This window comes from Flavobacterium sp. GSP6 (assembly GCF_003984855.1).
In the GTDB taxonomy this organism is placed as follows: domain Bacteria; phylum Bacteroidota; class Bacteroidia; order Flavobacteriales; family Flavobacteriaceae; genus Flavobacterium.
The window spans coordinates 1-45,810 of the sequence record NZ_RYDO01000020.1 but is presented as its reverse complement, the minus strand read 5'-3'; the positions used below and the strand labels follow the sequence as shown (position 1 = coordinate 45,810).

31 protein-coding genes are annotated in these 45,810 nt (G+C 35.5%); 27 read left to right on the top strand and 4 right to left on the bottom strand.

What is annotated here, in order from left to right; genetic code table 11:
• The 6 genes from EKM03_RS15030 to EKM03_RS14245 all read left to right on the top strand — a co-directional run.
• A partial coding sequence (locus EKM03_RS15030; protein ID WP_158616377.1) for a hypothetical protein occupies positions 1 to 393 on the top strand: 393 nt, incomplete at its 5' end.
• 660 nt (positions 394 to 1,053) lie between these two features.
• A complete protein-coding gene (locus EKM03_RS14265; protein ID WP_126553758.1) occupies positions 1,054 to 2,151 on the top strand; it encodes a Fic family protein in 1,098 nt (365 codons plus the stop codon).
• Between the two features lie 331 nt (positions 2,152 to 2,482).
• Complete coding sequence (locus EKM03_RS14260; RefSeq protein ID WP_126553756.1) at positions 2,483 to 2,731, top strand: hypothetical protein; 249 nt, start codon at positions 2,483 to 2,485, stop codon at positions 2,729 to 2,731.
• 282 nt (positions 2,732 to 3,013) lie between these two features.
• Positions 3,014 to 3,535, top strand: a complete 522-nt coding sequence (locus EKM03_RS14255) for a hypothetical protein (RefSeq protein ID WP_126553754.1) — start codon at positions 3,014 to 3,016, stop codon at positions 3,533 to 3,535.
• On the top strand, positions 3,528 to 4,217 hold the full coding sequence (locus EKM03_RS14250) for a nucleotidyl transferase AbiEii/AbiGii toxin family protein (RefSeq protein ID WP_126740654.1): 690 nt from the start codon (positions 3,528 to 3,530) through the stop codon (positions 4,215 to 4,217). Before EKM03_RS14255 ends, EKM03_RS14250 begins: the two co-directional genes overlap by 8 nt.
• Before the next feature lie 361 nt (positions 4,218 to 4,578).
• The gene (locus tag EKM03_RS14245) at positions 4,579 to 5,418 is read left to right on the top strand and encodes an RteC domain-containing protein (protein WP_126740653.1); all 840 of its coding nucleotides are present in this window, start codon (positions 4,579 to 4,581) and stop codon (positions 5,416 to 5,418) included.
• 77 nt (positions 5,419 to 5,495) lie between these two features.
• Here the strand turns inward: EKM03_RS14245 and EKM03_RS14240 are convergent, their stop codons facing one another.
• Positions 5,496 to 5,738: a hypothetical protein gene (locus EKM03_RS14240; RefSeq protein ID WP_126563043.1), complete on the bottom strand. Its 243-nt coding sequence runs from the start codon at positions 5,736 to 5,738 to the stop codon at positions 5,496 to 5,498.
• A gap of 424 nt (positions 5,739 to 6,162) precedes the next feature.
• On the opposite strand from EKM03_RS14240, the gene EKM03_RS14235 reads away from it, so the two are divergent.
• A complete protein-coding gene (locus EKM03_RS14235; protein ID WP_126740652.1) occupies positions 6,163 to 7,803 on the top strand; it encodes an AraC family transcriptional regulator in 1,641 nt (546 codons plus the stop codon).
• Positions 7,804 to 7,863: 60 nt separating this feature from the next.
• Here the strand turns inward: EKM03_RS14235 and EKM03_RS14230 are convergent, their stop codons facing one another.
• The gene (locus tag EKM03_RS14230) at positions 7,864 to 8,175 is read right to left on the bottom strand and encodes a hypothetical protein (RefSeq protein WP_126563045.1); all 312 of its coding nucleotides are present in this window, start codon (positions 8,173 to 8,175) and stop codon (positions 7,864 to 7,866) included.
• 492 nt (positions 8,176 to 8,667) lie between these two features.
• Between EKM03_RS14230 and EKM03_RS14225 the strand changes: the two genes are divergently transcribed.
• From EKM03_RS14225 to EKM03_RS14130, 20 genes are all read left to right on the top strand, one after another.
• Positions 8,668 to 8,955, top strand: a complete 288-nt coding sequence (locus EKM03_RS14225; protein WP_126563046.1) for a helix-turn-helix domain-containing protein — start codon at positions 8,668 to 8,670, stop codon at positions 8,953 to 8,955.
• Positions 8,956 to 9,097: 142 nt separating this feature from the next.
• Positions 9,098 to 10,036 (top strand): transcriptional regulator, encoded by a 939-nt coding sequence (locus EKM03_RS14220; protein ID WP_126740651.1) that lies wholly within the window; start codon positions 9,098 to 9,100, stop codon positions 10,034 to 10,036.
• Entirely contained in the window at positions 10,020 to 10,679 is a 660-nt protein-coding gene (locus EKM03_RS14215) for an ATPase (protein WP_126740650.1), read from the top strand. The genes EKM03_RS14220 and EKM03_RS14215 overlap by 17 nt, the downstream gene beginning before the upstream one ends.
• A gap of 100 nt (positions 10,680 to 10,779) precedes the next feature.
• Positions 10,780 to 11,451: a hypothetical protein gene (locus EKM03_RS14210; protein ID WP_126740649.1), complete on the top strand. Its 672-nt coding sequence runs from the start codon at positions 10,780 to 10,782 to the stop codon at positions 11,449 to 11,451.
• A gap of 57 nt (positions 11,452 to 11,508) precedes the next feature.
• On the top strand, positions 11,509 to 12,234 hold the full coding sequence (locus tag EKM03_RS14205) for a hypothetical protein (RefSeq protein WP_126740648.1): 726 nt from the start codon (positions 11,509 to 11,511) through the stop codon (positions 12,232 to 12,234).
• A gap of 541 nt (positions 12,235 to 12,775) precedes the next feature.
• A complete protein-coding gene (locus EKM03_RS14200) occupies positions 12,776 to 13,018 on the top strand; it encodes a DUF808 family protein (RefSeq protein ID WP_126740647.1) in 243 nt (80 codons plus the stop codon).
• A 584-nt stretch (positions 13,019 to 13,602) separates the two neighbouring features.
• A complete protein-coding gene (locus tag EKM03_RS14195) occupies positions 13,603 to 14,625 on the top strand; it encodes a LacI family DNA-binding transcriptional regulator (protein WP_126562988.1) in 1,023 nt (340 codons plus the stop codon).
• A gap of 335 nt (positions 14,626 to 14,960) precedes the next feature.
• Positions 14,961 to 17,246, top strand: coding sequence for a GH92 family glycosyl hydrolase (locus EKM03_RS14190; protein WP_126740646.1), 2,286 nt, complete (start codon positions 14,961 to 14,963; stop codon positions 17,244 to 17,246).
• 5 nt (positions 17,247 to 17,251) lie between these two features.
• On the top strand, positions 17,252 to 18,691 hold the full coding sequence (locus EKM03_RS14185) for a glycoside hydrolase family 125 protein (RefSeq protein WP_126562990.1): 1,440 nt from the start codon (positions 17,252 to 17,254) through the stop codon (positions 18,689 to 18,691).
• 144 nt (positions 18,692 to 18,835) lie between these two features.
• Positions 18,836 to 20,566 carry a class I mannose-6-phosphate isomerase gene (locus EKM03_RS14180; RefSeq protein ID WP_199740709.1) on the top strand — a complete coding sequence of 577 codons (1,731 nt, stop codon included), beginning with the start codon at positions 18,836 to 18,838 and terminating at the stop codon, positions 20,564 to 20,566.
• A 17-nt stretch (positions 20,567 to 20,583) separates the two neighbouring features.
• Entirely contained in the window at positions 20,584 to 21,705 is a 1,122-nt protein-coding gene (locus EKM03_RS14175) for an ROK family protein (RefSeq protein WP_126562992.1), read from the top strand.
• Between the two features lie 70 nt (positions 21,706 to 21,775).
• On the top strand, positions 21,776 to 22,951 hold the full coding sequence (locus tag EKM03_RS14170) for a sugar MFS transporter (RefSeq protein WP_126562993.1): 1,176 nt from the start codon (positions 21,776 to 21,778) through the stop codon (positions 22,949 to 22,951).
• Positions 22,952 to 23,088: 137 nt separating this feature from the next.
• The gene (locus EKM03_RS14165) at positions 23,089 to 26,181 is read left to right on the top strand and encodes a TonB-dependent receptor (RefSeq protein WP_199741570.1); all 3,093 of its coding nucleotides are present in this window, start codon (positions 23,089 to 23,091) and stop codon (positions 26,179 to 26,181) included.
• Between the two features lie 23 nt (positions 26,182 to 26,204).
• Positions 26,205 to 27,806, top strand: coding sequence for a RagB/SusD family nutrient uptake outer membrane protein (locus EKM03_RS14160; RefSeq protein WP_126562994.1), 1,602 nt, complete (start codon positions 26,205 to 26,207; stop codon positions 27,804 to 27,806).
• Between the two features lie 121 nt (positions 27,807 to 27,927).
• Positions 27,928 to 31,095: a GH92 family glycosyl hydrolase gene (locus EKM03_RS14155; RefSeq protein WP_126740645.1), complete on the top strand. Its 3,168-nt coding sequence runs from the start codon at positions 27,928 to 27,930 to the stop codon at positions 31,093 to 31,095.
• 47 nt (positions 31,096 to 31,142) lie between these two features.
• Positions 31,143 to 33,413 (top strand): GH92 family glycosyl hydrolase, encoded by a 2,271-nt coding sequence (locus tag EKM03_RS14150; protein WP_126562996.1) that lies wholly within the window; start codon positions 31,143 to 31,145, stop codon positions 33,411 to 33,413.
• Between the two features lie 189 nt (positions 33,414 to 33,602).
• The gene (locus tag EKM03_RS14145; RefSeq protein WP_126740644.1) at positions 33,603 to 35,972 is read left to right on the top strand and encodes a GH92 family glycosyl hydrolase; all 2,370 of its coding nucleotides are present in this window, start codon (positions 33,603 to 33,605) and stop codon (positions 35,970 to 35,972) included.
• A 19-nt stretch (positions 35,973 to 35,991) separates the two neighbouring features.
• Complete coding sequence (locus EKM03_RS14140; protein ID WP_199741569.1) at positions 35,992 to 37,296, top strand: GH36-type glycosyl hydrolase domain-containing protein; 1,305 nt, start codon at positions 35,992 to 35,994, stop codon at positions 37,294 to 37,296.
• Between the two features lie 182 nt (positions 37,297 to 37,478).
• A complete protein-coding gene (locus EKM03_RS14135; protein ID WP_126740643.1) occupies positions 37,479 to 39,761 on the top strand; it encodes a GH92 family glycosyl hydrolase in 2,283 nt (760 codons plus the stop codon).
• Between the two features lie 664 nt (positions 39,762 to 40,425).
• Positions 40,426 to 42,345, top strand: a complete 1,920-nt coding sequence (locus EKM03_RS14130) for a metallophosphoesterase (RefSeq protein ID WP_126740642.1) — start codon at positions 40,426 to 40,428, stop codon at positions 42,343 to 42,345.
• A gap of 68 nt (positions 42,346 to 42,413) precedes the next feature.
• Here the strand turns inward: EKM03_RS14130 and EKM03_RS14125 are convergent, their stop codons facing one another.
• Together EKM03_RS14125 and EKM03_RS14120 are read right to left on the bottom strand one after the other, a co-directional pair.
• A complete protein-coding gene (locus tag EKM03_RS14125) occupies positions 42,414 to 44,213 on the bottom strand; it encodes an alkaline phosphatase (RefSeq protein WP_126455407.1) in 1,800 nt (599 codons plus the stop codon).
• A 251-nt stretch (positions 44,214 to 44,464) separates the two neighbouring features.
• Positions 44,465 to 45,754: a RagB/SusD family nutrient uptake outer membrane protein gene (locus tag EKM03_RS14120; RefSeq protein ID WP_126740641.1), complete on the bottom strand. Its 1,290-nt coding sequence runs from the start codon at positions 45,752 to 45,754 to the stop codon at positions 44,465 to 44,467.
• Positions 45,755 to 45,810: the final 56 nt, after the last annotated feature.

Below are 45,810 nucleotides of genomic sequence, written 5' to 3'. Positions count from 1 at the left end.
TTTTACGCACTTGTTTCATATGTTAAAATTAAGGTTTTATTCTTAACTTTTTATGCAGGTAAAGTTAGCAAGTCCAGTAAACCTTATTTTTTAATGGATGGTAATTTATTCCCTGGAATGAGTGGTTCTCCCGTAATTACAAAAGCATCATCAACTCATAATATAAATGGAGGAATTTCTTTTTCTAGTTCCACACAATTTTTCTTTATGGGAATTCATAGCGCTAGTTTTTACAAAGAAATTGGTATAAAAGAAAACCCCATTTATGTATTAGAAAATGGAGAAATAAAAATTAAAGGTTTTAATAATGAGCCTGTAAAAGAAAATTTAAGTTTGCAAACTTGTTGGTACAATGGAATAATTGAGGAACTAACAACACCTAAGATAAAATAACGTTGCCTAACAGCTAAGATTTCGTTGCGTGCGCAGCATGAACAATGAATTATAATCACCGAATACCAACAAAAATAAATTCAATGAGGTAAACCCGTGTTGAACGGAACCGAGTACCTGCCGTCAACACTATGGAGTTGTCGTAAAGATTGTAGCGGTATTTTCAAGAGGATTTTGTTCCTCTTTTTTTGCGGAGTAGTTTCAGCTAGTTTTTTCGTGTTTTCCTTCACTTTTGAACACAAATTCCCTTACCCGTAAAATTAATTTTGATAGGAATTTAAACATTACAGACGAATGCACCACAATTGAAGCCAAAAAAGGTTCTGCAATCGACACTTCAATAATGGAAAATATTTGTGCGTTTTCTAATTAACCCGGTTTGGGTGGTGGGCTAATTGTGCTTGGTGTTGTAAAAGATGAAACTTCGTTATTCCAAAACTATTTTATTGAAGAATTATATTTACCCTCAATAAAAGTTAAATAATAACAAAAAACAAACCCCGATATTTAATGTCAATTACCTTTTTGTAAAGAAAGAAAAACTTAAAATCAAACGAGGGCAATATTTACTCTCAAAAACAAAACGAGAGTAAATTTTTATTATATTTACACTCGAACACAAATTAAAGGTAATAAACGCCTTCGTTTAAAAATTATAATATGAGTAAGAGAATAACACATAATCCAGAAATTGCGTACAATGATTTGCCGTTATTACCCCCACAAGCGGAAATAGAAAATACTACAATACTCAAAAAAACAATTGCAGCCAGTAGAGCTTTATCAGAGCTAAAAGGAGCAATTACAAATTTACCCAATCCAACATTATTTATAGACACAATCAATTTACAGGAAGCACAAGCTAGTTCTGCAATTGAAAATATAATCACAACACAAGACGAACTGTTCAAAGCATCGATTGCTGAGAAAAAAAATGATAATCCTGCTACAAAAGAAGTAATGCATTACAAAAATGCCTTGTGGTTTGGTGTAGAACAAGTAGAAAACCGACCTATCCTAACGACAAATCTATTTGTTGCAATAATGCAAATCATAAAAGAAAATCAATCCAGTATAAGAAATGCACCTGGAACACAATTAAAAAACCCAGCAACAAACTCTGTAGTCTATACACCACCAGAAGGAGAAAATGTAATTAGAGAAAAGCTAAAAAACCTAGAAGATTTTATTCACGCAGAAGATAATATTGACCCATTAGTAAAAATGGCAATCATTCATTACCAGTTTGAAGCAATTCACCCATTCTTTGATGGAAATGGTCGTACAGGAAGAATTATTCTATTATTATACCTCAAAATGACAGGCTTACTTGATTTACCGGCACTATATTTAAGTAATTATATCATTCAACACAAAGACAAATACTACACCAATCTCAGAAAAGTAACAGAAGAAGGAAATTGGGAAGATTGGATTATATATATGCTGGATATGGTGGAACAAACAGCCCTAAAAGGAAGGAGCCAAATAGCGGAGATTGAAAAACTGATGAATGAAATGGGAACCGAAATACAACAAAAGTTACCAAAAATATATTCAAAAGACCTTATGGAAGAGCTATTCCGATTACCATATACAAAAAGAAACCAATTAGAAAAGGCAGGATTAGGCAATCTAAAAACGGTAGGTAATTATTTAAAAGAATTGGAAAATCACGGTTTCTTGAAAAGTGAACAAGTGGGCAAAGAAAAGTTGTATCTAAATTTTAAGTTGTTAGAAGTTTTGAGAGTAAAATAATTAAAAAAGTAATCAATAAAAATATGGCTGACTTAAATCACAATCCAACGGAATATATTAGAGGAATCCAACAAATTCTTATTGGATATTCCGGGTCAAACTGAACACCCCATTCCGGTTCAAACTGGACAGGTGATTCCGGAGCAAAGTGAACACCTCATTCCGGTTCAAACTGGACAGTTTTGATGATGATTTTTAGTCCTACTTTGTGATCAAATCACATCAGTATGGCCAATAAATTAATAGGATCAATTATGATACGAGAAATCATGGGTCATATAAATTTTCTGGGGATTAGGCAAAAAGTTTTTCCATTCTAAAGAGAAAGAATTTGATATCTACGACACGCTACTTTTCTCCTGCAAAAGAACATGAATTTAAAACTATTGTCCTTAACTCTTCAATTGTAAGCACGGGTGCCAAAATGAAAACATTAAGAAATATTGATTCATTTGATAACAAAATGATAAGTAAAGTTCAAACTTTAATGAATACAAGAAATGCTTTTGCGCACTTGCCATTAACAAAATCAGCAACAATAACTGCTACCAATAAAGGAGAAACCTTGTTTGGAATTTAGAGGACGTATCAACTCAATTAGACATAATGAATTCAAGCGGTGAGATTAAGAAAAAAAATACTAAAAGAATTAATTATAGAATATCAGAATGTTTTAGCTGAAGTCAATACATACTTAGAATCATATTTTACACATAGTATTTAAATAATTAACCTCAACTCAATTTGTTATAGTCAATAGAGATATATTGCATATCGCGATATGCGATATAAAATAGTAATCTATTGTTTTATAAGTAAATATTAAGTAATATTGCATATCGCAATATGCAATATAAAGAAAATGTCCCAAATAAAAAATAATCTAAAGCCACAAGACATAGTAATCCTCCTAAAGATTATCGCTTTAGGAAACAAAGATTGGTTTCACCATACACTGGCAGAAGAATTGGGAATGAGCCAATCAGAAGTCAGCCAATCTCTCAATCGTTCCAAATATGCAGGCTTAATTGATGACGCAAGAAAAAAAGTAAACCGTATAGCATTCAATGAATTCATCATCCACGGCATAAGCTATGCGTTTCCACAACACCCTGGACCAATAGTAAGAGGTGTACTGACAGCCCATTCTGCAGAACCGTTAAATAAAATTATAAATGCCTCAGAAAAATATGTTTGGCCTTACGCTAGAGGAAACGATAGAGGTCAAGCCATCGAACCGTTATACAATACAGTAGTAGAAGCAATACTAAAAGATAACATATTATACGAATTACTGGCAATGGTCGATGCATTGAGAGTCGGTAGAGTAAGAGAAAAAGAAATAGCGAAAAAAGAACTGGAAAAAAGAATACTAAATGCATAATAAAATAATAAATCTAGCTTTAGTAGCTCAAGTAGCAAAAGGCCTGGAAGAACTGAGAGAAAAAATGGTATTCATTGGTGGAGCAGTGATTAGCTTGTACACCGATGACCCAGCTGCAGAAGAAATCAGACCGACTTCAGATATAGACATGACCATAAACTTAGCTAACTATAACGAATGGGCACAAATGCAAGAACGCTTGGCAGAACTAAAATTTTATCCAGATCCTGAAGGACATTCTATTTGTTCATACAAATATGATAAAATAGCAGTAGACATAATACCTGCAGAAGATAGTAGCATCGGAATTTCTAATATATGGTACAAGCCAGGCTTTAAATACCTACAACAAATTGATTTGCCAGAAGGAGTTAATATAAACATTTTACCTTCACCCTACTTCCTTGCCACAAAATTAGAAGCATTTAAAGACAGAGGCGCAAATGATTTCTACGGTAGTCACGATTACGAAGACATCATCTACCTATTAGACAACAGAACCTCAATTGTAGAAGAAATACTCGCTGCCGATGAAGATGTTAGAACATACATAAAACAAGAAATAAATGGCATAAAAAAGCATCCGCAAGCAAACGAAATTTTAGCCATGCACATTCATCCATTAGTAAGGGAAGAAAGGTTTGGTATGTTGATGGAGAAAATTGAAAAAATTACAAAATAAAAAATATAAACCAGAAGCTTTTTGCTACTGGTTTACCTTTAGAAATAAAATGATTACAACTAGTATTATAAAATATGCTATTCTGTTTTACTAGTATGGCTACTAGTTTCACAACTTATAACCTCCAATATCGTTCTAATTATAAATGCGGTGATTATTTCTATTTATCACCGCATTTTTGCGGTAAATATAAAATACAATCACCGCATTAGTACAAAAAACAAAGTATGCAATTCGGGAATTTCACTATTCAATTCGGGAATCGCACACTACTCCATTTGCAACGGTAGCGGGCATCAAATAGATTTACAGCCCAATTCAATTACCAAATAAGTCAATTTGTAAATCTTAAACCGCTTCAATGAAATTATTTTCTGAATCCTTGATGTCTCAATTAGAACAGCAATTAAAAGTAATCCATCTGCAAACAGAAAATCCAATTCAATCGGCTGAATTGGCCATTAAAAGTAGCGTTACTGCCTTAGAGAGACTAAAATCCTCTTTCATAAAATACAAATCGTTGAACAAGAAAGAAGAAATAGAATTCTTCCGAGACATCAAGCCTAAGTTTGCTGCTAAACTGATTTACTATAGCGAAATCTATACTATAGAAACCAACAAGCCATTGGGTTCCCATAAAACAATAGCTAAATATTATAACTCGGAACTTCTTAAATTAAAAGTTTTCTTCAAACAAAACCAGGAATTTTATCGTTACTGTCGCACGGCTAACAACTGTCTCGATAGCAAATATTATATACGCGAAAAATACGACCTTAAATTAATGATGGACAGTGTTTATTTTCAAGCAGATCATCGCTTCACTACCTCCCATGACTATAAATTGGCTCGAATACTAGCCAACGATGAGATTAAAGTTTTTCTGGAAGAGCAAATCCAAAAATTAGGCAGTAAAACAATCCAATCACCTTCTCAACTCTCTAAAAGTCTAAAATGGACAGGGTCAAAAGTAGATCTTATAGAATTGATTTATGCACTGCATTCAGAAGGCGTTTTTAATAATGGAGCCACAGAGCTCAAAGAAGTCATAACCTTTTTCGAGTCTTCTTTAGAAATCGAATTGGGCCAATTCAACAGGGTTTTTCTGGAAATTCGCAACAGGAAATCCGATAGGACAAAATTTATGAATACACTCAAAAACAAACTAATAATCCGCATGGATGATGCAGATGAAAATTAAAAAAAAAGCTGCTCACACTAAAATGAGCAGCCTTCTAGCTTTGATTGTAATAACTCCTATCTTAAACATGGATTCAACTACTCGTTGCTCCTTGTAGTTCCTGTAAAATGGGTGATAAGCTTTTTCCAGTCTGGATCAACGGTTTCATCTGCCTGCATTGTAACTGTATTAGTCGATAAACTTTCCGTAGCGAGCACTGTATCCCCCTTCTTGGTAGTATAATAAGGATTTTCGTTCTTCATATCTGACTTGCCTACAGTATCGCCCGCTACAAGAGGACTATCGGTTGTACAGGAAGCAAGTGCAAAAAGGACGGCCAAACAAATTAATGTACTAAAACCTGAATAAAATTTTTTCATTTTTGATAATGTTTTTAAATGTTACTGATTACTTTTTAATCAGTTCATTTCTCCCGGGATAATCTGAACAATTTTGATGGTGGTTTTGCTCATAACAAAACCGTTTGAATTCAGGGCAAAACTAATGGCACTTTTCCTCACCGGCAAGCCAATAGCTGTTCAATTCGGGAATCTATGATATGCAATTCCCGAATTGAACACACTACATTTTACTCTAAAATCCAAATAAACAGTAAGTTAAACTCAAGGAAACGAAAGAATCCTTTATCAGGGTAATTCTTGTAATCAATTACATTATTTTAGCTACATTTATTTTACAAAATACAGTCTCAAAGACATTAATCTTATGTTTTTTAATCACTAAGCTCCCCAATCTTTTAGAAATATGACTAAAAAATACTTACTTATAATATGGTTATGTCTGCATTATAATGCTTATGCACAACAAAATAATTTTGTTATCCCGGACAGTCTTTCAACCAAAGACTATGAATATTTTAGTAAAAACATACTTTACGAGGAAAAGGACAGTATCAAAGAAAGTTTGTATGCACAATCATGGTTAGCTAAGGCAAAACGGGAGAAAAATTTCGGACAAATGGCGCAATCCTATAAAGCCCTAATTTATACAAGCGATAAAAAACTACAACTTATATATGCCGATTGTATGTTGACAGCGGCAAAAAAAACAGCTGATTATGCATTAATCGGATCGGGCTACATGACGAAAGGGGTTATCCAATACGATCGTAAAGAACACATGAAGGCACTAGATAGCTACATCATGGCAGACGAATACATTTCGAAGACAAACAACCAATACCAAATTCACAAAGTAAAATATGGCATTGCTCAGATCAAATATTACCTTGGGTTTTACGATGAGGCAATAGCATTATTTAAAGAATGTTTGAGCTATTTCAAGGAAGAAAATAAACGTGCCTATCTGAATACACTTCATTCTTTAGGGCTTTCTTACAACCGCATAGGTAAATATAAGTTATGCAACCAGATGAATCAGCTGGGGCTAAGTGAGGGACAGCGTTTTAAAAGCTTAGAAATGCAGTCGTACTTCATCCATTCCGAAGGCGTAAATCAGTATTTTAAACACAATTATCCTGACGCAATAAAGAAGTTGACGAAGGCACTGCCTGCTTTGAAAGAAACTAAAGATCTAACAAACGAAACGACGGCCTATTTTTACATCGGTAAAAGCTACTGGGCTCTAAAATTGCAGGAAAAGGCATTACCCTACTTAAAAAAGATAGATGAAGCATTCCAAAAACAAAAGTACATACGCCCTGATTTACGGGAAGCTTACGAACTATTAATTCATTATTATCAGCAACAAAACGACAAAGAATTAGAGTTATATTATGTCACAGCCCTTTCAAAAGTAGACCAAGTGCTAATTAAGGATTATAAATACCTTTCAGGGAAAATACACAAAGAATACGACACAAAAAATTTAATTCAAACTCAAAGAAACATTGAACACTACTGGACCATTATAATTACCATAATGACAGTAATCATAGCGGTATTGGTGTACAGACACTATAAAAATAAAAGATTATTTGAAGAATTGATGAATCGCAAACCCGAAACGACCCGATCATTAGTTTCAAACAATACCAGTAAAGAAACCGAACTCGATATCAATCCCGAGGTGATTGCCGCCATTCTTAAAAATCTCGAAAAATTTGAACGCAATAAAAAGTATCTCGAAAAAGACATGACTTTGGCAAAAATGGCTTTATTATTAAACACCAATACGAAATACGTATCAAAAATTATTGCACGTTACCGCGACAAAGGAACCGTTGAATATATCACCTATTTAAAGATTGAACATATTATAAAACTACTCATAAACGAAAACAAATACCGCAATTACAAAAATAAGTCATTAAGTGACGAAGCTGGTTTTGGCTCCACCCAAAACTTTACACGAGCGTTCAAAAATCAAACAGGCCTCTCTCCCACCTACTTCATCAATAAATTAAGAAGTCAACAACATTCATAATAACAAGACATCATCTGAAATGTCCTTTATAGTTACCATTCCAAAAATCGTGCTAACGAATTAAGCGTTGGCCGAAGGGAGTGATCCTAGAGTCGAGTTATAGAGCAAAATCCAAATAAACTTCCACTTCTCCTCGCCCTTAAATACAAAGCATAGAAAACAACGAAAAAGTGAAATGGCAGCAGTCCGCGAGTTGAGGACGAAGGACGAACGGCTCGGGCTGCGGAACGGAACTTCGAGGTAGTTTTCAAGCTTTTGATTTTCAGGCTTGATCTTTTGTTTCTTTTGCATCAAGGCAAAAGAAAAGCTCCCCCCTTCAAAGCAAAAATCAGTAATTGCACCATGAATATTTTTTGCTTCTTTAGAAATCAAAGATTCAAGAACTCCAAAAAATTATTAACTCGTAAGTAATCAAGACAAAAGAACAGGTTCCCTTCAAAGAGAAAAATAGCAGTAACACACCAAAACATTCAATTAATCTCTTCTAACCGCCCTTAAATAAAAAGCATAGTAAAACAACGAGGAAGTGAAGTGGCAGCAGTCCGCGAGTTGAGGAAGAAGGACGAACGGCTCGAGCTGCGGAACGGCGCTTCAAGGTAGTTTTCAAGCTTTTGATTTTCAGGCTTAATTTTTTTGTTACTTTTTTCATCAAGGAAAAAAGTAAAAATTTTCTTCAAATAAAAAACCAGTAGTAACATAATCGTACTTCTTATGACCACCCTTATATTTTATTAAAAAAAGTCAATAACCACAGCCACTTCAAAATAAAAAACCATTTTTTCTTTCACAACTTGTGAACCACTTGTGATATAAAAACAACCAATACCACCAATTTTGCACCATAACAATATAAAAACGAAAGTTATGGCAATCGAAATCCTTACCAAAGCAGACCTCTATGAATTCCGTAAATCTCTATTAGAAGATATTACAAAAATACTTAAAGGTACAAACGAGCAACCCAAAAAATGGCTCAAATCCAATGAAGTCCGAAAATTGCTGAATATTTCACCCGGTACTTTACAAAACCTCCGTGTCAATGGCACACTCACCTACACCAAAATCGGTGGTATTATGTATTACGACCAAACAGACATTGAAAAACTTTTAAACGGAAATAAAGTAAATGCCCAGCCTACCCTTTTCAAGTAAAGTCATTACAAGTAACCAAACAATCTGTCTAACCTAGACAAAGGAGGACAAGAGGACTTTATTCGAATTAGAGGAGTAATCTCATTAACTCCTTACAACTTGTGGTTAATCAAACTGAACACTAAAAACTGAACACTATCTCATGAACTACATCAAACACCTCACCGGATTTTTCAATAAAATCAATTATGAATCCACCCTAAATCCAACGCACATTTCTCTCTATTTGGCACTTTTCCAATGTTGGAACGTAAACCGATTCAAGAATCCAACAGGCATTTCTCGGGAAGAAATCATGAAAGCCAGCAAAATCAATTCAAAAGCAACGTATCATAAATGCATGAGAGAATTAGAACTTTTAGGATTTATGGTATACAACCCAACATTCAATCCACACTCTTGCTCCAACATCATTATGATCAATTTTTCTGAAAAAGAAAAAACAATTTCAAAAATACCACAACCAACCCATTCAAAAAATGAACCCGTTCACAATTTGACCGAATCAAAAAATGAACATGTCATTGAACAGGTAAATGAACAGCTCTATATATATAATAAAAAACAAACAGTTAAAAACAATTTAAACAATACAAAAATAGATATAGAAAAAAATTTAATAAATCAACCAGTTCAAAATTTAAATCCCATAATAATTCCAAAAGAGAAAGAAATAAAAACGGAGACCGGGCAGCAAATACTTCCAGTATTCACTGCTACCAATAAAAAACAAACTGAAAGCGGGCAGCAAAAAGAAAAAAGTTGCGCCAAAAAAGAAAAAGATGTTGAACTCGATTTATTTTTTGAAACCACAGTGCCATCACTCGAAATGATACTGGAATACTTCTCTTTCAAGGAAAGCTCCCAAATAGAAGCCAATAAGTTTTTCAATTACTACTCCAGCATCGGTTGGCTCATAGGCGGAAAAACAAAAATGAAAGATTGGAAAGCTGCAGCAAGAAACTGGATGCTCAACACAGCTAAGTTTGCAACAAACACTCCAAAAACCGATTACAACGCCCAACCAAAACCGATGCACCTGCACACGGCAACTCAAAAAAACTATGACGAACCATTGTAAATCAGTCCATGAAACCTTCTTGGTCTACAAAGGTTTCAAAGTGTATAATTTCCAGAAATGCTTGGAATATTTAGAAAACCAAGGAAAAATAACCTATGGAAGTTCGTTTCATATCAGCGAAATGGATTACCCTACCATCTACAAATTGTTGATTTATATGATAAAAGATGAGAAAGCTGCCATAAACCAAAATATAGACTTAACAAAAGGCATTTTAGTATCAGGTTCAATTGGTTGCGGAAAAACATCCCTGATGAACTTAGTACGTCCTTTTACCTATCATGCGTCTGAGTACAAAATAAAAACATGCAGGGAAGTCTCGTTTGAATTTGCCAAAAATGGCTTTGAAGCCATCAACTGCTACACGCTAAAGCAATCCAATCAATCAAAACTAACCGGTTATTGCTTTGACGATTTAGGTGCCGAACAGCAAATAAAGCACTTCGGAAATGATTGTAACGTCATGGCTGAAGTACTAATAAGCCGATACGAACAATTTGTCGAAAACAAATCCGTCACGCACATCACCACCAACCTTTCCGCCTCCGAAATCGAAAACAACTACGGCAACCGCCTCCGCTCCAGAATGCGACAAATGTTCAATTTGATAACATTTGATAGTAGAACGAAAGACAAACGATAAAGTCATTGCGAGGAACGAAGCAATCTTATCACTTTGCGTAAAAATTGTATCGAGAAGCAACTTTAAACTTTTCAAACCTTAAACCTTAAACTTTTCTATCATGAAAAAAATCAACACTTTCTGGAACTGGTTCCAAGACAACAATCAAACCATCAAAAACCTCATCAACGAAACCCCTAAAAACCAAAAACACATCAGCTTTTGGATAAACAAAAACCTCGGTTATTATTGCAAGGAAATTGACTTTATGATTGTATATCCGAAAACCGCCAACGGAAAATGCGAGCTAATTTTAACCGCCAACGGCAACCCAGAATACTTTAATCACGTAATTGATTTAGTCGACAATGCACCACAATTGAAAACCTGGAAATTCACCGCATTCATCCAACCAACCGAAAGAATTTACGAAATTATGAATGGTCTTGACGATCCATACATCTTCCATGAGATTACACTAAAAGCCAGCGAACTCACATTTTTACCTGTTGAGTATCATGAATTATCACATAAGTTAGACATTGTAGTTTTTTTAAAAAGTTACAATTTGTATTGTGATACAAAGACGTTACAACAAGCAATTTTCATCATCATACAAGACATAGTAGGAGAAAAATCCCTATACCAAAACATCAATTTTGTGCAGTTGGCACAAGTACCAGATAACAAGGATGGGTTGATTCACTTGTACGATTTTCAATTGTTTCTGGACAATCTAAACGGCGTGGAATTAAATAATTATTTTCTCAAAATGTGGAAAACCGTAAGATAAACAATTTTTTATACTATAGATTTGACGCATTATTATTAATCTAAATCTCACTATCAAATGAAAAAATTGACTATTGCTTTAATTATTATCCTGTCATTAGTACCGAAACAATCGCAAGCTCAAAATAATGGTGCAGCAGTAGCTGCGGTAGCCGGTGGTCTGTTAGCCATAGGAGCAGGAATTGCTGCCGTGGAGGACATGAAAGAAAGAGCCGAATTGACTGCTACCCAATATGTTTTAGCGAATCATCCTGAATTAAATAGTTTTTCATTAAAAACACTTGATTTTAATGGAAAAAAAACAAAAGATATGTCAGCTACCTCTGTTATTTCTTTTAAAATACAAGAATTTAGTCCATCCGACAATCCAAAACTAGATGGTAAAAAGCTGGTATTACTTGCTTTTACCAGCTACGGATGGATCAGCGATCAAGGTATTGACTTTAATAAGGTACAATGGTACTTGATTGACAGTAGCGAATGGATGAATATGATAGTAGCCTATGCTAAAGTAGCATCAAAAGAAAAAAGCGATGCAGTACTAAAGGATGCTTTAGCTAATGGCGTTGTCGTTAATAAAGGAATAAAGGCAAAAGGGAAATCTGAAATTCCTTTTTTTAAATTAGAAGGTGATATGTATTTGGTGACCGACTATTCTTCCGAAATGAAATTGATTTATAATGAAAAAACACTCGGAATATTTTTAAAAAAAACGCAGAATTTAGTACAGATGGGAAGAGCAGCTGTAATTGATACGCACGAATTCTTATTTCAACAAAATTAAGTCTAGGAATACCCATCTGTCAACAAATTTAACCTAAAACAAAATATTCAATCACGACTTTTGGGATTTTGTTTGAATGACCTTGGCACCGAAAAGCAAGTCAAACATTTCGGTAATGAGTGTAAGGTAATGGCTGAAATAATTCTCAGCCGTTACGATTCATTCATTAAAAAAAAATCACTAATACACGTGACCACTAATCTTTGCGCTTCAGAACTCGAAGCAAGTTATTAAGACCGCGTACGATCCCGCATGAGACAAATGTTTACCCTCGTAAGATTTATACCAAATTCAAAAGAAAAACGATAACAAACGGCACATTCATAAACTCTAATAAATAACAAACTGCATGAGTCAATAAATATTTAAGTTGATAGTGTTTGAAAGTAAAATAAGGAAGAACAGCCAAATTAAATATCACTAAAAGTGGGTATAGTAATATTCTAGAAAATACTGTTTATTTACAAATCAACAATCAAAACATTATCATTTGATAAAACGAAAGAAACATTAATTCAAAAAAGATATTTAATTTCTTCAAATGAGTGAAACCGTAAAGATTCTTGTCCAAGCACTACCAAAGGTCATCAAAAGTTTGTCCGTTATAGGCACCATCGCCTTAGTCTTAGTAGCAGGTGGCATATTTGTTCACAACATTGCTTTTTTTCATGGGATTTTAACCCAATTGCCTTCCATGGTAACTGAATTTTTAATAGGACTACTCATTGGCCTATTTGTTTTGGGAATTGTATCGCTGTTCAAAAAAATAATTGGTGAAAAATAGGTCCTACAAAACGGAATATATTTTAGATACTCCAATATTTTAAAAATAGCAGGAAAAAATCAACCAAAAGACTCGTGTTTTTATATCTATTACTCCCTTTGTATTAAAGTATTTTATCAAACTAAGCTTACAAAAATTAGATGAATTAGACTTGCTTTTAAGACTGTCTCAAGAAATTGGACGTTAATTTATAAAAAATACATACCGATTTACACAATAAATCCAATCTTTTATCTGAAACTTAGTATATTTCAAAAGCCAATAAGGCGTTTTATAGACCAATTAATTAGTGGTTTAAAAAAATTACGTGTGTTTTTTTTAAAACTACTAATTACTACCTCTTGTAGTTTTACCCTTTATAATTTCGCTCTATTTTACAATATATACGACTATTTAAGGGACTTTAGCACTTTTTATCCAATACGAATTACTCTTATTTTTTCCTTTTTTATTTACACAATATTCTTTATTTTGATAATAAAAATACGATTAATGTAAAAATAAATTTTACTAAAACGTTTTTGTAATAAATTTTACCTTAGGTTTGTGATCAAGCTCCGATTTATTTACACCCTTTTATCATTATGAGAAAAGTTACCATTAAGGATATTGCAATTCAAGCTCAGGTTTCTATATCGACTGTTTCTTTTGTTTTAAATAACAAAGGACCACAAATGGCAATAAGTAAAGTTAAGATTGAAAAAGTAAAAGAAATTGCCAAAAATTTAGGTTACATCCCAAATATGATTGCTAGTAGTTTGAGAACTGGAAAAACAAAATCGATTGGTCTGATTGTAGAAGATATCTCAAATCAATTTTTCTCAGAACTTGCTAAAGTAATTGAAGATCAGTCTCGTATACTAGGATATAAAATTTTTTATTGCAGTACAAATAATGATGATGTACGAACAAATGAATTAATCCAAAGCCTGCTACAGGCAAATGTAGATGGTTTTATTATTACTCCTACAGCCGGTTCCGAAAAAAATATTGATCATCTAATCCAGTTAAATAAACCGGTGGTATTGATTGACCGTTATTTTCCTCACAAAAATGTGAGCTATGTAGTAATGGATAATTACGAAGCTGCAACCGAAGCTGCCAATTTATTAATTAGTAAAGGATTTAAAGACATAGCATTGGTTAATAATACCTCTGGAATGATCCAAATGCAACTCAGGGAAAAAGGATACATGGATGCTTTAAAAAAAGCAGCGATTTATAAAGAAGCACTAGTTTTACATCTCCCTTTTCAAAGTACAGAACAACAACGAATTGAAGAGTTGGTTTCTTTCTTTAAAAAATACCCAGAAATTGATGCAGTAATTTTCTCTGCAAATTATATGGGACTCGCAGGTCTTCAAGCTTTTAAACAGATGAAATATATACTGCCTAAAGACATTTCTATAATTAGTTTTGATGATCATGCCAGTTTTCGATTGCATACTCCTACTATATCCATAATTGAGCAACCTATAGAAAGTTTAGCCATAAAAGTAGTTGAAATTTTGATGGACCAAATTAATAATGAAAAGGAGTTTAAAGTGCAAAAAATAATGCAAAAAGGGAAATTAATTCTAAGAGAATCTATATTTTCTAATAATTAACACGTTTAAGATTCGAGTATTTTTTTATTTAATTTACTAAAACGTTTTAGTACATAGTTTAGTCTAATTGTTTTCAATATAAGGAGAATTACCACATATATTCTTAGAAATAAAATTTAAGGAGGATAAGTAATAACCATTGTATAATGTCGTGTTTTAAAATTAGACAAAATGACGCAACAAATTGATTTTAAACTATTGTTTACAATATTGCTATTTTGACTAGTAAACTTTAGACTTACTTAAGAGATTTGACTTATTTCAAATTTAGACTGGACTAATGCAATAATTACAGAACGACCAATAATAATTAAAATAGTATTAAAAAAACTACCATGAGAAAGAAACACTTTATTTTATTAAGTCTAATTTTCGTTTTTTTTACATCAAAAGCACAAACCGATATTTTTGACGCCGTGAGCTATGTTAACCCGCTGATGGGAACACAGTCTACACACAGTCTCTCTAATGGAAATACCTATCCTGCTATCGCCAGACCTTGGGGAATGAACTTCTGGACTCCACAAACCGGTAAAATGGGAGATGGATGGATGTACACTTACACCGCGGAAAAAATTAGAGGTTTCAAACAAACCCACCAACCATCGCCTTGGATGAATGATTATGGACAGTTTTCCATCATGCCGGTTACCGGTAAATTGGCTTTTTTAGAAGACGACAGAGCTAGCTGGTTTAGCCATAAAGCCGAAATTTCTACCCCTTATTATTATAGCGTTTATCTCGCCGATTATGATGTTACCACCGAAATAACCACTACCGAAAGAGCCGCTCACTTTCAAATAACATTTCCGGAAAATGACAGATCATATATTGTTCTTGATGCTTTCGACAAAGGGTCTTATGTAAAAATAATTCCTTCTGAAAATAAAATAATAGGATATACCACTCGCAACAGTGGCGGAGTTCCTGATAATTTCAAAAATTATTTTGTGTTGGTCTTTGATAAGCCCTTTGCTGATAAATACACCTGGCAAGATCAAAAATTAGATAAAGACAAATTAGAATCTATGTCCAATCATGCTGGAGCGATCATCGGTTTTTCTACTACTAAAGGAGAAAAAATCAATATAAAAGTAGCTTCTTCCTTTATCAGTTTCGAGCAGGCAGAACTCAATATGAAAAGGGAACTGGGCACAGCCACTTTCGAACAAACTAAAATAGAATCCAAAAAAGAATGGAATAAAGTACTAGGAAAAGTCAAAGTCGAAGGCGGAACAGTAGAACAAACCAAAACCTTCTACTCCAGTTTATACCGAACCGTTTGTTTCCCACAGAAACAATATGAAATTGATGCCACTGGAAATCAAGTGCACTACAGTCCCTACAACGGAAAAGTGGAAGCCGGTGCTATGTTTGCCGGTACCGGATTCTGGGATACCTTTCGAGCTTTATATCCTTTATTGAATTTAGTGTATCCTTCCATAAATAAGGAAATGCAAGAAGGCCTAATAAATGCTTACAAAGAAGGGGGCTTTCTTCCGGAATGGTCTAGTCCTGGATTTAGAGATGTAATGGTAGGTAATAATTCGGCATCTGTGGTATCTGATGCCTATTTAAAAGGACTTCGTGGATATGACATTAAAACATTGTATGAAGCACTTTTAAATGGGGCAAATAATGAAGGTCCCTTGAATGCGGTAGGAAGAAAAGGAGTTAATTACTACAATACTTTAGGATATGTGCCAAATGATGTTGGTATAAATGAAAGTGCTGCTAGAACTTTAGAATATGCTTATGATGATTTTACCATATGGCAGCTTGCCAAAGCACTAAAACGTCCCAAAAAGGAAATCAATTTGTTCGAAAAACGAATGATGAATTATAAATTACTTTTCAATCCAGAATTCAATTTGATGAGTGGAAAAAGTAAGGATGGTAAGTTCTCCGCTTCTTTTAATCCGTTCAAATGGGGTGGTGATTTTACCGAAGGAAACAGCTGGCATTACAGCTGGAGTGTATTTCATGACATGCAGGGTTTGATTGATTTAATGGGGGGAGAAAAAATATTCACCTCTCAACTGGATGCTGTTTTTAGCTTGCCTCCTATTTTTGACGATAGTTATTATGGCGCAACCATACATGAAATACGAGAAATGCAAGTCATGAATATGGGACAATATGCGCATGGTAACCAACCGATTCAGCATCTTATTTATTTGTACAACTATGTTGGCCAGCCTTGGAAAACCCAATACTGGTCCCGAGAAGTAATGAATAAATTATACAAACCAACACCAGATGGCTATTGTGGGGATGAGGATAATGGGCAAACCTCTGCTTGGTATGTTTTTTCTGCAATGGGCTTTTATCCCGTATGCCCGGGAACGGATGAATATGTTCTGGGAGCTCCTTTATTCAATAAAATAAGTTTGGAACTTGAAAACGGAAAAAATGTAACCATTAATGCTCCCAATAACTCTGATGAAAACATATATGTAGCTGATTTAAAATGGGATAACACTCCTTTTACTAAGAATTTCATAAAGCATTCCGACTTACAAAATGGCGCTATCTTGGATTTTAACATGACCAATACCTCAAATAAAGAGAGAGGGACAGACCCAAAATCCTATCCTTATTCATATTCAAGCTCAAAATAAACAGTATGCAATCACGTAGAAAATTCATTCAGAATACAAGTGTCATAACAGCCGGTTTACTAACAATTCCCATGGTTTCCTTTGCTTTTCCAGCTAAAGATTTTACAAGTAAAAGACCTCCTTTATCTGAAAGAAAATTTACCAGTACGGCTGTAGAAGCGGCAATAATAAAAGTCAAAAAACAAATAGCAAATCCTGAATTGGCATGGTTATTTGAAAACTGCTTCCCTAATACATTAGACACCACGGTTGATTTTGAAATTATAAATGGAAAACCGGATACCTACGTAATCACAGGTGACATTGACGCCATGTGGTTAAGAGACAGTACCGCACAAATTTGGCCCTATTTGCCTTATATCAAAGAGGATCTCAAACTCAAAGAGTTAGTCAAAGGAGTCATCAACCGTCAGACTAAATGTATTTTACTGGATCCTTATGCCAACGCCTTTTATAAAGATGTGAATCAAATAAGTGAGTGGAAAAATGATCTTACGGATATGAAACCGGGTATCCACGAACGCAAATGGGAAATTGACAGCCTCTGTTATCCCATTCGACTTGCTTATGGGTACTGGAAAGAAACTGGAGATACCAGCTTGTTTGACAAAGACTTCAAAGAAGCAATGTTCTTAGTGTTGCAGACTTTTAAAGAACAACAACGACATGAAAATCTGGGACCTTACAGTTTTCAAAGAACAACAGCGTGGGCTACTGATGGAGTTCCTTTGGGTGGTTATGGTTATCCAGTAAAGCCATGTGGCTTAATCGTATCTACTTTTAGACCAAGTGATGATTGTACTTTATTGCCGTTTTTGATTCCAAGCAATATGTTTGCCATTGAGGTTTTAGGGTATCTAATGAAACTGTTTTCACTGCCTGCAATCAAAGATGATTCCTTAGTTGCCAAAGCAAAAGAATTACAAGTACAGGTAAAGAAAGGTCTGGAAGAACAAGGAATAATTAATCATCCCAAATTAGGGAAAATTATTGCTTTTGAAGTAAATGGTTTTGGTAGTTTTCACATGATGGACGATGCCAATGTTCCTTCCATTCTATCACTTCCTTATTTAGGAGCTATAGCACCAGATGACTCTTTATACCTTGCCACCCGTAACCTAATATTGTCTGAAAATAACCCCTTTTTTTATAAAGGAAAAGCAGGAGAAGGAGTTGGCGGCCCCCATACTGGGGTAGATACTATTTGGCCTATGAGTATTATCCTTAGGGCTATAACCAGCGTTGAGGAGGATGAAATTAGAAAATGCATCCATATTTTATTGAAAACTCATGCGGATACCGGTTTTATGCATGAGTCCTTTCACAAGGATGATGCAACAAAATTTACCCGCAAATGGTTTGCTTGGGCAAATACTCTTTTTGGAGAAATGATCGTACAAACAAGTATTAATTACCCACACCTGCTCAAAGAAAAGAACGGCTAGTTTTCTTTAAAAAAAATATTGTTTTTTCTGTTGTACACCTACTCTATTGGATTTTCAATAGTATAGGCAGGGGCTTCTTATCGTAAATTCTGAGCAAGTACCCTTATAGAAATAAGGTATGAATGCCAAAAAAATTAAATAATTATGAAATCCAATTACAACAAATATCCTGCAACTCTAACAAAAGGCACACTGTTCCTGGGCTGGAAAAAGGCTATGGATCAGTTGAAAACGGAAATAAATAAAGAGCGATTTTTAATAGTCTTCGATATTTATATTGGAATTTATACCTCTGAATTTTTAACAGAAATAAAAACTTATAAATCTGAACTTTTCATCAATACTAGCGATTTATTTTTAAAGGAAGAAGAAGTTCTAAAGATGACTTCCCGATTTATGACCAACGATAGTTTGTTTGGTTATGTAACCAATTTAACAATGATTGATTATTTTGATCCTATAAAACTGGAAAAAGCAAGACAATCAATTAAGGATTCTAATGGACTCACAATTGTTTTCGGACCTGGTGCGGAGTTAGTGGATAAAAATTATGACAAATTAATTTATGCTGATTTAGCCCGATGGGAAAGTCAGTTGCGATTTCGTACACAATCCGCTCCAGCTTTAGGCATAGATGACAGCAAGGAGCCCTTTGCAATACAATACAAAAGAGCCTATTTTAATGACTGGATTATTTGTGATCAACATAAAAAAACCTTGTTTGATAAGGTCGATTACTGGATAGACACACACATCGCCAACCTGCCAAAAATGATCCACAAAGAAACGTTTTTTAATGGAATCCACAAAACCATCGAAGGCCCTTTCAGGGTAGTTCCTTTCTTTGATCCTGCTCCATGGGGTGGTCAATGGATGAAAAAAGTATGCGATCTGGATCAGGATAAACCAAATTATGGCTGGTGTTTTGATGGAGTTCCCTCTGAGAACAGCCTGCTCTTAAATATCAATGGAGACTGCTTTGAAATGCCTTCCATTAATTTAGTTTTTCTTAAAAGCAGCGCATTATTAGGAGAACCCGTAAAATCGCGGTTTGGAGAGGAATTCCCCATTCGCTTTGATCTTTTGGATACTATGGAAGGCGGGAATCTTAGCCTGCAGGTACATCCTACGACCCAATTTATTCGAGATAATTTCGGAATGCAATATACCCAGGATGAAAGCTATTACATCCTGGATGCAAAAGAAAATGCCTTTGTATATCTAGGTTTAAAGACGGGAGTTGATAAAGAAAATATGATCAACGATCTCCGGGAGGCTGAAAAGGGCAAAATTGTCTTTGACGCCGACAAATACATTAATAAAATACCTGCTAAAAAACACGATCATTTCCTCCTACCCGCCGGAACTGTACATTGCTCCGGAGCGAATACGCTGGTTCTTGAAATAAGCGCTACGCCAAGCCTGTTCACTTTTAAACTATGGGATTGGCAGCGTCTTGGATTAGATGGTAAACCCAGACCTATCAATATTGAAAGAGGAAAAGAAGTAATCAATTGGGAATACCAAACGGATTATATCTATAAAAATATGGTGAATACTATCATTCCAATTGCAGCGAGTAAAGCTTGGAAAGAGGAATCAACAGGACTTCATCCCCGTGAATTTATTGAAAGTCGTCGTCATTGGTTTACGGAGAAAGTAAGCCACAATACGAACAATAGTGTAAACCTTATAAATTTAATAGCAGGAGATGAAGTCGTAGTAGAAAGTCCGGAAGGAAAATTCGAGCCTTTTCATGTACACTATGCCGAAACATTTATTGTTCCTGCATCTGTCGAAAATTATACAATAACTCCTTTTGGAACCGGCATCGGCCAACAATGTGCTACTATTAAAGCTTACGTAAGAATTTAATATTTAAAATAATAAAAATGTATACAAACGATAATCGAATTGTGATGACACTTGATGCCGGAGGTACAAATTTTGTTTTCTCTGCAATCAAAGGAAATCAGGAAATTGTAACTCCTGTAATATTTCCTTCCAATTCAGACAATTTGGAAAAATGTCTAAATACAATTAAAGAAGGTTTTTGTATTATAAAAAAAGAGTTAAATGCCCATCCAGCAGCCATTAGCTTTGCCTTTCCTGGACCGGCTGATTATAAAAATGGTATCATTGGAGATCTTCCGAACTTTCCTTCTTTTCGCGGTGGTGTAGCACTAGGCAGCTTTTTAAGAGAAAATTTTGATATCCCAGTTTTTATAAATAATGATGGAAATCTATTTGCTTATGGGGAAGCTTTGGCTGGCCTGCTACCCGAAGTAAATACCAACTTAAAAAATGCCGGTAATTCAAAACAATATAAAAACCTTTTAGGAATTACCATAGGTACTGGATTTGGTGCTGGTATAGTAATTAATAATAATTTAAATATTGGCGACAATGAGTGCGGTGGCGATGTATGGTTATTGCCTAATAAAAAATTTCCAAATATAATAGCCGAAGAAAGTGTCAGTATTCGAGCGGTACAAAGAGTATATGAAGAAATCACAAAAGATAATTCTGAAAAATCACCAAAAGATATTTTTGAAATAGCCGAAGGGATAAAGCTTGGCGATAAAGAAGCAGCAATCAAAAGCTTCGAAGAACTTGGGGAAGCTGTGGGCGATGTAATTTCTCGAATTATTAATGTTATGGATGGCTTGGTCGTAATTGGCGGAGGATTATCAGGTGCTGAAAAATATATTTTCCCTGCTATTTTAAAAGAACTGAATTCCACTGTGGGAACCTTTGATAGTAGTTATTATCCTAGTTTACAAATGGAAGCGTTTAATCTGTCCGATTCTTCTGAGTACATAGAATTTCTAAAAGAAAAATCAAACCTCATCAATGTTCCCTTTTCTAATAACCAAGTGCGATATAATCAATCTAAAAAGACCGGAATTGCAATATCAAAGCTCGGAGCAGCGAAAGCCATTTCATTGGGCGCCTACGCTTTTGCTTTGGAACAATTAAATAAAAACGAAAAAAAGCTTGAAATAAGCCTATAAACAATACGATACTATCAAAAAAAAATGATGAATACCTAAAAAATTTACTTTTTGAATTAAAAAAAATAAAATGAAAAATAGCAATTATAACCTCAAAAAAATACTTCCCATTCTATTTGGTTTCTTTATTGTTGGTTTTGTGGATCTTGTTGGTACCGCGACAAACAACATTAAACATGATTTTAATCTAAGTGACTCCATGGCTAGTACATTGCCTATGGTTGTATTCCTTTGGTTTTTAATTTTCTCTATTCCAGTGGGTTTATTAATGAATCGCATCGGAAGAAAGAAGACAGTTCTTCTAAGTATGATCGTTCATTTAATCGCTTTTTTGCTACCATTATTTGCTTATAACTTTACAATCATTTTAATAACTTTCGCATTACTAGGAATAGGTAATACTATTATTCAGGTTTCCCTAAATCCACTATTGTCTAATGTGGTACAAAACAATAAACTTACTGCCAGTCTTTCTGCAGGACAGTTTGTAAAGGCAATATCATCTTTTTTGGGACCGATAATTGCCGCTTACGCCGCCAAAGAATTTGGGGATTGGACGCTAATTTTTCCCGTTTATCTGATAGCTACTTTGGCATCCTCCTTTTGGTTGTTGGTTACTCCCATCACCGAAAACCAGACCATTCACTCTTCCTCCTTCAAATCCTCTTTATCATTGCTAAAAAATCCAACAGTATTAAAATTGTTTATTGGAATTTTTACAGTCGTGGGCATTGATGTCGGAATTAATACAATAGCGCCAAAACTAATGGAAGAACGTATTTTTGGAATGACCTCCCTAGACTCCGTTTATGCTATTAGTGTCTATTTCATATTTCGTACTATCGGCTCTTTTCTGGGGAGTATTATGCTTTCCTATGTTTCAGTCCGAAAATTTTATATCACTAGTACTTTTATTGCTATAAGTTCTTTACTTGCTCTAATTTTTGCTGATAACTTAAACATACTCTACTTATTTATAGCCTTAGTAGGCTTATCGGTTTCTAATATCTTTTCTATCGTTTTTTCCTATGCGCTTCAATATTTACCCGATAAATCAAATGACATTTCTGCCTTGTTAATTATGGGGATTTCTGGAGGTGCCTTATTTCCTTGGTTAATGGGCTTAGCATCCGATAGCTTAGAATTACAGGCTGGAGCTTTAATTGTACTGATACTATGCTGCGTATACCATATTTATCTTTCGTTTTTTGTAAAAAAGGTAGAAATCGAAACTGTTGATAAATAAAAAATTAAATTTTGAGAACCAAAACTAATTATTAAAATGTCCAGATGCCATAAAAATGCATCATTTAAAAACCCTAGTGCTTATGCTAAAAAATCTTTAACTAACAAAAAATCTTTAACTAAATAATTTTTTATTATATGAATATACAGAAAAAACAGTCTGATTTTTACAGACTATTCAAATCGCGTCTCACAAGTATCTGTAGCGCATTTATCTTCCTTTTTTCAATGACTGCCTTTGGACAAAATATCCAAATAACAGGCGAAGTACTAGATACAAAAAACAATACTTTACCAGGAGTAAATGTGGTTGTAAAAGGTACATCAATAGGTACAATTACTGATTTAGACGGTAAGTTTAGTATTACTGTGCCAAGTGAATCCTCAGAACTCGAATTTTCTTCATTGGGATTCGTTACAAGTATTCGCAAGGTAGGTCAATTAACAACGATTAATATCATATTAGCCGAAGACTCTCAGGAATTAGATGAAGTTGTTGTGGTGGGCTATGGTGTACAGCGAAAATCTGACGTTACTGGTGCCATAGGTAAAATTACATCCAAAGAAATCCTTGAAAACCCCTCTTTTAATGCTCTAGAAAGTATGAGAGGTAAAGTATCCGGAGTTAATGTTTACACAAATTCTGGCTCACCTTCAGGGAGTAATAGAGTAGTCATTAGAGGAGTCGGTACCATTAATTCTTCATCAAATCCACTTTATGTAGTGGATGGAGTTGCCATGCAGGATTTTCAATTTCTAAATCCCAATGACATCGAAAGTATGGAAGTCTTAAAAGACGCTTCTTCAACAGCGATTTATGGAGCTAGAGGAGCTAATGGAGTTATTTTAGTGACCACCAAAAGAGGGAACAAAAGTGACAAAATTACCGTTGCCTATGACACTTATGTCAGTTTTGGTCAATTGCGGAAACAAATGGATGTATTAGACTCAAATCAGTTACTGCAAGTGATTAAAACGGGCTATGCCAATGCCCCTAAATATAATAACTATCAGCCGGGAGCTGCTCCTGTACTAACCACTAATGATCCTCGCTTATTTGATGCGAATGGACAGCCACTTTACAATACAAATTGGCAAGAAGAGGCTACTAGAACTGCTATCTCTCAAAATCACCAAATTAGTATTCAACAAGGGGGAGAAAAATCATCGGTAGGTGCTTTTTTAAATTTTACAGACAGTCAAGGGATTATGCTGAATTCCTATATGAAAAGGATTAATGCAAAATTTGCCTTTGATGTTAAACCTAAAGAATGGTTTGATTTTGGAATTAACATGCTCGTTAATCGTACAAATGAAAATGCGGTTGAGGAAGATGGTGGCGGGCAGTCACCCAGGAGAACTATGATTGAAATGCCTTCGTTTTTTCCTGTAAAATATCCGGATGGTTCCTGGAGTAATTCTTTAGGTACAACTGATAATTTTGGATTTGAAGGAATGGCTAATCCGGTTCATGTGCTAGAAACTCAGGAGCGTTTACGCAATCGTACTCAAATCTTTGGTAATGCTGCTTTGACCTTTCATATTTTACCTGGTCTGGATTTAAAAACTCAATTTGGAGTTGATAACCAATATCGTAATTATAAAGATTATTGGCCTACCGATTTAGTAAATATCTCTGCCCCTAATGGTTTTGCTCAAATCACAAACGAACAAAACATGTATTGGCAACAAGAAACGTTCCTTACTTTCAATAAAGATTTAGGCGATAATCACCGTATAAATTCGGTACTAGGTCTGAGTTGGCAGGAAAATAGTTTTGAAAGAAGTGGTTCGGCCACTAGAGGTTTTTCTGATAATTTTTTCAAATACAATAATATGGGAGCAGCGACAACACCTGATCCTCCTACTTCATTATCAGAAAGCTGGGCTATGAATTCGTACTTTGTGCGTACCGGCTATACTTATAAAGATCGTTATTTATCAACATTCACCGCCAGAATGGATGGTTCTTCCCGATTTGGTGCCCAAAACAAATATGCCTTCTTCCCTTCTTTGGGTCTAGGTTGGATCGCATCTAAAGAAGATTTTTTTGTAAATAATCTTAAGTTTATAAACCAATTAAAATTTAGAACCAGTTATGGCCTTACAGGAAATTCCGAAATTGGAACCTACAGATCTCTGGCAACTATAGCCTCCGGTACTGCTCTGATTAATGGAGAACGTGCTCCCTCATCCTACTCTAACAGACTTCCTAACAGCAATTTAAAATGGGAGAAAACTTCACAATTCGATATCGGCTTTGACCTAAGTATGTTTCAAAATAGAGTTTCTCTCGAATTTGACTATTATTACAAATCCACAACCGATCTTTTGTTAGATCGTCCGGTTCCGCATAGTACTGGTTTTACATCCGTACTCGATAATATTGGTGAAGTATCGAACCGTGGAGTAGACATCCTAGTTTCAACAGTAAACATTGAAAACAATGATTTTTCTTGGAATACCTCTTTGAATTTAAACTTCAACAAAAACCGTATTGAAAAATTAGGCACGAACAACGAAGATATTGAACCAGGTCCTTTTTGGGTATCAGGAAGTCAGACAATCTTGCGCGTTGGGGAGTCTTTGGGATCTTTCTATGGATATACTCGTTTAGGAACTTGGAGTACAGATGAAGCTGCTGAAGCCGCCTTAGTAAATCAAATTCCGGGTGAGGCTAAAAGATCAACTACAAAAAGTATTTTAGGAAGTGGTTTACCTGATTGGACTGGAAGTTTTATAAATAAATTACGATATAAAAATTTTGATTTCATCCTGGACTTTCAATTTGTTAAGGGAGGCGAAATTCTTCAACAGTTTTTTCACTCTACTCAGGATAGAACGGGTTATGGTAATGGTTTAGTTGAAACACTAACCGAAGCTTGGACTGAACAAAATCAAAACACGATGGTACAACAAATTCGGAATGGCCCTATTAGCGGTCAAAGTTCGGAAATGGACAGCCAGTGGGTTTCCGATGGATCTTATCTTCGACTGAACTCTATCTCTTTTGGATATAACTTCCCCGATACGTTTCTTGAAAAAAGTGGTATTAATCGTTTAAGAATCTATTCTACATTAAACAATGCATGGGTTTTAAACGCCAAGTCCTTTAAAGGTTTTGATCCCGAAGGATCTTCACAAGGAGGAAATCAATGGGGACAGAATATGTTCTTCTTTCAATATCCAAGGCCAACAACGCTCACTTTTGGACTTAATGTTAGTTTTTAACCAACCTTTAATTGAAATTTAATATGAAAAAATCTATTATACTTTTAACGGGACTCCTTTTAATATTGAACTCTTGTTCTGATTTCTTAGTTGAAGAGCCCCTAAGTGAAATTACACAAAATCAATATTTCACTTCACCCAATCATGCGTATGCTGCAGTAAATCAGCTGTATCGTGGCGGGATTCAGGACCTTACTTATGCTGCTAGTGCTTATAACGGTCCTAAACTAATGAGTGGCGGATACATGTCAGGCTTCTTTGACAATCCTAACTATAAAGGACAGGAACAATTTATTGTTCAAAGTCAAAGCCTTAGTCTTAATGCGCAAACAAGTGCTGGTTATCTCGATGGAATTTGGGATCCTTGTTATAGAGCAATTGCTAGAGCTAATTTTGCTATTGAAAATATTCCTGTAACTCCAGGTTTAAACGATAATGAAAAAAAGCAACTTTTAGCAGAAGCCTATTTCTTCAGGGCGTTTAATTATTTCTATTTAGTAAAATATTTTGGAGACGTACCCCTTATTATTGATACCCTCCAAGAGGATATTTATGTTGCACGTTCAACTTCAAAAATAGTATACGAACAAATGATTACGGATCTTACTTATGCTAGTAAAGAAGGAGGTTTAGAAGACCTTCCTATGCCAAAAAACAATTTCAGAATCTCAAAAGGTGCTGTTAATACCCTTTTGGCTGATATTTATTTGCATATGAGTGGATTTCCAGTTCAGGCGAATAAATATGCCGAAGCAGCAACAACGGCTCGGGAAATTATCAATTCAGGAAACTATAGACTAATCCAAAATGGAAATACAACTACTAATAGTGCCTATAATATTATGAGAACTTCTGATAGCGAAGATGAATACATGTATCAGGTTGAATATATGTCAGGTATTGCAACGAATGGATGGATGGCAACCTATTCTTTTCCAACAGGTGCTGTTAGCTGGCCTGGACAAATTTTCAAATTTGCTATTACCACGGAAGTCTTTTTGCCTCGCCCCGGATTACTAGCTATTTATGACAGCACCGAAGATATTAGAATTCAGGAAAAACAATTTTTTCATTCACAGTTTACCTATGATTATTCTAATTCTAGCGGTACAAATACCGAGACAAGAAATTTTCCAACGATGCCCTATTTGTGGTTTGACCAAAATGCTTTATTTACTTCAGGGCAACAAGACAAAGATTTTAAAATATACCGCTACGCCGAAGTATTGCTTATTGCCGCAGAAGCAATTGCCAAAACAGAAGGAGTCACTGCCGAAGCTAGAGGCTATTTAGCCCAAGTTAGAAGCAGAGCTTCACTTACAGGAAAAAGTGTGGAAACAGTTTCAACCGAACTGGCTGCTTTATCTCCCAATCAATTTATTGAAGAAGTTTGGAAAGAAAGACTGAGAGAGTTTCCTCTTGAATTTAAAATCTGGGAGGATATGCAACGTACCCGTAAAATCATGAAAACCAACATTAATAATAAGGGAGTAATCTCTTTTATTGATCTTATAGGGGCACAAAACACTTGGGGAAATACATTTCAGGCCAGAGACCTTCTTTATCCAATATCTGCTAATGAATTACAACGTAATCCAAATTTAACTCAAAATGAGGGCTACTAAAATATAAATCTAGTATTAAAAGGGAAGAAAAGAGCATGAAAAAAGTATTGAAATAGCTTGCTCTTCCCTTTTTTATTTTTGAATTAAGGGTAAATTAAATCTCCTAATAAACAAAAAAAGCATGCAAAATCTAACATATCTCTTACTCTTATTCTTCTTAATTCCCGAATTTAAGAAAGAGAGCACTGAAACAAAAACACTTTGGCAAATTGGCACTAAAAATAATAAAGCCGATGAATTTGCTCTGAAATCAGGTGCTTATCAAGACTTTCTGAAAAAAGATTTTGGTTGGGAAGACCGATATTATCTAATTGGTGTTTCAAAGCCTGAAAAAGACTGGCCATACATCATACCAGGTCCTCAGGATAAATGGGGAGGTACTGGTGGTACTTCAGGGATACGAACAAATGTGATGACTATTTTATTTGGAATGGATACACTTCCAAAACAAGGAAAATATAAATTAATTGTCACGGTTTTAGAAACTTCTGAAAAATTGGAGTCGTTGTTAAAAATTACCGTGAATTCTAAATCTTGGAAATACAAACTAAAGACCGGCACTGGTGATATTAGCCTCAAAAAAGAACCTAATACGCGAAACTCACAAATTATAAGTATTGACATAGATTCGGAGATAATCACCACTCATGGAAATGAAATACAAGTCGGTATTATTGAAGGTTCCTGGCTTATTTTTGATGAAATAAGACTCGAAAGCCCCGCTGCTGCCAGTATCTCAAAAACACACCAAGCTGCCTTTATACGTAAAGTGAAGGCCGCAGATTATGAATTAAAAAACAAAATGATTCAACCCTTATTAATTGATGTCGAACATTTGAATGGCACGCCGGAATTGACGGTTAAATTAGATAATTCTCTTATTTTTAAACAAAAAACAGAGCAGGGTCGTTACCTTTTTGAGGCTCCCATGCCAGCAGTGTTAAGTACTCAGAAATCTAATTATAGTATCGCTTTAGACGGTAAAATAATTGAAAACGGTACCATAATTAGATCTCCTCAAATCGAAGCTTCAATAGCTAATTACGTAGACACAAGAATAGGAACGGCCCATTCCCGATGGATGATTGCCCCAGGACCTTGGATGCCTTTTAGTATGGTTAAACTGAGTCCTGACAATCAAAATGACGGTTGGCAGTCCGGATACGAGCCTTCTTTTGAAAGTATTGGAACTTTTAGTCACATTCACGAATGGACTATGGCTGGATTAGGAATGATGCCGACATCCGGAGAACTTAAGACCGATATCGGGGATCAAAGTGTCGATTTGATCAATCCTATAGTGCTTGATAATAATACAAAACCAGCTTTATCCGGATACAGATCTAGAATTGACAAGGCTTCCGAAAAAACTCCGCTCGGATATTACAGTGTCAAATTAACAGATTATAATATTTTAGCCGAATTAACAGCGACCAATCGATGTGGCTTTCAAAGATATACCTATCCCAAAGGGGCCAAAGCCAGAGTAATGATCGATTTACAAATACCATCCGAATACAAGTATCTCGTTCAGAATGCTGAAATAAGGCAAATCAATAATCGAAGAATTGAGGGATTCAGCAAACAACTCTCCGCAGATGCCTGGTCTGGAGGAGTCGATCAGGAATACACCATTTATTTTGTTATAGAATTTGATCAAGATATTAATAAATTCGGTGGATGGGAGAATGAGCTCGTATCTAAAAACAGAAGTATTAAGGGTACTAACCTATCGAAAGTGGGAGCCTATGTAGAGTTTGATACGCGAGAAAATCAAATAATTCAGACACGTTCAGCAATTTCATATGTTGATATTGAAGGGGCACGTGGGAATCTCAAGACAGAAATATCGGATCCTTTTAAATGGAATTTCGAAGAAATCCGTCAGGCTCAGGTTGATTCTTGGAATAAAATTCTAAATCGAGTTGAAATTAGTTCGAATGACAAGCGGGAAAAAACACGTTTTTATACCAACCTTTACCGATCCTATTGCAGGAATACTTACAGTGATTCTGACGGACGCTGGGTGGATGCTACCGAAAAAATACAAAAATTCTCCGATACTGATGCCCTTGCCTTAGGCTGTGATGCCTTTTGGAATACCTTTTGGAATTTGAATCAAGTATGGAATTTAATAACACCGGAATGGTCAAGCCGATGGGTTAAATCGCAATTGGCCATGTTTGATGCTAACGGATGGCTGGCCAAAGGCCCCGCAGGCATGGAGTATATTCCTGTAATGGTCGCAGAACATGAAATACCTCTTTTAGTAGGAGCGTATCAAATGGGAATACGCGATTATGATACCGAAAAACTTTTTGCAGCGGTAAAAAAAATGCAAACTACGCTTCCTCAAAAAATTGGTGGCGGCTATGCCGGAAACGAGGACTTAGCGCCCTACTTAAAATACGGCTATGTTCCTTCCGATAAAGGACGCTTTTCCAATAGCCTGGAATATTCCTTTGATGATTGGACTGTGGGGCAATTAGCACTAGCCTTAGGCAAAAAACAAGACTACGAAATATTTAATGATCGAGGCAATTGGTGGAGAAATGTTATTGAACCCAAATCCGGATATGCACAACTTCGCAACAGCGAGGGTATTTGGCAATCGGACTTTGATCCTTTTAAATCAGGGGCAAACCACCATTATGTAGAAGGGAATGCCTGGCAGCTCACCTTTTTTGTTCCTCAAAATATACCTGCTTTAGCAAATGCAATAGGAAAAGATCGTTTTATCGAACGATTAAATTGGGGTTTCGAGCAAAGCGAACCCTGGAGATATAATGCTCCTGGAGATCAATATTGGGATTTTCCAGTAGTGCAGGGAAATCAACAATCCATGCATTTTGCTTTCTTATTTAATTGGGTCGATCAACCTTGGAAAACTCAGAAATGGTCAAGATCAATACTGGATCGTTATTATGGATTTGATATTTCAAATGCTTATTTAGGGGATGAAGATCAGGGCCAGATGAGTGCCTGGTTTATAATGGCGGCACTGGGCTTATTTCAAACAGATGGTGGTACCCGCTTAGATCCGATTTATGAAATTGGGAGTCCATTATTTGAAAAGGTAACCATTGATCTTGGGCAAAAATACGATCGAGGCAAAAAGTTTACAATCGAGGCAAAAGAAACCTCAAGAAAAAATATTTATGTACAATCAGCAAACCTCAACGGAAAAGTATTAAACAGCTTTCAATTCCCGGTAAGTGAATTGCTCAAAGGCGGTAAATTAAGTCTGATCATGGGACCAGAACCCAATAAAAAATGGGGAACAAAATAGATTATAAATACCAATAACGCATCAAATAATAACTTAAAAATAAACATATGAATTATTTTGTAAAAAAAAGCGTACTGATTTTAGGCCTGGCATTAGCTTTTGGTTCCTGTCAAAAAGATTCAGAAAAAAAGATTGATAACCTGACACAATATGTAGATCCTTTTATTGGTTCAGGAGGCCACGGCCATGTTTTTGTTGGCGCCAGTGTTCCTTTTGGCGGAATCCAGTTGGGTCCTAGTAATTTTTATAAAGGCTGGGACTGGTCTTCCTCCTATCATTTTTCAGATAGTATTGTAAAAGGTTTTACCCATCTAAATTTAAGTGGAACTGGGATTTCTGATTTAGGGGAACTTTCGGTTTTGCCAACTGTTGGAGTCCGAAAAGTTTGGTCTGGAAATCAAGACCGCCCAAAGGAGGGTTATGCCTCGCTTTACAATAAAACGACAGAAGCTGTAAAACCAGGATATTACACGGTCGAATTAGAGGATTATAATATTAAAGTGGAACTCTCTGCTACGGAACGGGTGGGTATTCATAAATATACATTTCCGGCGAATAAAGAATCCAGAGTAATTGTCGATTTAAGCGAAGGAAACTCCGATATTGCCGTAGAAACCTTTATCCGCCAAATTAACGATACTACTTTTGAGGGCTATAGGTATTCAAAAGGATGGGCTGAAGATGAAAGAGAATACTTCTCCTTGATACTCTCAAAACCGGTAAAGAATTTTGTAATCTACAATGAAAATACCAAATTGGAGGGAAACGAAGCTAAAGGAAAATTGATCAAAGGATTCTTAGAATTTTCGACAACTGAAAAAGAGATTCTGTATCTAAAAATGGGAGTTTCACCAGTAAGCATGAAAAATGCCTTAGCTAATATTCAAGCTGAAATTCCAAATTGGGATTTTGACAAAGTAGTGGCTGATGCCGATGCTAAATGGAATAAAGAGCTTTCAAAAGTCACAATCAAAACAGAGGATGAAGCTAAAAAAAGAGTGTTTTATACTGCGCTTTACCACACCATGATTGCTCCTAATCTCTATAATGATGCTAACGGAGAATACCGAGGGACCGATAAAAAAGTATACTCGGATCCCGGATTTAATAACTACACTTTATTTTCGCTTTGGGATACCTACCGCGCAGCACATCCTCTTTTCACAATTACCCAACCCGGGCGTGTAAGTGATATGATCAATTCCATGCTTTTGATTTTTAAACAACAAGGAAAACTTCCGGTATGGCATTTAAGAGGGAATGAAACCAATACGATGCCGGGTTATAGTGCCATTCCCGTGATTGTTGATGCTTGCCTTAAAGGATTCGAAGGAATTAATTTAGAAGAGGCTTATCTTGCCGTGAAAACATCGGCTACTGGTGATTTTGAACCCGGGGTGAAAGATATGCTGAAATACGGCTACATACCCGCTGATCATGGTCCTGAATCGGTAGCAAGTGCTATGGAATATGCCATTAGTGACTGGGCAATCTCTAAGTTAGCAGAAAAATTAGGCAAAAAAGAAGATGCTAAATACTTTGGAGAAAGAGCAAAAGGCTATAAAAAATACTTCGATCCTGAAACAAGATTCATGCGAGGTAAAATGTTGGATGGTAACTGGAGAACTCCTTTTGATCCCGTTTCTGCACAACACAGGATTAATGATTATTGTGAAGGGAATGCCTGGCAATATTTATGGATGGTCCCTCAGGATCCTGAAGGGCTGATCGAACTTCTTGGCGGCGACAAGCATTTTGTTGCAAAACTGGATGAACTTTTTAGTCGGTCTTCAAAATTAGACGAAGGTGCTTCAATGGATATTTCAGGATTGATCGGACAATATGCACATGGTAATGAACCGAGTCATCATACAACTTATATGTATGCTTATGCCGGAGAGCAATATAAAACTGCTGATAAGGTTGACTATATTTTGAATGAACTCTATACCGACAAGCCTGATGGTTTGAGTGGAAATGAAGATTGTGGCCAAATGTCCGCCTGGTATGTGTTCTCTTCTATGGGTTTCTATCCCGTAAATCCATCCAATGGAATGTATGTATTTGGCAGACCTCTTTTTGATGAGGTTACCATTGCTTTACCTGATAATAAAAACTTTAAAGTAGAAACGGAAAACAATAGTTTCAAAAATATTTATATTCAATCAGTTACTTTAAATGGAAAAAAACATTCAAAATCGTTTATCACTCACAAGGAAATTTTAAAAGGTGGAGAACTTAAGTTTGTTATGGGACCTAAACCAAATCTCGAATTTGGAAAAAAACAAGAAGATCGTCCCAAATCCATTGTTTATTAATAAATTATAAAGCTAAAATTTTGATTCTGATGCTCGGATAGCAAATCCTAAACGCTATTTCGCATTGGAATCAAATTTTATTGGTTTGATAAGCTATTGTATTTAAAAATAACCATCCTGTTTTTTAAGCTGGGATTATCAAAACACATCAAATTTCTTTTTTATTTTCTGAAATCTGAAACACGAATTATGAAAAAAAATTTAATTGCTTGTATTGTAATTGGCACTGCTATAAACCTAAAATTAATAGCACAAACCAAAATAAATAGCACTATAAAAACTCCAATTGACCAAATACAATGGATCAATTATGTACAACCGAATATAGGTACAGCGCATTCGCGTTGGTTTTTTTATACGCCCGCTGCTATGCCTTTTGGAATGGCAAAATTAGGCCCCTCAACTAATGGGCATTACGGAAATGCTTCCGGTTGGGAAGCCGTTGGATATGATTACCGCCATACTTCCATCGAAGGTTTTGCCGCTTTCCATGAATTTCAAATTGGAGGTATTGTTACTGCTGCAACCGTTGGTGATATTCAAACCGTCCCAGCAAAACTTGAAAATCCTGACCAAGGATATCGATCCCGATTCAATAAAGAAAATGAATTTGCGACTGCAGGTTACTATGCTGTGCTACTTAAAGATTATAATGTAAAAGCTGAATTGACAGCAACGAATAGGGTGGCATTTCAAAAATACACGTTTCCTAAAAGCAGGCAATCAAATCTAATTTTTGACATTGGAAATCAGCAAGGGGAAAGCGGTAAGGTAAAAAAAGCTTTTGTAACGCTCGTCGATCATAATAAAATAGAAGGATATGTAATAACGGAGCCTGAATATGTCAAAGTGTATCAACCAGGAGCTACTGTGAGCATGTTTTTTTCTGCTATAATTAGTAAAAAACCGGATTCATGGGGTACTTTTCGAAACGATACTATCTATGCTGATAATCAAAGTATCGAAGGAGTTGGTGCTGGATTATATCTGGTTTTTGATACCGAAAAAGAAGAGAAAATTGAAATTAAAATGGGATTATCCTATACCTCTATTCAAAATGCAAGACTCAATTTAGCAGCTGAAGCGGCTGAATTAAACTTTGAGCAGGCCAAACAATTGGCAACCCAAACATGGAATGATCAATTAGGACGTATTGCCGTTGAAAGCAAAGACGAAAAGTCAAAGATAAAATTTTATACAGGACTATATCATGCTCTTCTTGGAAGAGGTCTTGCAAGTGATGTAAATGGTCAATATCCTAAAAATGATGGTAGTATTGGACAAATTACTCTGAATAATAAGGGAGTTCCATTACACAATCATTACAATACTGATGCTGTTTGGGGCGCTTTTTGGAATCTCACACAACTCTGGGCTTTAGGCTATCCAGAATATTATTCCGACTTTATAAAAAGTCAATTACTGGTCTATAAGGAAACCGGCTGGCTTGGAGATGGAATAGCTAACAGCCGCTTTGTTTCTGGAGTAGGCACCAATTTTGTCAGCTTAATTATAGCGTCTGCATATTCGTCTGGAATAAGAGATTTTGATATTGATCTCGCCTACGAAGCGGCACTTAAAAATGAAATCACTTGGAAAAATCGACCCGAAGGCGCTGGTAAAATGGACCTCAAACCTTTTGTAAAATCAGGCTACATCAATTTTACAAAAGCTTTTGGAAAAAGTAATGCCAAAGGCTCTGGATTTAGTGCTTCTCACACCTTAGAATATGCCTTTAGCTCATTTGCTGTAGCTCAGATGGCAAAGCAACTGGGCAAAAAAGAGGATTATGATAAGTTAATGAAACAATCTAAATCATGGGAAAATCTATTCGATCCAAAAACACAATTAATTCGTCCTAAAAACAAACAGGGTAAATTCACAGATCCTTTCGACCCCTATGCGCCATGGGAAGGTTTTCAAGAAGGTAATGCAATCCAATATACCTTCTATGTGCCGCATGATCCGGAACGTTTAATTGCTAAGATTGGAAAAGAAACCTTCAATAATAGATTAGACAGCATTTTTACTCTTTCTCGCAAAACAGTATTTGGGGGCGGTAAAGAAATTGATGCTTTTGCAGGAATAAAAACACTATACAATCATGGTAATCAACCCAACCTTCACATTTCATGGCTATTTAATTTCTCTGACAAACCCTATCTTACCCAAAAATGGACCCGTGCTATTTGTGACGAATTTTATGGTACAGAAGGAATCCATGGCTATGGATACGGTCAAGATGAAGATCAGGGTCAATTAGGTGCTTGGTATGTTATGGCTGCTATCGGTTTGTTTGATGTAGGCGGTCTTACAAAGGAAAATCCAGAATTCCAAATTGGAAGTCCCCTATTTGATAAACTAACCATCAACTTGAATCAGGACTACTACAAAGGGAAACAATTCAGTATTGAAACCAGAAATAACAGTAAAAATAATTTCTATCTAAAAAACATAAAATGGAACTGCAAGAAACAATTTAAGGCCGCTATTCCCTTTTCTGAAATAACTAAAGGCGGTATACTGTTACTAGACATGTCTGATAAACCTATTCAATAACGAATCTAATAATATGATTATGAAAACATATTTTCTTTTTTTAATCCTCTCAGCCTTATTCTTTTTATCCTTAACTGTAACAGGACAAAAAGCGGTTATGAAGCCCGAATTAGTGTATAAAATCAAAACAGATACCCGTTTAAAAACAGTATCAGAAAAAGCGCGAAAGCTCGTTTCCTCTGGTTTTAACGCAGGAGATGGTTATTCCGAAGTATGGATTCGGGATTTGAATACTTTTACCGATCTCGCTACTAAAGTCGCCGATAAGGAAAAGCTGAAAGAGGCTCTGCTTACCTTTTTTAAATTCCAGGGAAAAGACGGTAACATCATGGATGGTTATACTGAAATTAAAAATGCCAGTAGTGGTGGTGTTTTTTATTACAGCAAACTCGCACCAGAATTTGCAGCCCACAAAAACACCGTGGAAACAGATCAGGAAACTTCGCTTATTCAGGCTTTATATAAATATGTAAAAGCTACTGGAGACCACTCCATTTTAAAAGAAAAAATTGACAACAGCACTGTAGAAGAACTCATGGGTAAAGCATTAACCTTTTTACTGGAACACCGTTTTGATAAAAAATACGGCTTACTTTGGGGAGCTACAACAGCCGATTGGGGTGACGTTCAACCGGAGCATGATTGGGGTGTAGTTATCGACAGTTCCAGTCATTTTGCAATTGATATTTATGACAATGCCATGTTTGTTATTGCACTAAATAATTATATTGATTTATTAGCCTTTGACATTCAAAAGAAACCTTGGCTTGAAATCAAACAAAAAATAATAAGTAATACTGAAAAACACCTTTGGGACAAAAAAAACAATAAATACAGGACTCATATTTACCTAAAAGACTCTCCCTTCCCTTCTGACTTTGATGAAAATAAAATCTATTATCATGGGGGTACTGCTATTGCAATTGAGGCGGGTTTATTGAACAAAAAACAAGTAAAACAAGCGTTCGCAAAAATGAAAGCGAATATGAAAGCAGCAGGAGCGCAGAGTATAGGACTCACTCTTTATCCCGTTTACCCTAATGGTTTTTTTAAAAATCAAGGAATGAGTGAATATGGTTACCAAAATGGCGGAGACTGGACTTGGTTTGGTGGCCGAATGGTACAACAATTAATTCATTATGGCTTATATGAGGAAGCCTATGAAGCGCTTTCTCCGATGCTGGACAGAGTAATACTACACAAAGGATTCTACAAATGGTGGACTCCTGCAGGAGAACCAAAGGGTTCTGGCCAATTTAGAGGGTCTGCCGGAGTTCTTTGGTCTGCTATTGAGCAATTAAACGCTCAATCCGTCCAAGAATAAAAGAGAACTAATAGTATCCATCTAATTCCCAGCTTGCCTCCTATTCTTCAATAGTTACCCGTACTAAAAATTAATTTTAAATATTGTATCATAGTGAAATTTAAAAACAGAGCTGTAAGTTAGCGATTAATTCGAGCCCTAAAATAAATATTTAAAAAATAACTCTTTAATATTTACAACAAATGAAATACTTCATATTTAGTATTCTCCTACTCCATTTAAATTTAATTAGTGCGCAACAAAATTTAATTAAATATGTAAAACCAATCATTGGATCAGAAAAAATGGGACATACTTATCCTGGGGCAACTGTGCCGTTTGGAGCCGTACAATTAAGTCCCGAAACGGATACCATATCCTATGAATTAAACGGAAAATATAATGGTGATGTTTACAAATATTGCGCAGGATATAAATATGAAGACAAAACCATTGTAGGATTCAGTCACACACACCTGAGTGGAACCGGTCATTCTGATCTTGGCGATTTTTTAGTTATGCCAACACAAGGAAAACTACAACTGAATCCCGGAACGGCATCGGATACAAAAAGTGGGTATCGCTCTGCGTTCTCACATTCTAATGAAATATCCGAAGCTGGTTATTACAAAGTAAAACTGGATGATCATGCTATTATTGCCGAAATGACGGCAACTACCAGAGTAGGAATGCATCAATACACATTTCCAAAATCGGATGAAAGTCACATCATCCTTGACTTAATGGCTGGTATTTATAATTACGATGAAAAAAATGTTTGGACATATATAAGAGTGGTCAATGACTCCCTAATCACAGGTTACCGACAAACAAATGGCTGGGCACGGACTAGAACCGTATATTTTGCAATGTCGTTTTCAAAACCATTTGCCAATTACGGACAAAAAAATTATGACACAAAGCAATCGTATCGTGGTTTTTGGAGAAAATTTGATGAATCAAAAAACTTTCCGGAAATCGCCGGAAAAAAAATACGCATGTATTTTGATTTTAAAACCGAGGAAGCCGAAAAAATTAAAATAAAATTCGCACTGTCCTCGGTTAGTCAAGAAAATGCTTTAGAAAATATGCAATCCGAAATTAAAGATTGGAATTTTGAGAAAGTTAAAACGGATGCTCAAAAATTATGGAATGACGAACTGAACAAGATTAAAATTGAAGCTTCCGAAGACAATAAGATAAACTTCTACACCGCTATGTATCATACTTTTATAAACCCTACGGTTTACACTGACGTAAACGGACAATACAAAGGTTTAGATCAAGACACTCATATAGCCAATGGTTTTACAAATTACAGTACGTTTTCCTTATGGGATACCTATCGGGCATTGCATCCATTTTTTAACATAATTCAACCTTCCCGGAATAATGACATGATAAAGTCAATGATGGCGCATTACAAGCAAAGCGCCTTACACATGCTGCCAATTTGGTCTCATTACTCCAACGATAATTGGTGCATGAGTGGCTATCATAGTGTTTCAGTAATTGCAGATGCGATCATAAAAGGGGTTTATAATGGCGACCCAAACGAAGCGCTGGATGCTTGTGTGGCAACAGCAAAACATCGAAATTATGAAGGCATTGGCACCTATATGGATTTAGGTTTTATACCTGATGAAAAAAGTGGCACTTCAGTTTCAAACACATTAGAATATGCCTATGATGATTGGTGTATAGCTCAATTAGCAAAAAAATTAGATCGACAGGAGATTTATGAAGAGTTTATAAAAAGATCTTCAAATTGGAAAAACAATTTTAATCCAACAACAGGATTTATGCAACCCAAATTAGCAAATGGTACTTTCAAAAGTAATTTTGATGCTATGACAACGCACGGCCAAGGATTCATTGAAGGAAATAGTTGGAATTACAGTTTTTTTGTTCCACATAATCCAACTGAATTGATTGCCAAAATGGGTGGTAAATCCGCATTTTCAGATCGTTTAGATACTTTATTTTCCATGCATTTACCTGATTCATTTTTCGCTGAAACAGAAGACATTACGAGAGAAGGAATAATTGGTGGTTATGTTCACGGAAATGAGCCTGCTCACCACGTAGCCTATTTTTACAATTGGACAAATGAACCTTGGAAAACACAATATCAGGTTAGAAAAATAATGAAAATGCAATATAAACCAACACCTGATGGTTTGGGAGGAAATGATGATTGCGGACAAATGAGTGCTTGGTATATCTTCTCTTCATTAGGGTTTTATCCGGTTGCTCCAGGTTCAACTGAATATGCTATTGGATCCCCTTTGGTAAACAATGCGGTATTGACATTAGAAAATGGGGAAATGTTTATCATAGAGGTGTTAAATCAAAAAGACAAAAATGTTTATGTTCAAAAAATAGTACTAAATGGCAAGCCCTTACCAACTTTGTTTATAAACCACAATGATATTACTGCTGGAGGCAAATTGACTTTTTATATGGGATCTAAACCTAAAAAATAAATCAAAAATTTACATCCCCATTAAAAAGATTAATTTTCTGGTATTTTTCACAGATACAATTGTGTAGCATTGTTTTTAAGTATATTAAACTCGTTAGGTGTAATTAGTTTTTGATGATAATTTTTCGTCAGTTCGAGTGATTTTCTCCCCAAGTCTCGGGAATAAAATCGTATCGAGAACAAGAAAAATTTAATTAAAACGGTTCTTGAGACACGTCACTTCGAGTGAGAAGTGTATCGAGAAGTTTGTACCGTTTTACTACTTAAAAACACACAAACTGATATTTTAATCATTGCATCCAACGGATTATATTAAGATCCTGAACATATAGATGGGGATTTTAAAAAGAAAAAAATTAAGAACAAAATTCATAAATATCTATCTCTTTTTTATGATATGAATGGGTTCTTTTAAAGAGTTCAACTTAGTGGTGAGGATATAGACTTCGAGTCATTACAACAAAAACTGGACAACTGTTTAATAAACGCTTAGCAACACATTAATCGAGAACCCAAACGGCCTAATATCCTCTGCAATTGCTAAAAAACCAACAAAATCTAAAACCTAATCCGAAAAATAACATTCTCTTAAAGGATTTGTATCCTTTTTTGGTTACCCTTGTACCGTTCGATACAACTAAAACCTCAATATATAAAGTTCATCTATGAGTCGTATAATAATATATTTATCCTTTCTGCTTTGTCTTTACTCTACTGTTTCAAAAGGGCAGGCTCCACCCGAGGAATTAAAAATTGCTTTTCTGGCAGATGTTCATTTTCAGGATATATATGGAACCTTACAAGACAGCGATTATAAAGGAATCACCAATCCTAAGAACGGAAAGCATACTTTATTAAGAACGATGGAATCGCAGTTACATTCGACTCGGATTTTTAATGAAAACTATTTTGCGTTTTTCGCAGCCCTAGATGATATTGTACAAAGAGGAATAAAAATCGTGGCGCTTCCGGGTGATTATAGTGATGACGGGCAACCACTTCACATTCGGGGTTTAAGGCAGATCCTTACTGATTATACTAAAAAATATGGGATCCAATTCTTTATCACCACAGGCAATCATGATCCTGCCGGACCTTTTGCTCAGGAATCTGGAAAAAATGATTTTTTGGGCAATCAAGGAAAACGCCAGCCTATTTTTAGTAAAAAAGGATTATATAAACCCAATAGCAATGATGAAAATACGGTAGTAATAACCCAAGATATTGCCAAAATGGGATATCTCGGTATTACAACTGAACTGAAAGATTTTGGTTTTTCCCCAAAAGAAAGCGATTTATTCTGGACCACTCCTTTCTGCAATTATTCATTAGACAATTATACTTATACAAAAGCAACAGAAGCCTCTTCTTTGACTAATAGAACCTATTCCGTAACGCCGGGATATTCCGTGCCTGATGTGAGCTATGTCGTAGAACCCGTTCCGGGACTTTGGTTACTGGCTATTGATGGTAATCTTTATATTCCAAAAAAAGAGGCTGCTGAAAACTCAAAGGACTCCAAAGAGTATTCTGATGCAGGTTTAGGCTACAATAAGGTGCTTTCTCATAAAAAACACCTGATAAAATGGATTGAAAAAATAAACGTAGAGGCTAAAAAGAGAGGGAAAACCCTAATCGCATTCAGCCACTTTCCAATGGTAGAATTTAATGATGATGCTTCCACTGAAATTGAAAAATTAATGGGCAAAGGAAAATGGCAATTAGACCGTGTTCCGAAGGAAGAAGTCGCAGAAACCTTTGCTGATGCCGGATTGAGAATCCATTTTGGCGGACACATGCACATCAACGACACAGGTGTTCGAAAAACTAAAAAAGGAAATACGCTGGTAAACATTCAAACTCCTTCTTTGGCAGCCTACATTCCTGCCTACAAACTGCTCACTGTCAAAGAAAATGAAATCATGGAAATTGAAACGATACCAATCACTGAAGTGCCCCGATTCAATGAACTTTTTGATCTTTATAAAATAGAATATGAATTTTTGAAAAGCCAAAATACCGCAGACCTCTGGAATAAGGACATTTTAGAAACAAAAAACTATCTCGATTTTACCGATTTCCATCTGAAAGAATTGGTCAGATTACGCTTTTTACCAGACGATTGGCCGGAAGAATTTAAAAATTTTATTTTAGAAGTTTCCGCTGAAGAATTGCTCCTACTCGCCAATATAGAATCTACAGCAGATTATAATACCATTATAAACCGCAAGAGCAATTTTAAGGAAGCTTGGAAAAAAGCAGAAAACAAACTAAAGCAACAATTAAAAGAGAATCAGTTCAATCAAAGTGATTTTAAATGGTCTGGTTTAGAGCTGATCACCGACTTTTATCGCATTCGAAGTGCTGATGAATTGGCTATAGCCGAAATTGGTAAAGAAAGAATAAAACAATATCAATTTATTATCGCTTCGTATCTTGACCATCAAAAGGGAAGAAAATTAAATCCTGAAAATCAAACAGCAAAAAATACAATTCTTTTTCTGACCATTCTGAATAAGTTCTTAAACGGATCTCCTTCAGATCATTTTTTTGTTGATTTGAAATCGGGTGTTATTCAAAAATAAAAAAAGAGATACCTTTTATTGATATCTCTTTTCTCTTTAGATTTAATTTTTATGAGAATACAAACAAATTATTTAAGCTCCAATACTTGTTTGATTTTATGAAAAACTTCATTATTTTCATATACACCAGAAAAAATATCCGATTGCGGTCCATAGCTAAATATCGGCACCATAATTCCAGTATGATCATCAGTTGTAAAATCGCCTTCAATCATTTTGTCTTTTAAATTTCCTTGCGGTAGTGTAAACCCCGATGTCTCATGATCTGCGGTGACAATAACCAAAGTGTTGCCGGTTTGATCCGCAAATTTTATAGCCTCGGTTATCGCTTTGTCAAAATCAATTCCTTCCGAAACAATTCCGGGTACATTATTCGCATGACCGTAGGAATCAATCTGAGCGCCTTCAACCATAAGAAAGAACGGTTTATTCTTGGCATTCAAAAATTCCAATCCGTTTTTTGTGGCTTCTGCCAATAAATTTCCACGTCCTTTTAAAACACTGGGAACCGTATTTTCAGAGAAAAAAAGACCAACTTGATTCTTATTACTATTGGCAACATCTGCAATGGAATTTAAAATTGAAAAATCAGTTTTAGAAAAACCAGCAGCGAAATTTCGGCTTCCGCCACCCATAAAAAGTGAAATCTTACTATTTATAAGATCATTTGCGATGGCTGCTGTCATATCGCGCTCTTTTTGGTGCGAATAAAAAGACGCAGGGGTCGCTCCTGTAATATGATCCGTGGTGATTAAACCCGTACTAAAACCCTTTTTGCTAAGGACTTCCATAATGTTTTCAGTAGGAATCCCTAAGGAATCCACTCCAATTGCCCGATTGAAGGTTTTTTTACCAATAGCTAATGCGGTGCCTGCTGCAGCTGAATCGGTGGTAAAATCATCAGAAGATTGCGTTTTTATAAACCCTATCGATTTTAATTGCGTCAGTGTCAATTGGCCACCATTAGCCAAAACAGCACTAGAAATCTGAGCAAGTCCATTCCCGTCGCCTATAAGCAGAATTATATTTTGTATAGGACTGTTTTTCTTGTCAGACAAATAAGTAGGTGTGTAAACCGGCGAATCAATCGTATTGTAAAAAACTCTGCTGTCTAAGGAATTCAAATAGCGTGAACTCTCGTAAGGCATGTCGGTATTTATAAAATCGACTCCGAGATCCTTGAACGTTTTCCATGCGGTTTTAGAATCTGGACAACCCCAAAAACGGAATGGTTTTCCATAACTATGCGCCTTATTGATTGCTTCGGATACCTTTTTGTAATCTTCGGCAGTAAGACGTCCTTTTCCGTTCCAAGATGAAAATTCACTGAAACTTTTGCTGATTATCGCCACCTTTTCCCATTGTTCTTTTTCTGGAATACCAGCAAAACTTTGATAATCAAATTGAATGTAATTAGGGTATTGTGTATATGTTTTTGCTTCTGGTCGGTTTCCAGATATCACAATGGAGAAATTTTTATTGTTTATTACATTAGGGTAATTTTCTAAAACAGCGATCAGTTTTTTTAACGTTGCAACAGACTCGGTTTTAATATCAATCAGTAATTGTATGGGTTGCTGATTTCCCATTTTTAGTGTCATTACTTGTTGCAAAGGATCTAAATACAGCTTTTCAAGGGTACGTTCTTTTTTGATATCGGTCTCGGTATGGCTTACATACAAGTTGTTATCCTTCAAAAAAACATCCGCTTCAATAGAATTCAAACCATTGGCATAAGCGCTCCAAAACGGAATATTTTGTTCATAATCATTATGAGAATGTATTTTATATTTTTGAATGTCTTGTGCCTGAATGAACTGCAAAGAAAACAGCAAGGCCAGAACTGAAATTTTAATAGATTGGGTCATAGTATAAATTGTAAAAAAAGAGTAGTGTTAACTCGTTGGGTTTAATTATTCAAAACATCAGTTCGAGTGTTTTTTGTCGAGTAAAACGGAACAAAAAATGTATCGAGAACCGTATTTAATTATGTAGACCTTTCGGCTGCTATTACAGTTCACCGAAAGGTCTTTAATAAAATTATATTTTATGACGTGATTCAGTAGCTTAGTTTAATTTTCTCCTTTAAAACCATGCTAAAACCACTTTTTTGATCCAATTAATATCCTGCGTTTTGAACTAAATATCCAGGCTTGTCTGAAGCTCCATCAATAGCAGATTGTGGAATTGGAAAAAGACGTTTCTGAACATTACCATCCGTTTTTTCGGTCCAGGTTCCTTCATATTTTCCAAAACGAATCATATCCGTACGTCTGAGCATTTCCCAGTAAAATTCAAATCCACGTTCGCTGTACAAAAGATCGAGTTTCATTGAAGTTAAGGCTGGCGGAACAATTCGGGCTGTTCTTGAAGCTCTTACCAAGTTTACATCGGCTAGTGCTCCACCTGCATCATTTGATTTACGAAGTTTAGCTTCGGCACGCATCATGTACACATCGGCCAAGCGAAGAATAACAATATCGGCATCTCCTCTATTTCTCCCGTTATCCGATTTTTTACTGAACTCATATTTCAATACTCTATACCCACTACTATACCCACTTCCTTCTGCTGTAAAATCTATTTTCTCTGTATGGTTGACTAGTTTTGTTTTATCCGCTCGAGTTATATTTCTCAGTTTGCCAATTTTATATCCAATTCCGTCAGCACAACGAGCAAAGGGTTGCCCATTAGCAGTGGTAAGTAATCCATATTGCTGGCCTCTGATGATCCCGCGATCAATTTCAAAATTAGCTGCCGTAACGCACGAATCCGCAGGTATTATAAGATTCTTTTTAGAAAACCTAGGATCCATTGTTGCGGGATCCTTAGAGCCATAAGCAACGACCCAAGTCTGATAAAAATCAGATGTAATGGCTGGACCGTCAGTTCCATTTGCTTTTACAAATGCGGGAAGCGGAAACCGGTCGCCGGATAAGGAGAAATAAGCCAAACGATTATGACCGTTCAATTCTGCTCGTTGATCAACAGCAAAGATTAACTCTTTGTTGGTATGGTTTTCATCATCAAATATTTCAAAATATTCAGAGGAAAGATTGTACTGTCCGGACTCAATAATTTTAGAAGTATACAAAATAACCTTATCCATGTCCTCTGATTTGAAATCAAAAGTACTTGCATATGGATTCCGATACACTGCAGCATTTAAGTGCAAACGAGATAGAAGTCCCCATACAGCACCTTGCGTAATACGACCGGGTCCTGAAGTTTTAGAAACCTCATTTTCAATAGACAAAAATTCGTTTTTAATATAATCTACCGCTTCAGAACCACGTAAAACAGTAGAAATTTCCGCAGGGTTTTCTTTTACAAAAATTAATCCAAAAAGATCTAAACTCAACATAGAGTAATACGCTCGTAGCCCTTTTGGACATGCTAACTTAGCCATCACATTAAGTTAAGAAATAATCTTAATTTTAGCCTATGAAACAAGTCCGCAAAATT

Bases quoted from the DNA above. Each gene is read 5' to 3' on its own strand.
- EKM03_RS14265 (WP_126553758.1), top strand. From the start codon at position 1,054: ATGAGTAAGAGAATAACACATAATCCAGAAATTGCGTACAATGATTTG.
- EKM03_RS14255 (WP_126553754.1), top strand. From the start codon at position 3,014: ATGTCCCAAATAAAAAATAATCTAAAGCCACAAGACATAGTAATCCTC.
- EKM03_RS14250 (WP_126740654.1), top strand. From the start codon at position 3,528: ATGCATAATAAAATAATAAATCTAGCTTTAGTAGCTCAAGTAGCAAAA.
- EKM03_RS14245 (WP_126740653.1), top strand. From the start codon at position 4,579: ATGAAATTATTTTCTGAATCCTTGATGTCTCAATTAGAACAGCAATTA.
- EKM03_RS14235 (WP_126740652.1), top strand. From the start codon at position 6,163: ATGACTAAAAAATACTTACTTATAATATGGTTATGTCTGCATTATAAT.
- EKM03_RS14225 (WP_126563046.1), top strand. From the start codon at position 8,668: ATGGCAATCGAAATCCTTACCAAAGCAGACCTCTATGAATTCCGTAAA.
- EKM03_RS14220 (WP_126740651.1), top strand. From the start codon at position 9,098: ATGAACTACATCAAACACCTCACCGGATTTTTCAATAAAATCAATTAT.
- EKM03_RS14215 (WP_126740650.1), top strand. From the start codon at position 10,020: ATGACGAACCATTGTAAATCAGTCCATGAAACCTTCTTGGTCTACAAA.
- EKM03_RS14210 (WP_126740649.1), top strand. From the start codon at position 10,780: ATGAAAAAAATCAACACTTTCTGGAACTGGTTCCAAGACAACAATCAA.
- EKM03_RS14205 (WP_126740648.1), top strand. From the start codon at position 11,509: ATGAAAAAATTGACTATTGCTTTAATTATTATCCTGTCATTAGTACCG.
- EKM03_RS14200 (WP_126740647.1), top strand. From the start codon at position 12,776: ATGAGTGAAACCGTAAAGATTCTTGTCCAAGCACTACCAAAGGTCATC.
- EKM03_RS14195 (WP_126562988.1), top strand. From the start codon at position 13,603: ATGAGAAAAGTTACCATTAAGGATATTGCAATTCAAGCTCAGGTTTCT.
- EKM03_RS14190 (WP_126740646.1), top strand. From the start codon at position 14,961: ATGAGAAAGAAACACTTTATTTTATTAAGTCTAATTTTCGTTTTTTTT.
- EKM03_RS14185 (WP_126562990.1), top strand. From the start codon at position 17,252: ATGCAATCACGTAGAAAATTCATTCAGAATACAAGTGTCATAACAGCC.
- EKM03_RS14180 (WP_199740709.1), top strand. From the start codon at position 18,836: ATGAAATCCAATTACAACAAATATCCTGCAACTCTAACAAAAGGCACA.
- EKM03_RS14175 (WP_126562992.1), top strand. From the start codon at position 20,584: ATGTATACAAACGATAATCGAATTGTGATGACACTTGATGCCGGAGGT.
- EKM03_RS14170 (WP_126562993.1), top strand. From the start codon at position 21,776: ATGAAAAATAGCAATTATAACCTCAAAAAAATACTTCCCATTCTATTT.
- EKM03_RS14165 (WP_199741570.1), top strand. From the start codon at position 23,089: ATGAATATACAGAAAAAACAGTCTGATTTTTACAGACTATTCAAATCG.
- EKM03_RS14160 (WP_126562994.1), top strand. From the start codon at position 26,205: ATGAAAAAATCTATTATACTTTTAACGGGACTCCTTTTAATATTGAAC.
- EKM03_RS14155 (WP_126740645.1), top strand. From the start codon at position 27,928: ATGCAAAATCTAACATATCTCTTACTCTTATTCTTCTTAATTCCCGAA.
- EKM03_RS14150 (WP_126562996.1), top strand. From the start codon at position 31,143: ATGAATTATTTTGTAAAAAAAAGCGTACTGATTTTAGGCCTGGCATTA.
- EKM03_RS14145 (WP_126740644.1), top strand. From the start codon at position 33,603: ATGAAAAAAAATTTAATTGCTTGTATTGTAATTGGCACTGCTATAAAC.
- EKM03_RS14140 (WP_199741569.1), top strand. From the start codon at position 35,992: ATGAAAACATATTTTCTTTTTTTAATCCTCTCAGCCTTATTCTTTTTA.
- EKM03_RS14135 (WP_126740643.1), top strand. From the start codon at position 37,479: ATGAAATACTTCATATTTAGTATTCTCCTACTCCATTTAAATTTAATT.
- EKM03_RS14130 (WP_126740642.1), top strand. From the start codon at position 40,426: ATGAGTCGTATAATAATATATTTATCCTTTCTGCTTTGTCTTTACTCT.
- EKM03_RS14125 (WP_126455407.1), bottom strand. From the start codon at position 44,213: ATGACCCAATCTATTAAAATTTCAGTTCTGGCCTTGCTGTTTTCTTTG.
- EKM03_RS14120 (WP_126740641.1), bottom strand. From the start codon at position 45,754: ATGGCTAAGTTAGCATGTCCAAAAGGGCTACGAGCGTATTACTCTATG.